Genomic DNA, 55,831 nt, shown 5'->3' with positions numbered 1-55,831 from the left:
CGAGAACGAAATCGAGATTTTCATCAACGGTGTGTCAGGGCGCAAGATTGTGCTCACTCCGCAAATGCGTTCCGGCAGCGGCATCCTCATCGAGCCCTTCAGCCTGTGGGGCAATGGCGAGCGCGAGGTGAAGATCCAAGCGTTCATCGCCCGCATCGCGCCGGGCCGTGTGGCCGTTCCCACAGTCAATCTGCGCTCCAAGGAGCATGCGCTGACCGTGCCGCGCTTCCGCAAGGAAGACCCGCCGCGCCACGCGCTGCTCGCTGCGAACGGCGACCTCCTGCGCGGCGTCATCGAGGCCGCCACTGCTCAGCATTTCGCCATTCGTTCCGGTTTGGAGACGATCCAGGTGCCGCGTGATCGCGTGAAGGCCGCCGTGTGGCTCATCAAGCCGGTGGACGATGTCAGCGCCGCCTTCGAGGCCCGTGAAAGAACCCCGCCCGTCATCACCCACTGGCTGCTATTGAACAACGGCGGTCGTCTCGGCTTGAAGGTGGAGCGCTTCGATGCGGACATTGTTGTCGGTCAAAACGCGTTGCTCGGTGCCTGCCGTGTGCCGTTGAAGCAGGTCCACATCATCCGCAGCACCACACCGCCGGACAGCGCCGCCATGCTGGCCCTGCGTGACTGGAAACTCAAATTCGCCCCCGAGCCCGTGCTTCCGGAGAGCGGCGGACAAAGCTCCCCGCTGCTCAAACAAGACGCCAAGCCCTTCAAACTGCCCCTGCTCGGCGGTGGCGACTTCGATCTCGCGCAGGAGAAGGGCAAGGTCATCGTCCTCGACTTCTGGGCCACCTGGTGCGGCCCCTGCGTCAAATCCCTGCCCGGATTGATCGACGAAATGGCCGTCTTCGACTCAAAGAAGGTCCGCTTCATCGGCGTCAATCAAGCCGAGGCCAAAGACGCCGTGAAAAGCTTCCTCGACACCCGTGGCTGGAAACTCGAAGTCGCCCTCGATGCCAACCAGCGCGTCGGCCAGTCCTTCGGCGTCGAAGGCATCCCCCACACCGTCATCATCGGCCCCGACGGCAAAGTCGCCTATGTGAAAACCGGCTTCGAACCCGACGGCGCGAAGAAGATCGCGGAGACGGTGAGGAAGCTGTTGGGAAAGTGACATTGCTTCCTCCGCTGCGGTAACGTACTATTCACACCGTGAATTTTTGCTCGTATGTGGGCGCAAACCGACGTTTTTGTTGCCGCACTCCAACATGGGATTATAAAACGACAGCCATGGATGCTCCAGCCCGTACTGATTTCCGCAATTCCATCAGATATAAAGCTGCTGACAAGCCTCACGATCTGTGAATGATCTTCAATGTTAGGCGGCAGCCATGCCCATGCTCCCACCAACCGCTGATCGGCTTGCATCGAGGTTCTTGTCTCGCGAGGACATTACGATGATTGACAGCGTCGTTCCGCCAGACGATGACGCCGAATCAGTTTGGTCGGCCATTCTTCATCTCATGCAGCATGATTTGTCGAACGAGCAGCGGTCTTGGTTAGCAGCCGGCCCGATTGAGAGTTTGTTGGCTTGGCACGGCGAGCGATTTATTGGGCGCGTTGAGGCAGAGGCACGGCGCAGTCCAGCATTTGCCTCCGTTCTCCGTGGCGTTTGGCGGCATGACATGCCACAGGAGATTTGGCGGGGTGTCGAGGCAGCACGAGGAGAAGATGGTGTATGATTCTCTTGCCGCCTAAAACATTTAGCGGCGCTGAGCTTGATCGTTCAGGCATCCATCACGCAGAAAAGTGAACAACGCACATGTTCATCCAGGCACGGAGCAGGCGCGACCCCCATGAAAAGATCGCGCCTGCTATTTATGGCCAAGAGATTCGAAATGCTCCCTGAGGTACGGTCCGGCGGTTGGCGGTGTGCCGGAACGTGACGCCAGGGAGAGTTCGAGACCGCTTAGAAGTTGATGTGGAAGCCTGCCTTGGCGTGGTGCGCCGTCTGGCTGCCGTAATTGCCCTCGTAACCAGCATAGACGCTGACTGACTTGGCGATGGCGTAACTGGCATTGACGCGAACGACCGCCTGGGTGTCCGCGCTCTCGGCAAAGGAGACCGGGTAGCTGGCGGTGGGCACGCTGATGATGGTCGCCTGCATGCGGTCCTTGCTGTTTTGCAGCGACTGCTGGATGGCGAGCGAGGCCTCCAGGCCGAAGGGACGACCTGCCAGCTCCGTGCTCCACAGCGCCGAAAGCCCGGCCTCCGCGACCAGCCGCGTGGCGGACCAGCCGCCGAGCCTGAGCGCGTCGATGGGGCCGCTTTCGCTGAAGCCGCCGATATCCGTCTTCGAATAGGCAAGCGAGGCACGCGGTGCGATGGACACCTCACCCCAATGCCAGCCTTTGTGCTGCACACCGATGACGCCGGTCCAGGTGGCCGCGTCCGTGCTGCCGGTGGCGGTGCCATTGACCGTGGCGCGGGTAAGGTCGAAGTCCTGGCTGGAGTAGCCGACCGAGCCGAAGAAGGTCCAGTCCTCAAAGAGGTTGGCACGCGCATAGAGCATGGCGCCGAATCCTTCGACCTCCGCCCTGCCGAGCGGGGCGCTGATGCTGCCATCGCTCAGGCTGCCGGCGATGCCGACGACGAACTGCTCGGTGGCGATGAGGTTGACTCCGGCATAGTAATCGTTGCGACTGACCTGGGCATTGTCAACCGTGCCGATGCTGCTGTTCATGTAACCGAAATAGACGGACATGTGCTCGGGTGTCTGGGCGGCGGAATCCTCGCCCGCCCGGCCGGCCTGCTCATAGTTCATCATGGAAACGAGATCCTGGATGCCGCGTGCGAGCACCTGGTCTCCCAGGAAGGCGTAGTCGGAGATGGAGCCATAATAATCTGGCACATAGCGGGCCAGATCAGCCGCAGAGCTCCCGGTGGCATCGGTGATTTGCAGGGCAAGCTGACCGGCGATGGTGCTGGAATCGATCTGATTCTGCCCCACGAAAGCCGAGTTGAAGATGGCCGTGGCCGCGCCGCGCTGATTCGTGTTGGAACCAAGGTCCGCAAAGCTGCTGTTCGAGTTGTTGAGTCCTGTGGTGGTGATGGCCCCCGTGTTCACATCAAAGACGTAGGCCGCATTGGTCACCGGAAGACCGGCTCCGGCGACGCCATCGGCATCAAACGTGGCGGCGGCGAAGGTGCTGATGACGCGAATGGGTCCGCCAGCGGCGTTGGAGATGATCTGGAAGGTGTTGCCCTGGGCCGGCAGGAAGCCGCCGAAGCCCTGGACATTCAAGGTGCCGCCCACCGTGGCGGTGCCTCCGACCTGGGTCTGGTCAAAACCGCCAGGGTTGGCACCAGCCGCGCCCAGCCCGCCGATTTCACTGTTGAGAGTGCCTGCATTGACGAAATTTCCGCCCACCGCAGTGATCCCAGGGGAGGCCCCGGGAGACAAGTCGCCGTTGTTGGTGAAATCCCCAGTGAAGGTGAGGAATCCTTTGACCGTGGAGCCAATGGGGTTGGTGAAGGTGCCGCCGCCGGTATTCACGGTGCCACCGACAGGACCGAGGCCGTTGAGCGTGTCATAGACGATGTTCCCGTTGACGATGTTCAGCGTGCCGGTGCTGTTCACGGTGATGGTATTGCTGTCCAGCGTGCCGCCACCGGCGACGATGAGGTTGTTCTCCACCGTGGTTGAGTCCGTGGTGGTGGTGCCGCCGCCGACAGCCAGACTGCCGCCACTGAGGTCGGTGTTCGGGGCGTTGAGAGTGCCGGTGAAGGCGCTGCCGTCCGCGACGACGAGCTTGTTGGCGTTGGTGTTCACCGTGCCGGAGCCCATTAGGGTTTGGAATGTCTCGTTCCCGCCATTGAGATTGAGGGTGCCGTTGACCGTGACGGACGCGCTGTCCAGGATCAGCTCGGGGGCCAGCAAATTGAGCGTGCTGCCCGTGTTAACGTTCACGGTTGAGGCCCCGCTGGTTCCCAAAAGATCGACCGCACCATTGGTTGTGATGGTACCAGTGCCCAAGTTGGCGTTGATGACCGAACCACCGTTGAGGTTGTAGTTTAGCGCGGTGAGCTTGCCTGGACCATTGAGGGTACCGGTGCTGGTGTAAGACTTCACGGTGTCGTCGGTGTTTCCCAAGTTGATGGTGCCGTTGTTGCTCACATCGGGTCCCAAATTCGGATCGGCAGCCAAGGAGAGGCCGCCAGCCTTGCTATCGAGCACGACGCCGGAGGCGACATTGATAGTTTTGCTGGCCAGACTGCCCGTGAGATCGGCGCTGCCTGCGTTGAAATTGGCGGTGCCGGTGGAGGTGTTCGCGCCGGAGAGCGTGAGTTTACCCGTGCCGGTTTTGGTCAGGACGGAGGCATCCGTGCCGCTTATGACGCCGGAGAAGGTGGTGTCCACATTGGTATTGGTAACGAGGGTGTTGGCCTGAAGTTCGATGGCTCCAGCGCCCGCGATGGTGCTGACGGATTCGGTGCCGCCGAGGCGGAAGATCGCGCCAGAGGCCACGATGATGTCGGAGGCGTTGTCGATGCGCTCGTTGCCGGAGGTCTCGATAGTGCCTACGCTCACGCTGGTGTCGCCGGTGTAGGTGTTGGCACCGGAGAGCGTGAGCTTGCCTGCGCCCGTTTTGGTCAGCGATCCATTCGTGCCACTGATGACGCCTGCCACCTCGGTGTCAGTGCTGTCGCCTGCGGTGAGGTTTTTCGCGCCCAGAACGATGTTCGAACCCGCCACACCCGCGATGGAGGCGATGGTTTCACTGCTGGCATTGATGGCCGAGATGTCGAAGGTGCCGGTAGCACTGGTGACGCTCACTGCGGTGAGGTCGGAGAGTGATCCACCCGCCGAAAGAGCGAACGTGCCGTCCTCGATGGTGGTGGCACCGGTGTAGGTGTTCGCCGCCGTGAAGGTGGTATTGCCGCTGCCGGTTTTGGTGAAGGAACCACCCGTGCCGCTGACGGTGCCAGCTACCGTGGTGTCATTGGCATCGCCTGCGGTGAGGTTTTTCGCGCCAAGAACGACCGAAGAACCCGCTGCGGTGGCAATCGAGGCGATCTTCTCGCTGGCACCGGTTTTGGCCGAGATGTCGAACCCGCCAGTGGCGGCGGTGATGCTCAGGGCGGTGCTGTCTGACAAGGAACCGAATGCCGAGAGGGCAATGGTGCCGTCATTGATGGTGGAGGCACCCGAGTAGGTGTTCGCGCCAGTGAGGGTGAGCTTACCCGTGCCGTTTTTGATGAGGCTGCCGCCGCTGCCGGAGATGACGCCCGAAACGGTGGTGTCGGTGTCGGCATTGGTGGTGAGGGCGTTGCCCTGGAGGTCAAATGAACCCGCGCCAGTGATGGTGCCGATCGCTTCCGTGCCGCCGAGGCGGAACGAGGCACCGGACTGCACCGTGACGTTGGTGGCGTCGGAGAGACGCTCATTGCCGGAAGTTGCCAACGTGCCGGCGTTCACCAGGGTGGCACCCGTATAGGTATTGGCACCGGAGAGTGTCAGCTTGGCCGCCCCTTCCTTGGTCAAACTGCCCGATCCGGAGATGATGCCGGAAAAGACTGAATCAGCGGAGACAACGGTGGTGAGAACATTGGTGTCCAGAATAACGACATTACCACCGCCGGAGAGGGCGCTTATGGTTTCATTGCCGCCGAGGGTCAAACTGGTTCCGCTGGCCAGGTTGAGTGTCGCGGTGTCGGCGATTCGGTTATTTCCAGAGGTTTCCAGAGAACCGGCCACCACATTGATCGGGCCGGTAAAGGTGTTGTTTCCTGCCAGCACCACGATGCCGGTATGCGTAGCGTCACCGATGTTCAGGCCACCGGAGCCGGACAGAACACCCGAGAACACGACTTTATCAACATTGGCATCGATCCCGGCTTCCACATCCGCATCATTCGCAGTGACGAGAATGGTGCGGTTCGTGCCGCCTAGGTTGATGTTGTTCGTAAAATTGACCTTATCATTAGCCGTTTTGGAGCCAAAAATCAGCGCGTCACCGTCTTTAACAAAGCCGACGGTGCTGCCCCAGTTCAGGGTTTGGCCGTTACTCAGGCGAACGTTGAGTTCACCCCCATTGGCAGCAAAGCCACCGCTACCTGTCCATTGCAGGCGGTTGCTTTGAATGCCGAGGAAGCGGGTGAAATCACCGTTGCCCATCAAGACCGCGTCCGAAGTCTGGGTGCCTTTGAACTCGATGTTGCTGTCAAAGTAGATGCCGTCGCCGTCCTGAGCCTGAAGGGTGCCGCCTTCGATGATGGTCTGGCCGGTGTACGTGTTGGTGCCGTTGAACTGCACCAAACCGCTTTTGATGGTGATGTCCGCGCCCTGGCCGGAACGAATGTTCGATGCCGTGCCCGAAGGAGCGCTGTCATCTGCAATGGAAGTGCCGGAAGCATCGCCGTTAAAGGTGATCACCTTCCCTGTGCCGGGATCAAGGATCACCGTGGAGCCGGTCATCATGAACAAATCGGAACCAGCCGCACCACCGGGTGCTCCGGCAATGGTTGTGATTTCGTCTCCAGCCTGACCCTTACCGCCACGCGCACCGTTGCCATCGAACACGGCATTGCCGGTGATCGTGAGAGTAGCCCCTTCACGCACAAAGATGGCACCGCCATAACCGCTGCCGCCATTGCCGCCAACCACGAGCACTCCGGGGGCAGCACCGCTGGCTCCCGCACCTGCGCCAAATCCGCCAGTGCCACCACCGCCAGCCGCACCGTCCAAACCGTCTGGGCGGGAACCGGCCTGCCCGGCTATAATCGCCGGCTTAGCGGGAGTCGTGATGTAAGTGACGTCTCGTGCATCGGTCCCCTTGTACTCCCAAGGTGCGGTGCGCGTAGTTGTTACAGGCAGACCGGTCATGGGATCGATGTCAGTAGTAGTGTAGGTGGCAGTTCCGGGCGTTTTACTGTCAAGACGTTGCTCGAGCTCCACCGTTGTGCCGTCAATTTTGGTGTAAAATCTGGTGTAATCGGCCGGGATGTGCTTGGTCTCGGTAACCGCCGGGACGGCGGGCGAGCCTGCGCTGGCTGCCCAGCCGGCTCCACCACCACCAAGACCCCCGTTGCCGCCTTGGCCGCCACCGGCACCAAAACCACCGATGCCGCCATTGCCACCATCTCCAGCATCACCTCCTGCGGCACCACCCTTGTAGGCAGAACCGCTCCAGTTGGCCCCGCCAATGCCGCCGTTGCCGCCGTTGCCGCCGGCTGCGCCGCCGAAACCAAAGCCGCTGTTGCCGCCATTGCCGCCTTTGCCAGCTCCTCCGCCTAAGCCAATCTGACCGTCAGCCAGCGACTGGTCGAAATAGGCCAGGGCTGCAACCGCATCGCCGAGACCGATGCCGGCGTTGATGACCCCAGGCGCTAGGCCAATCGCGACATTGATCGTGAACGGATTGCCAGCAGCCGAGGCAAGCTCGATGCCCGCAGCCACCACATCCAATGAGGCCATCGTGACAGCGAGGATGCCCGAGATGTTGCGGTCACCGCCAGCGCCGCCAGCGCCGCCGTTTCCACCAGTGCCGCCAAAGCCACTGAGGTTGTTGAGGCCGTTGTAGCCCTTGGTGCCGGTTGTGCCGCCGATGTCTGTATAAGTGGTCTGAGTCGGCGTGTAGCCGTTGGCCCCATTGGCGACAATGGTACCGGGGCCCGTGGAGAATATGCTCAGGTTGTTCAGCGTTCCGCCCTTCGAACCAACTCCGCCGTTACCGCCAGTAACGTTGTTGGAGAGAAAGCTCACGTTGTTGAGCGTGACTGTGGCCCCTTTGTCAATGAACAACACCCCGCCAAGACCTGCGCCACCCCCGCTGCCATCACCACCCACGGTGGAATAATTCTGATAGGTGAGATTGCTGAGGTTCAGGTTGCTGCCTGTTTGTACGAAGATACCAGTCGGATCCGCCGCATAGGCGGGTTTTAGGACGAGAGACAGCGACATGATCGCTGCGAGTGCCGCATGCGGCACTTTTCGGAGTATGGGATGTTGTGTTTTCATGGGTATGCACGGGTTCGTGCATCCGGCATCCACAACTTCCTGTTCCGCGTGTTACCTCATGGCTGAAAAATATTTTGAGGGACCGCGTTTTTCCGGCTCAAGCCTCTTTTTCAGCGGCTACAGCCACTTTTTGCGCTTCCTCGGCCTCATCGAGCAGCTTTACAAGCCCAGGCCGCAAGCCGTTGGCCTTGCGTCCGCTGATCTCGCTTTTGTCCATGACCTGGAGGACGTGTTTGACGATGCTGATGCATTCCGCAGGCCGCCCCGCCTTGAACAACCTCTCTGCGACAGCTTGCCAGCGCCTGAGCAGGTAATAGGCAGATTCGCTCCAGTCCTGTGCCTGGAGGATTTCAGGCAGTTGCCGCAGCAGCTTTTCAGCCTGTTCCTGCTTGGTTAGGTCCTGTAGGTTTAGAAAATCATAGACCAGCAGTGATGCGGCACCGGCTGGCAGACGGTCATCCACGCGCACGCGGTCCTGCCACAGTTCCGCCAGGGCATGTGCCTCCTCCAGGCGGTGCAGGTCCCGCAGCGCATCGACGACCTTGCCAGCCTCCCACTGGGTGTCCGGGGACATCGTGCCCATTTGCTGGTCATAAACGCTCAAGGAGGCACGGCGGAGCTCCAGCACGGCTTCGAGATCGCCTTTTTTTCTTAGCATCCCGACCAACGCGTCCAAAGTGGAATCCGCCTTCACATAACCCGGGCCGACAGTGTGCCAGTATATATCCAAGGCATGGCGGCTGTGGGTGATCGACTCCTCGATCAACTCGGCCTCGCGGCAATGCTTGGCCAGGCGTCCGTAGGCACGACCGGTGTCCACATGACGATCACCGAGCTTCTTTGACGCATACTCGCAGTTCTCACGTCCCAGCTTCAGAGCCTCCTCGTGCCTGCCCTGGTCAAAGATGGCCGTCATCCATTCAATGCGGCAGATGGTGAGATCGGAGTCGTTTTTCCGACGCTCGTAATGCGCCACACAAGACCGCAGCAGCTCCTCGGCCTCCTGCAGGGCGGAGCGTGTCCCCACCTCACCCTGCAACTCGACCGCCAACGCATACTTCGTGTTGTAAATCTGAGTGTCATCTGCGTCCAAATGGGTGGTCTGCCAGGCCAAAATGCGGCGCAGTTCGTCGCGCGCCGTGCGGGACTCAGCTCCCGTGGCTTCCGAAGCATGCATCGTCTTGAGCGCCACACGATAGCGCAGATTCCACAGCAGCGGATCATCCGCCTGCAGACCGGGCTCCAACTCCGCCAAAACCTGCCGGAAGACCTGGATGTCTGCCGGTTTTCTCAGCATGTCGGACAGCTCCATGAGCAGTTCCGCTTTCCTCTCAGGGTCTCCCTTGAACGCTTTTACCCTCTGCAACAGATCATTCCGCATCTGATCTGAATCCATCTGTTTGCCAACCAAACGCTCATCACTGTAGCGTGCAGCCGCCAGCGCGATGGCGGCGATCTCATCCGAGTCAGCCTTTTGTTGGAGAGCCACTTGTTCCGCCCGATGAGCCTTCACAGCCTGCCAAAGTGAGATGCAGGCACCCCCGATCAGCGCGGCAGAGGTGGCCAGAATACCCAAAGTAGCCGCCTTGTTCCGCATCGCCAGCTTCCACATGCTCTCGAATGATCCCACCGATCTGGATTGAATCGGTTTGCCCTGCAAAAAACGGTCCAGTTCGTCCGCCAGAAATCCGGCGTTGGCAAGCCGCCGGGCGGGTTGTTTTTCCAAGCAGCGCAGGATCAAAGTGGCTAGATCGGGCTGCACGCGCTGAAGCGAACTTGCTGACACACTGGCCGGCTTGCCACCATCCGATTTCCCTCCCGAACGGGCGGTCAATTTCCCGGACGAACTGATCTCCGGCTCCTCCTGAGTGATCCGGCGAATCACCTCCACGGCGCTGCCGCCCTGAAACGGCAGTTTGTCCGTCAGCATCTGGTAGAGCATCACCCCCAGCGCCCACACATCGCTGGCGGTGGTGACTTCTTTGGATCTCCCCGCCGCCTGCTCCGGGCTCATGAAGTGCGGCGTGCCCACGTAGGCGTTGCTGCGGGTCAGTTGAAATTCGGCGTCCAGCAACTTCGCCAGGCCAAAGTCCGACAGCATTGGCTTCCCCGCCATGTCCAGCAGGATGTTCGCTGGTTTAAGATCACGATGCAGCACGCCGTGGTCGTGCGCATGCTGCACGGCCCGGGCGATGCGGCTCAGGAAAGTCGCCGCTTCACGATCCGGCATCACCCCGCGCTTTTTGAGGCGGTCCGCCAGCGAGCCTCCCTCGGCAAGGCGCATGGTGTAGTAGGGCATGCCGTCATGCTCACCGCTTTCATAAATCGGGATGATGTCCGGGTGGTCGAGCTGCGCCACCGCCTGCGTTTCCGCCCGGAAACGGGCCGCCTCGTCCCGCGTGGCAAAGTGGGCATTGCGGATCACCTTCATCGCCACCACGCGTCGCAGATTGGAATCTTCCGCCTCATACACGACCCCCATGCCGCCACTGGCAATCTCACGCACCAGCCGGTAGCCGGCAAAATCGCACGGCAGGGTCAGATGCCTTGCGGGCGGGGTGGGCGTCGAACCAGGCTGACCAGTGACATGATCCGCCTCCAGACCTTCCTGCAACAAACACACCAGGCAAATGCCATCCTGCTCCAGCCTGCTGGAGCAGACGGGGCAGACATTTGGCGGGGCGTCGGCACTCATGCGGGTCGAGGAATACGCGTTTCCAGCATGCTTCATGCCGCCATGGACAGCAGACTCACAAGATAGCGTAATTCATCATCCACCTCCTCATCCTTTGAAACGATGTTTCGCACCTCCGTTCGCAGGAGCACACCAAACCGCCGCCGCAGGTCCGTGGCCGCCTTCCGCACCGCTCCATGCGACATGCCATAACGCTGCGCCATCTCCTCCCAGTCAGGGCTGGCGCCACTGCTGGCAAAGGTGCGCTCGCGCAGTTCCATCAAAAACACGCTGCGTTCACGCTGCGCGATCTCCCCCTCCAACCGCTTCATCGCATGATCCACCAGGGCGCGCGCCCAGCCATGGTCATAGGCCTTGTCGGGTGATTTTCCCTCGATCAAGGCCGGTTCATCGATTTTGGAGTCCATTTCATTCATCGGCAGCAACGCCGCCCCGCCACCACGCTTGGCCGCATGGTTCCGGTGATGCTCGTTGAGCAGCCAGTTGGTGAAACAGCGCAGCAGGAAGCTGCGGAAGCGCACCTCGCCGCGCTTCACGTTTTTGAGCATGTCCCGGGAGAGCAGGTGCTCGAAAAAACCCTGCACCTCGTCTGCCGCCGCGTCATGCGCCGCCCCCCTCTGCCGCGCAAACACATACAACGGCCGCCAATAGGCACGTCCTAGCCGTTCCAGCCCCGCCAACGACTCCTCATCCTGCTTCGCCGCCTGGATCATCGACCACATCGTCGCCGGAAACAGCCCGCTGTTAGCGGCTGGCTGTGAGGCTGAGAGCGCTATGGTTCCGTCATTCATGAGACGATTACGTTCCGATAAGGTGAAAGACTCTGAAACTACCCCAGGGGCAGGACTTGGAGAAAACAAGATTTGTAAATAGTACGCAAGCAGCTAATCCCCAGCCAACCTTTGAGTGATTTGATCGATCTCGACAAACGCCATCTCTGGCACCCTTTCACGCCGATGCAGCCATGGTGTGCGGCGGATCACGTGCCGCTGCTGCTGGTGGAAGGGAATGGCTGCACGCTGCGGGATCAGTTCGGCAACCAGTACCTCGACGGCAACGCCTCGATCTGGACGAACGTCCATGGCCACAACCATCCCGTGATCAACGCGGCGATCACGGAACAGCTCGGCAAGGTGGCGCACACTTCGTTTCTGGGCTTCACCCATGAACCAGCGATCCGGCTGGCGAAGGAGCTTGTGGATCTGGTGCCGGGAGAGAAGCTCACGCGGGCCTTTTTCACGGACAACGGCTCCACGGCCATCGAATCGGCCGTGCGCATGGCATTGCAGTATTGGAAACAAAATGGCAGGCCGCAGCGCGACACGCTGATCGCCTTTGACCGCGCCTATCACGGCGACACGCTCGGTGCGGCCAGTCTCGGCGGCATTCCGCTGTTCAAAGGCAGCGGCAACGACTTCGGCTACCGCGTCCTCACGGTCCCAAGTCTTGACGCCCTTGACCTCTTGACCGTTGACGAGCGTAACCGCATCGCCGCCGTGGTCATCGAGCCGCTCATCCAAGGTGCCGCCGGCATGCGCCTGTGGCCGCAAGGCATGCTGAAAGCGCTGGACGCGTGGTGTCAGGCTCAGGACATTTTTTTGATCCTGGATGAGGTCATGACCGGCTTTGGTCGCACGGGCAAAATGTTTGCCAGTGAACATGAAAGCGTCGTTCCTGATTTTCTCTGCCTCGCGAAGGGTCTGACGGGCGGTTATCTACCGTTGGCGGTCACATTGACCTCGGAACGCGTGTTCGAAGGCTTCCTCGGCGATCCAAGCGAAGGTCGCACGTTTTTCTACGGCCACAGCTACGCTGGCAGCCAACTCGGTTGCGCGGCGGCGCTGGCCAGTCTGCGCGTTTTCCGCGAAGAACGGGTGCTGGAGCAGCTCCCGGCCAAAATCGCACGTTTGGGTGAGCTGATGGCCGATCTGCCCGGTTTCCGTCAGTGCGGCATGATCGCGGCGATGACGGTGGAGTCGCAGGATTTGAGCACGGGAGCAAAAATCTGCATCGCCGCTCGCCAACACGGTCTGCTCACACGTCCCATCGGCAACACCGTCGTGCTGATGCCGCCGCTGTGCATCACGCTGGACGAAATCGAGCGCATGGTGGCGGCGTTGCGTGCCGCAGTGGCTGAAGTTACTGCGCCGCAGTGATGAGCCGGTGGAACACGTAGCCGAGCAGGGCGGTGGCGGGAATCGTCATCACCCAGGCCCAGACAATGCTCTCAATGAGCGTCCAGCGCATGGAGCCCCAGCGTTTTGCGGCGCCGACGCCCATGATGCTGGTGGTGATCGTGTGCGTGGTGCTCACCGGCATGCCCATGTAGCCGGTGGCCGCTAGGATCGTGGCTGCGGTGGTTTCGGCGGCGAAACCATGCACGGGCTTCATTTTGACCATCTTGTGGCCCAGCGTCTTGATGATGCGCCAGCCGCCCGCGTAGGTGCCTGCTGCCATCGTGATAGCACACGACATGACGATCCAGATGGGGATTGAGGCCGACTTGTCTGGGACTTGCAGGAAACTCAGCCAGGTTGGCAGGTTGTTAAGCTCACCGGCCTGGGTAGCGGCAAACAGCGTGAGCATGATCACGCCCATGGTCTTCTGCGCATCCGCCATGCCATGGCCGAAGCCCATGTAACCGGCACTGACGATCTGTAGCCTGCCAAACACCGTGTTCACCTTGTGCGGCCGCCAGTTGCGGATGAGCCAGAACAGGAAGCCCATGAACAAAAAGCCGACCACCAAGCCCAATAGCGGGGAGGTGATCATCGGCACCACGACTTTGTGGTAAATGCCCTCCATGCTTTCCTTGCCAGTCACTTTGTCGATTTTCACCCGCGACCAGATCAGCACCTTCCAGTTGCCTCCCGCCGCACCCAGACTCGCGCCGATCAAGCCGCCCACCAACGCGTGAGTGGAGCTGGAGGGCATGCCAAACCACCAGGTGATCAGATTCCAGATGATGCCAGCCAGCATGGCGCAAAACACCGTCAGAGTCGTCACCGCCACCACCTTGTCATCCACGATGCCGCTGTGGATCGTCTTGGCCACGGCCTGACCGAAAAACGCGCCGACCAGATTCATCCCCGCTGCCAGCAAGAGTGCCTGACGCGGTGTGAGTACCTTCGTGGAGACGACGGTGGCAATGGCATTGGCCGTGTCATGAAAGCCGTTGATGTACTCGAAGGCATACACCACGAGCAGAACGACAAGGAGCAGGAACAACGCGGTAGTCATGGAATCGCGGTCTGCTACGGGTCAGGAATTCTTCAACACGATGTGAGCGATGACGTTTCCGGCGTCCCGGCAGCGATCCACGACCTTTTCCATCAAATCGTAGAGGTCTTTCAGGATGATGACGACCACCGCATCCTTCTCGGTGGTGTAAAGCACGCGCAGACACTCCAGCATCAGCTTGTCAGCATCGCCCTCGACCTTCTGCAGCTTGGCGTTGAGCTCCTTGATGCGTTCCAGGTGCAGCTTCTTGCGCAGTTCACCGACCATGGTCACCACGATCGCGATGGCGTCCTCCTTCATCTTCATCTGCTTGGAGAAATCCACCGGCCCCAGGCGGGAGCGGCAGATCAGCACACGCTCGGCGATTTTTTCGACGGTCTTCGGGATCTTGTAGAGCACGTTGGCCAGCGCCTCGATGTCCTCACGTTCCAGTTCCGTGACAAAGGAGCGGCACAGCGCCTCGTCGATCTGCTGGGTGATTTTTTTGTCCTCACGACGGGAGGTGGAAAAGGCATCCAGGGTTTGCGCGGGGTCTGCGGGCTGGGAGAGCAGCTTGTTCAGCGCCTGGACGCTCTGCTGCGCCTGAGCGGCGCTGGCCTCGAGCAGGTCGTAGAAGACATCCGTCTTGCCGAAGATTTTTTGGAAGGAGATCATAAGAGTGGCTGGCGGGGCAGATAGAGCGAAGGGGCAGCGGGCTGTCAAGACAGGTCCCGGATGGTTTTGTGACGGATTCGTTTCAAAGCGGCCTGTAGGAGTATTTTGTGCTCACCAGACACCGTCAAGCGTCTGTGCCATGGGAAACGGGCCTTTGGAATGCGGGCCGAAGAAGAGGCGGAGGGCCACCATGCCCATCCAACTGTCCCGGCCGTTCATTTTGGCGTATTCGACGCCGGTCATGACTTTGAGACGATGGCGGGCGATGTGGTAATTCAGACCGAAGTAACCGGCATGGTAGCGGTCGCCGGCATTGAGCCCGACGTTGCGTTCGTAGCGGCGCTGGGCGCTCAGACCGGTTTCTCGCTCAGAAAAGGCAAACTGATAGCGCCCGACGAGTTGGAGCTTGTCGGTGAGGAAGATTCCAGGCTGAAAATTGATGCCGTGCGCCGCGCCGCGGGTACCGCCCAATCCAGAAGTAATCTCTGTGACGAAGGACATGGGGCCTTCCGCGAGGATGAGCGCGGTCGAAAAGCCGTTGTAGAAGCGATTGAGGTTCGTGGCGCGGGCATTGAAGTCACTGTAGAGGTAGCTCACGTTCAAGTGCGCGGCATCGAGACCGGCAGGATGCCCGAGGTCATAGGTGAGAGCGGCAAGGTAGCTCCAGCCTGAATTGAGCTTCGTGAATGAATTGCCCATGCTGGGGCCGGTCGCGTTGGAGAACAGGCCGGTGTAGTAGCTGAACCGGCCAAGCTTGCCGCTCAGCGTGACCGCAGGCGTGTAGTCCAGCGCGAACATGTTGGTGAGCATGGCACGTTCGAGATAGTTGAGGTAGCGGCTGGAGACGTTGCGGTCGTGGCTGAAGCGGTGCTTTTGCTGGCCGATGGTCAGATTGAGCGCATCGCTGAAGGACCACTGGGCCCAAAGCTCGGTGAAGCCGTTGTAGAAAGGCTCCAGATCGGTGCCGCTGACCATTTGGGCATGCAGGGTGAGTTTGTTGAAGAATTTGCCCTGAAATCCCATGCGCAGGCGGCGGTTTTCGAGGCTCTCTTCGTACTGGCCGTTGCTGCCATCAATCCAGTGCTGCTGGGCGTGATACCGGCCAAGGAGCCAGAACTCCTGCACGACGGGGTTGTTCTTACTTTGGTAGATGCGCCCGAGATTTTCGAGTTGCTCGCCGAGCGTGACTGGGGGTGCCGGGGCGAGCGCGTCGTTGACAGCCCGCGTGTCAAGGGTCGCAGCCAAGCATGGCGAATGGAAAGCAACAAGAACCAGCGCGACGGCGGCGCGAATAACGAAGGAGATAGACGTGGATGTCATGTGGGGAAGAAGTGGCAGGAAGGGCTATCCTACTGCGCACGGCCACCCTTGGTGACGAAATCGTCACAAAGCCAACCGGCCAATCCTCAATCAAAAAACAATGCCCGTCTCTGGTAGGGCCAGAGACGGGCATCAAAGAACGGGAAGGTTCTGGGGGGATGGAAAATTAGCTGCTGGCGACGGCGTCGGAACCGCGCTCGCCGGTGCGGATGCGGATGGCGTCCAGAATGGCGCTGACGAAGACCTTGCCGTCTCCGATTTTCCCGGTGTTCGCGGCTTTCACGATGGCGTCAACCACGGTGTCGGCACGGCTGTCGTCCACGACGACTTCAATCTTCACCTTCGGGAGGAAATCGACGGTGTATTCGCTGCCGCGGTAGATCTCGGTGTGACCCTTCTGGCGGCCAAATCCTTTGACCTCCACAACAGTCATCCCCTCGACTCCCACTTCGGAAAGGGCTTCTTTGACATCCTCCAGTTTGAACGGCTTAATGATCGCTTCGACTTTTTTCATGGTTAACGGCAATTAGTAGTGTGGTTCACGAATTGCAACGATCAGAACCGCGGGAAGATGAATTTTCCTGGCCCAACCTTTTGCAGAACTTCTTTTTAGCCGGAAGCGTGCCAACTCTGGATTCGATTTCTGCCACCAACCCCAGGGCCGCCGTAATCCGAGCGCCCCGTTGCATTCCCCGGCCCGCTGGTTTACCTCGGCACATGCTCCGCACCGCCGCCGCTGCCCTGGCCACTTTATCCCTCTGCTTTTCCCTCTCCAGCCTGGCTCAGGACGCCCCGGTGGAGCTGAAACTGCACTGGGAACCGGGGCAGACCTATGTCCAGGAATCGGACACTGACACCACGAACTTCCTCACCACGCTCGGCAAAACAAGTGACCAAAAACTGCGTCTGCACCAAACCACCCGGATCGCCGTGCAAAAAAACGCCCAGAACCAAACCGAGGCCCAGGTTCTGATCGAATCCCTGTTGGGTGAGATGACTTACGATGGCAAAAGCCATGCGTTTGACTCCAAAAACCCCGGTGCCTCCCACCCGCTGCTTCAGCAGACCTTCGGCGGAGCTGCCGGCCGTGGCTTCACGCTGGTCTATGACGAGCATGGCCGCTTTCTCGATGCCAAGGACACCGCCTCCATGGTCACTGGCGGCACCGTGCCCGATCTGGCCTCCATCGCCGACGCCCGGCAGCTCGCCGCCCTTTATCGGCGCTCGCTGGAAATGGGACTGCCGAAAATCCCAGTCCGCCCGGGCGACAAATGGATCTCCGACGAGATCGTCCCCTTCCCTCAGACCGGCACCGTCCAGGTGAAACTCAACGCTAAGTTCGATGGTGTCGTTGACCGTGAAGGTCGCCAACAGGCCCAGATCGCCTTTGAGGGCGTCATGAAATCCCAGCGGGACAAAGACAGCGCGGGACGCGAGCTCAGCACCCAGCGCCCCGTCACCCTAGGCGACGATTCCAAGGTCAACGGACACATCTTCTTCGACCTGGAGCGCAAAACCATCTCCCTGGCCGTTTTTTCCGCCACCATTCAGCTCAAAGTGGAGGGCAAAAACATGCCCGTCCGCCAGCAGGTCACCACCCGGCTCGTCTCCATGAAGCCGACCGGGGCTCCGTGATTCAGGCGCCCAGCAAAAGTCACGCCTCTCGATCCAGCCGCGCTGCGTCAGGTGCTCGAAAATCGCCTGCCGGGCACCACGAGCGCCCACCCCGGCCAGGATAAACTGCGTAGATTCGAGTGGTGATCGAACCGGTTTGGACGTTCGGCTGCGGTTGCCAACCGAAGCTACGGCTGAAATAGTCGTTCCACATCGGTTCCCGGTTTCTCCGGCGGGCCGAAGTTCATCAGCAGCGTGGAGCCATCGCCCTGCACGATGCGGAAGCCGAGGAGGCGTTTGCCGCCAGGTTCGATCTGCATGTCGAGCTGTTTGAGGTACTTCTTGATGAGCAGCGGACGCGGGATCATCGCGACGGTGGCGAAGGTCTTTTCCTGCTGCGTGACTTTCATCGTGAAGTTCTTTGTGAGCGATTCGGCGTCCATCTCCCGGCCGCTGAGAAATTTCATCCACATGCGCACGCGGCTATCGTCGGGCTTCAAAGTCTGCCAGGGCGATGCGGCACTTTCTTTGAGGCGCACGGCTTCTTTGTCGAAGATGAGGCTCATAGTGGCTGGGCTCCCCAGTTCCCACCGAAAGCGTCCGTCCGCCATGCGCCAGAACTGGCCGCTGGAGGCCACGGCCTCTTTGAGTGCGGGTGTGGTGCGCGTCTGCTTGAAGGTGACTCGCATGCTGCCAGCGTCCTTTTGCGCCGCCATCCAATCGCGAAACACCGGGGGAATCGCCGCTGCCTCCGGCGCTGCGAGAACCGTGAGCGGCGGTAAAACAAGGAGTGCCAGAATGAGGAACGGACGTGTCACATTTACAGGCAGACACCAGAATCACCCCACTCTCAAGCGTCCAGCGCCGCCAAGGAGATGATTTCCCCTTGCCCCCCCGTGCAAACCGTGTTCTCTCAACTTCCAAATCAACCCACCAATTCACATACAATGAGCGAGCGTCGCGTCGTCATCACCGGCATGGGAGTCGTCTCCCCGAACGGCAACACCAAGGAGGAGTTCTGGAAGAACCTCCTGGCCGGCAAGAGCGGAATCCGCCGCCTCCAGTCGATGGACACGGAGAAGTACGACTGCAAGATCGGCGGTGAGGTGGTGGACTTTGACCCCACCAAGTTCTTCAACAACCACAAGGACGCGCGGCGTGCCGACCGCTATTTCCAGTTTGCCATGGCCGCCTCGAAAATGGCCGCGAAGGACGCCGGTTTGAACCCGGACAGCCTCGATCCGCACCGCGTCGGCGTCATGGTCGGCAGCGGCATCGGCGGTCTGAGCACCATCGAGACTCAGTATGAGATTTTGCTGACGAAATCGCCCTCCCGCGTGTCGCCGTTCCTCATCCCAATGATGATCACGAACATCGGCAGCGGCATGATCGCGGCGGAATACGGCTTCATGGGGCCGAACATGGTCATCGTGACCGCCTGCGCGACTTCCAACAACAACATCGGCGAGGCCTGGCGCATCATTAAGTTCGGCGATGCCGACGCCATGATTTGCGGCGGTGCCGAAGCATCGATTCGTCCCTGCGGTCTCGCTGGATTTGCCAACATGAAGGCCCTCAGTCTGCGCAATGACGAGCCTGAGCGCGCCTCCCGCCCTTGGGACAAGGATCGCGACGGTTTCGTCATGGGCGAAGGTGCTGGCGTGGTCGTGATCGAAGAACTCGAACATGCCAAGAAGCGCGGCGCGACGATTTATGCCGAACTGGCCGGTTACGGCGCCACCGCTGATGCCTATCACCTCACCTCCCCGCATCCCGAAGGTTTGGGTGCAGCCAAGTGCATGGAAATGGCCCTGCGCCACGCCAAGCTGAACACCACGGACGTGCAATACATCAACGCGCATGCCACCTCGACCCCGGTCGGTGATTTATGCGAGCTGCGCGCCATCAAGCGTGTCTTTGGCGACTATGCAAAGATCGGCAATGGGCTGCTCGTCTCCGGCACCAAGTCGATGACCGGTCACCTGCTCGGTGCCGCTGGTGGCATTGAGCTCGTCGCCTGCATTCAAGCCATCCAGGATCAGATCGTGCCGCCCACCATCAATGTCGAAAATCTCGACCCCGAAGTGGACGTGGACGTCGTGCCGAACACCGCCCGTCCGGCGAAGGTCAACGCCGCCCTGAGCAATTCCTTCGGCTTCGGCGGCCACAACGCCGCGCTGTTGATCAAGAAGTTCGAGGGTTGATCTTTGGATCGTTGAAGGCTGTTAACGCGAGACCTGGAGTTCCAGGTTCTTCGCGTTTTCACCGATTTCGAGGATCCAATCACCTGCTCCGGGTTTTTGTTCCTTTGTTGTGACCGTTCCATCCGCAGCTTCGAGGCCGGGAACGTCGGCGGCGCTGTAGCTGACGGTGAGTTTGACCTTGCCGAGCACGGGGCCTGTCTTTTCGTCGAGCTTGAACTTGCCGCCCATCACGCGGGCGCAGGCCACCGGTGCAGAGGGATCTTCCGGGGTGAAGATCACACTACCCCAGCTCACGGGCTTGCCATTCACAGTGACTTTCCCGTCCACTGCCGTGCGTTTGGCAGGCTTGAGGAAACCTTGATTGCGCAGCCAGTCGCGCAGATGAGTACTCCAGCTTCCGAGCACGGGATCGCCAAGAAAGAGGCCTACGCCATGGGGTCCGGGACGATAGATGTGCAATTCGGCAGGCACCTTGTTTTTGCGGCAGGCGAGGTAAAAGGCCACGGCGTTTTCGGCAGGCACAACGGTGTCTTCGTCGGTCTGGAAGATGAAAATCGGCGGTGTGCTGGCGGTGACGCGAGTTTCAGTGCTGACGTGCTTCGCGAGTTCGTCGTTGTCATTCGGGCCGAGCAGATTTTTGCGTGAGCCTTTGTGGCCGAAGTCCTGGATCATGGAAATCACCGGATACGTCGGCGCGGCGACATCGGGGCGAGCGCTGACTTGATCGACAGCGTCGTTCGTCATGCCTGCGGGCTTTTCATCGAACATCGTGGCTGCCATGGAGGTGAGGTGTCCGCCTGCGGAGAAGCCGATGATGCCAATGCGATTTGGGTCGATGCCATACTGCTTCGCATTCGCCCGCACATGCCGGATGGCCCGCTGCACGTCGATGAGTTGCGTGGGAAAGTGATAGCCGCTCGTGCCGAGACGATAATGCAGCACGAAGGCGGACACACCGAGGCCGTTGAACCACTTCGCGACCTGGATGCCCTCGTGATCCGCCGCGAGGCCGCCGTAGCCGCCGCCAGGACACACCACAAAGGCCGCGCCGTTGGCTTTGTCCTTCGACGCAGGCCAAACATTGATGAAGGGCTGGTCTTTGTCCGTGTCGCCCTTCGCGCCGGGAGCGCCTTCCGGCCAGAGACGCACCTTGGCGGGTTCGGCGTGGGCGATGGCGATTAAAAAGAAAGCGGCAGCGAAAAGAGAAAGCTTGTTCATGAGGTTGGAAGTCTGTTAATCCTGTGATTCCAACTCGTTCTTTCACCCGCCATGATCTCACGTCGTCATTTTCTCTCCACCAGCCTTGGCGCGCTCAGCGTCTCCACTTTGCCGGCGATCGAGCCGATCAAGCGCCCCGGCAAAAGCCGCATGCAGCTTGGCGTCGCGGCTTATAGCTTCCGCGAGTACTTCCAGTGGATGCGTGACAAGGAGCAGAAGCCAAAGGGCGACCGTCCGCATTGGAGCATCCTCGATTTCATCGACTGGTGCGGCGACAACAACGTGCCCGGAGCCGAGGTGACGAGCTACTTCTTCCCGCCAGAGGTCGATGAGGCCTTCCTGCTCGAAGTGAAGCGCCGCGCCTACCTGCGCGGTGTGCAGCTCGCCGGGACGGCGGTCGGCAACAACTTCGCGCTGCCCAAAGGTGAAAAACTGAGCGAGCAGATCGCCTACACGAAAAAGTGGATCGACTACTCCGCGATCATGGGAGCACCTCACATCCGCGTCTTCGCAGGCGCGAAGGAAAAAAGTCTCAGCGAGGAAGAGGCCGTGGCCAATTGCCTCGAAGCCTATCAAGAGTGTCTCGACTATGCAGCCAAGAAAGGCGTCTTCCTCGGTCTCGAAAACCACGGTGGCATCGTCGCGCTGCCGGACAACCTCATCAAGATGGTGCGGGCCGCGAAAAGTCCCTGGGCGGGCATCAATCTCGACAGCGGCAACTTCCACACCGCCGATCCCTACGCCGACCTCGCGAAGATCGCGCCCTATGCGGTCAACGTGCAGCTCAAGATGGAGATCAAACGTGAAGGTGCCAAGGAATCCGAGCCCAGCGACGTGAAACGTGTGATTCAGATCATGCGCGACGCGAACTACCAGGGCTGGTTCACGCTCGAATTCGAGACAAAGGAAGATCCGTTTGTCCGAGTGCCCGAGATTTGTGAGATGCTGAGGCCGCTCCTCGCCTGAGTTTGCGGTCGATGGCGGTAGTTTGCCATGGTTTGCAGTTGTTGAATGAAGTTCTGGGAGCAAAGCTGCCCCCGAGGACATTCAAAACTGCAAACCATGAGAAAAGAGTTCCCCTTTGAAAAATTGGAAGTCTGGCAGGATGCGCGCCAGTTGGTCAGGGTGGTGTATCAATGCGCCGAGTCATTCCCATCAAGTGAACGTTACGGCATGACCAGCCAGCTCACGCGTGCCACGGTTTCAGTCGCCAACAACCTTGCCGAAGGCAGTGGTCGTTCGAGCCTGAAGGATCAGGCGCATTACTCTAGCCAGTCCTACGCCTCCCTCATGGAAACCGCTTGTGACCTTATTCTCGCCACGGACCTTGGTTTCACTTCTGCGGAGGTCACAGACCCGATCTTGAATCAAGCCTACGACCTCTCTGTGAGAATCCATAACCTTCGCGAATCCCAGCTCCGCCGCGCTGCTCAGGCTTGAAACTATCGCCAACCACGGCAAACCACTGCCAACAACTGCAAACTTCTACCCCCATGTCCGCATCTCACGCCCCCACCGTCGTCATCGAAAACTTTTATCCCTGCCTCGAGGGGGGGCGCCATCCCGTCAAACGGGTGATTGGCGAGCCGCTGGATATCTGGTGCGATATTTTCAAGGATGGCCATGACGTGATGAGCGCGGTGCTGCGCTGGCGGCTGGCGGGCACGCGGCGCTGGTTTGAAGCGCTGATGAAGCCGCTGTCAAACGACCGCTGGCAAGGTCAATGCTGCTTTGAAAAGGCCGGGCGTTGGGAATACGTCGTCGAAGCCTGGGGCGACACGTTCCGTTCGTGGAAGAAGACCTTTGCCGTGCGCGTGCAGGCAAAGGATCCTGACGCGCCCATCGAGGCTCAGGAAGGCGCCAAACTGCTGCGCGATGCCGCCAAACGCGCGCGTGCCGCCGGCGTGCCTGCGGCGGCGACACAGCTCGAAGACTGCGCCGATCTGCTCACCACCGTGGCTCCTTCTGACATCATGGACGTGCTGCAATCCGACGAGATGCAGAGCCTGATGGACCAGTATCCTGACCGCGCGCAGTCCACCACCTCCGACACCCTGCGCGTGATCGTGGAGCGTGAACGCGCCCGGTTTTCGGCGTGGTATGAATTCTTCCCGCGTGGCGCGGAAGGCCGCGCTGACAAGCATTCGACCTTCCGCGACTGCCTAAGCCGCCTCGATCATGCGGCGCACATGGGTTTCGATGTCATTTACTTCCCACCGATCCATCCGATTGGCATCACGGCCCGCAAAGGGAAGAACAACACACTCACGGCCAAGGCTGACGATGTGGGCAGCCCATGGGCCATCGGTGGTCCTGCGGGTGGACATCGCGCCATCGAACCGGCGCTCGGCACGGAGAAGGATTTCGTGTGGTTGATCAAGGAGACGAAAAAACGCGGTCTCGAGATCGCGCTCGACTTCGCCATCAACTGCTCGCCAGACCATCCCTACGTCAAAGATCACCCCGAGTGGTTCTACAAGCGCCCCGACGGCAGCATCCGCTACGCGGAGAATCCGCCGAAGAAGTACCAGGACATCTACCCGATCAATTTCCACTGCGATGACTGGCGCGCGTTGTGGAAGGAGCTGATCGATGTGGTGCAGCACTGGGTCGATCTCGGCGTGAAGATCTTCCGCGTTGATAATCCGCACACGAAACCCGTCGCGTTCTGGGAGGAATTGATCGCCACCATCCAGCGCAAAGATCCCGACGTTCTGTTCCTCGCGGAAGCCTTTACCAAGCCCAAGATGATGCAGGTGCTCGGCAAAATCGGTTTCACGCAGAGCTACACTTACTTCACCTGGCGCGAAGATCGCCACGCGCTCACCGAATACGCCACCGAACTCACGCGCAGTGAAATGCGCTGGTATTACCGTGCGAATTTCTGGCCCAACACGCCCGACATCCTGCCTGAACACCTGCAAAATGCGGGACCGCAGATGTTCCGCATCCGTGCGGCGCTCGCGGCCACGATGTCATCGACTTGGGGCATGTATTCAGGCTACGAGCTGTGTGAAAACGACCCGTATCCTGGCAAGGAAGAGTACAACCATAGCGAGAAGTACGAGCTCAAACAGCGCGACTACAACAAGCCGGGCAACATCACGGCCTTCATCCGCATGCTGAACCTGATCCGTCGCGACAACCCGGCGCTGCATCTCTACGACAACCTCAGCTTCCACGGCTCCGACCACGACCAAGTTCTCTGCTACAGCAAAGTCACGCCCGACTTCAGCAACCGCATCCTCTGCGTGATCAGTCACGACCCGCATCATCCCGCCGGTGGCATGGTGCATCTGGATCTGGCAGCGCTCGGCCTGGATGGCAGCCGTCCTTTCAAAGTCACCGATCTCCTGCACAACCAGAGCTACGAATGGAAAGGCGCGGACAACTACGTCGGCCTCAATCCGCACGGCACCTCAATGCATCTCTTCAAAGTGGAGCAGTGATGCGCCATGAAACCGCTTCTTTTGCTCCTCTCGCTGATCGTTTCGGCGCATGCGCAAACGTGGCGGCTAGAATCATCCTCCAAGGCCGCTCCAGTCGGTCATGGAGCGATTTATGTCGTCAAACAGGTCATCGGGCCCGCCAAGGCTGAGATCAGGCTCGTTGTTTTCGACGAGACTCAATGCCAGATGCGTGTGGTCGCCAATGCGGAGAGCAAATCAGCCCGAACACTTGATGCCATCGGTCTCGCGGAAAATGCGCTGACCGTTTGCAATGGAGGTTATTTCCACGCCGGGGGCGACTTTGGCCCAGCCGGTCTGGAAATCGCCAAGGGAGTTCGAAGTGACAAATTTACAGATGGTAAATGGATCGGCGGGTTGATGGTGAAACAGGGGAAGGCTTCGCTGGTGTGGAGCGAAGAATTTCGTGATTCGCCGGACATCACTGAGTTTGTCCAATGCAGCCCATGGCTGGTCAGCGATGGACGTGTCTGGCCTGTGTCATCACCAAAGGAGCCGGAACAACGCAACCACCGCACATTCATTCTGACGGACAATGAAGGACGTTGGGCCATTGGCATCTGCAAGCGCGTGGGCTTGCTCGAACTCGCGCACATCCTCGTAACGCCAGGAATCATCAGTGAGATGAAGGTCAAACGCGCGCTTAATCTTGACGGTGGCCCTTCAACTGGCCTGTGGTGTCGAAACGAAGCGGGTGCCGTGCAGTTTGAGAAGCCGGGCTGGGCAGTACGCAACGCCATTGTGGTGGTGCCGCGAGATTCCAAGTGAGATGCGGACGATTGGGTGCGTTCGGAAGGGATGCGCCCAACCGTTCTCTGCCTGCTCGCCTTCGGACTGATTCAAAACGCCCCCGCCCAGGAGCTGAAGTGGTTCAAGGGCAACACGCACACGCATTCACTGTGGAGCGATGGGAATGATTTCCCGGAGATGATCACGGATTGGTACAAGCAGAAGGGCTACGACTTCCTGGCGATCTCCGATCACAACGTGCTTCAGGCGAAAGAGGTCTGGATGGGCGTTCCGGCGGTCGAAAAGCGGCGCAAGGCGCTGGGAAAAACGACGATGGACAAGTATCGCGCCCGGTTTGGAGACGAATGGGTGACGACACGCGAAAAGGACGGCGTGACTGAGGTGCGGCTGAAGAAACTGGAGGAATACCGGCCCAAATTTGAGGAACCGGAGAAGTTTTTGATTGTGCAGGCGGAGGAGATCAGCGCGGGGCTGGGCAAAGCACCGGTCCACATGAACGCGGTGAACCTGCGGGAGGAGATCAAGCCGATCAAAGACCTGGGCAGCATTCAGGAGGTGCTGCGGGCCAATTTCAAGATGGTGAACGAGCAGTCTGCACGGCTGGGCGTGCCGATGTTCACGCACATCAACCATCCGAACTTCCGCTGGGCCTTCACGGCGGAGGACATGGCGGCGGTGCTGGAGGAAAACTTCTGGGAGATCTACAACGGCCATCCCGGCATCAACTGGCTTGGAGATGAGACACGCGTGGGGCACGAAAATCTGTGGGACATCGCGAACACGCTGCGCATCGCTCAGTTCAAGGCTGCGCCGCTGTATGGCGTGGGCACGGACGACTCGCATCATTATCACGGTGAGGAAAGCAGCCCAGGACGCGGTTGGGTGATGGTGCGGGCGGCGAAGCTGGATGCCGATGAGATCGTGAAGGCGATGAAGGCGGGCGATTTTTATGCGTCTTCCGGCGTCACGCTGGATGAGGTTAGCTTCACCGACGGCATGCTGCGCCTTCGGATTCACGCGGAACCGGGCGTGAAATACACCACCGAGATTCGCGGCACCTTGCAGGGCTACGACACGGCCACGAGAGAGGTTCAAACGCCAGCGGGCGACACGTATCCGACGCGAAAACTCTACTCAGATGACGTGGGCAAGTCGTTGGCGACGCTTGAAGGCGCGGAGATCACCTGGAAGCCGACGGGCAAGGAGTTGTACTTCCGTGCGTCGATTGTGTCATCGAAGCCACACCCAAATCCATCTTTCGAGGGGCAGACGGAAACCGCGTGGACGCAGCCTATGGGCTGGAAAAAGTAGTGTGAGCTTCAGCTCGTTCCGAAGCCTCCAACGAGCTAAAGCTCGGGACTACTCTACCGTATCCGCATGCCCTGCATCCGGGCCTGCATGCCTTCGAGCATGGGGGCCATTTCGAGTTTCATGGAGAGCGGAGCCTCCTTGAAGAAGGTGCCCATGTCCTGGGTGAAGGTCTTTTCAAAGCTGGCGGCGTCTTGATCGAGGAGAAGCTGCATTTCAGGGTTGTCGGCGGCCTTTTTCTTCATTTCGCGATGAATGCCGCCGATGATGCGACGGCGGTCTTCCGCAGGCAGCTTTTCAAGGCCTTTCATCACGGCCTTGAGGTTCTCTTCGACGGTGCGGCTGATGTACACGCCCTTTTCCTCGTCTGTGAGTGATTTGAAGAAGCGGTCTATGATCTCCAGGCCATCCTCGCGCAGAGTGCTGCGCTGGTTGAAGTCGAGCCGGATGACGGAGGTGATGACTTTGTCGAGATGCTGCAGGCGCTGCTTTGAATCAAGGTCTGCATCGGCGAACCAGGGCGCCTGCCCCATCAGCGCGAGCGTCTTCTCTGGCGAGAACACAGAATCCTCGGTGACCCACATGACCGCAGCCACCGCACCCCAGACGAGGGCGAGGAAGGCGGCGACTTGAAGCCAGAGACGTTGGACCGGCATGCGGTGCTACCTTTTGCCAAATCGGCGGCCAAGCAACGACAGGAATTCGCCGGATTCCTCGACCTTGAGCTTCTTAGTGACCGCGAAGTAAGCGATGGCGGCGATGCCGATGCTCAATGCAAGTGTGGCGCTACGCAGCATGAAATTCAGGTGTGCCCAGTCGGCCATGATCGTGAATTTGGCCGCCAGACAGATGCCGGACATCGCGGCGATGCCGATGATGAGCTTGATGAGCGCTTGCATGAGCGAACGCGTTTCAAGGCCGGAGGCGAACTTGCGCATGCAGAGGTAGAGCGTGAAGAAATTGAGCGCCAAACCGACTGCGGTGGCCCAGGCGAGCGCGGTGTGATCCCAATGGAAGACGAAGACGGTGATGGAGTTTACCGTTGCGGTGAACGCGATGATGCCCAGGCTGACGATCATTGGGATGAAACGGCGGTCGATGGTGTAGAACGCCGGTTGGAGCACCTTGATGGCGGCGTAGAAGATGAGGCCGAACGCGTAGGCTTGCAGAGGTGCGGCGGTGTTGGCGACGTCGTGCGCGGTGAATTTGCCATGCTCGAAAATGACGGAGATGATCTCCTGCGAGAGCAGCGAGAGGCCGACGGCGCAGGGTAGCGTGAGGAAGAGCACGAGGCGCAAGCCTTTGGCCAGAGCGCCGCGAAACGCGGGCGTCATGCCTTCGGTGGCGAGGCGGGAGAGCATCGGCAGCGTGACCGTGGCGACGGCAACGCCGAAGAGGCCGAGTGGAAGCTGCTGGAGGCGCTGGGCGTTCGCCAGCCAGGCCAGGGACGATTCTTTGCCAGCGGTGTAGGACGCGAAGATGGAATTGAGCAGCACGGCGACCTGGGTGCCGCTGGCGGCGAGCATGGAGGGCCACATGAGGTGCAGCACTTCCTTCACGGCAGGGTCTTTGCAGCCGAAGTCGAAGCGGAAGCGGAAGCCGACGCGGCGCAGTGAAGGGAGCTGAACAGCAAGCTGCAGCACACCGCCGATCAAGGTGCCGATGGCGAAGCCGGTGAGTCCTTTTTCGCTGACATTGCCGTGACGGAAGCCAGGGTCGATGATCCAGGCGAGCAGCACGCCGCCGACGATGCAGCCGAGATTGAAGAAGGCGGAGGCGACAGCGGGAATGAAGAAGACTTTCTTCGAGTTCAGCATGCCCATGACCAGCGCCGTGACAGACACGAGCGCGATGAAGGGGTACATGATCTGAGCGAGCCAGGTGCCGAGCACTTTGGCTTCCTCACTGAGACCGGGCGTGAGAATGCGGAACAGAATCGGAGCCAGGGCCACACCGGCGATGGCCACGAGGGCCATGAACCACATCGCAAGTGAGATCATCTTCCGCCCGAGCGCCCAAGCGGCCTCGTCGCCCTCGGTCTTCATCTTTTTCGAGAACGTGGTGACGAATGCGGTGGAGAGTGCGCCTTCGGCGAACAGGTCACGTAGCATATTCGGCGTTCTGAAGGCGGCGGTGAAGATGCCGGTGAAGGCCGAGCCGAAGAAGCCGTTCAGCATCTGATCACGCACGAGTCCGAGGACGCGGCTGCAAAGGATGGCGATGGAGACGATCCCGGTGGACCGGGCCTGCGAATTCGTGTTTTTCGTGTCCTCACTCATGCGGCTGGGGCAGTGCTTGAAAAGGAGTCATGGCTGTATCTGATTTAGGAAGCGTAGCGGACGCTGGCGCGCCGCAGTTTGTCCATCATGGCGATTCCCATGCCGTGTTCATGCAACGGTTCTGCAATGATTTCATCCACGCCGAGCTTGTCGAGCGCACGCAGGACATAAAAGAAACGCACAGCAGCCTCGGGGAGCTTGCCGTTGCCGGGGCTGAGCATCATGACTTCTTCCCACTCGGTGAGATTGAGGTAGCCGTCTTTTTCCTCGCCACGGTAACTCATGAGGGCGTAGCGCTTGCCTTCCTCAGGAATGAAATCGGACGGGCGTTCCAGCAGGCGCAGCGGGGTCTTGGGGGCGTAGTGCGAGGCGAGCTGGCCGGGGGCATCTGACGGGCCGTCAATGACGCTGCGGATGGCGACTTTCACCTTGCCGTAGAGTTTCAAGTCGTCCGGCGTGATGGGACCGGGGCGCACGATGGTGATGAGCGGCTTCGGCGAGCCGGGCTCGATCTTGATGATGGTCGATTCGAGGCCGTAGAGGCTGGCGCCGGCATCGACGATGAGATGAATGCGGCCGTCGAGCTCGGATAGCACGGCGCTGGCGCTGGTGGGGCTAATGGAGCCGAAGCGGTTCGCGCTGGGCGCGGCGAGTGGTTTGTCCAGCGCACCGATGATGCGCTTGAAGATGCCGTTGGAGCTGACGCGCACAGCCACGGTTGGCAGGCCGGCGGTGACGATGTCGGGCACAATCGGCTTTTTCGGCAGCAGGAGCGTGAGCGGGCCGGGCCAGAAGCGCTCGACGAGCTTCTTCACCGTCAGGGCGATGCCTTCGGGCACCTCGGCGACGAGATCGAGCTGATCCTTGTTCGGCAGATGGACGATGAGCGGATCGAAAGTGGGTCGCTCCTTGGCCTCGAAGATTTTCGTGACTGCGGCCGGATCGAGCGCGTTGGCGGCGAGGCCATAGACGGTTTCCGTCGGCAGGGCGACGACTTCGCCCTCGCGGAGGAGACGCACGGCCTCCTCGACGGCCTGATGCATCAGATTAGGCTCATCGGTGCGGAGAACGGCGGTGACGTAGGTCATGAAGGAGTGGTGTGGCTCTCAATCACCGCCCAGGCGTTGTGATTGTGGATGGATTCGTAGTTTTCGGCTTCGACGCGGAACCAGGTGATGCGCGAATGCGCCTTGGCCTTCACGGCGACGTTGCGCACGAGGTCTTCGACGAAGACCGGATTGTCGTAGGCAGCTTCAGTGACGAATTTTTCGTCGGGACGCTTCAAAATGCTGTACAGCTCGCTGCTGGCGCTGGATTCGACGAGTTCGAGGAGATCCTCGATCCAGACCGGTTCGGTGAAGCGGACGGAAAGAGTGACGGTGCCGCGCTGGTTGTGGGCACCGCGGGCACTGATGGCCTTGGAGCAGGGACAAAGCGTGGCGACGGGCACCTCGACGGTGAGCACGAAGTCAGTCTTGCCAGCGTCCGCGTTCACCTCAAAGACGACACCGTAGTCGAGCAGGCCTTCAGCGCCTGAAACGGGCGCTTTTTTGGCGCGGAAGTAAGGAAAGCGCATCTCGACGTGTGCTTTGTCGGCATGGAGTTTTTTCATCAGCTCCCGTGGCATGGCGACGATGTTGGAAACGGTCAGTTCGGTGCCATGAGAGTGCAGGATCTCAACAAAACGGCTCATGTGAGTTCCCTTGAACTGGTGCGGCAGATCAACCGCGAGGGAAACGGTGGCAACGGTGTGCTGCTCGGCGGCATCACGGTCGCGGATGCGCATGGGGAATCGAAGGCTGCGGACGCCGACCCGGTCGATGGGCAGACGGCGGTCGTCGAGCTCGCTTTGCGTGTCTTGGAGGGCGGACATGGCTGGAAATGAAACTTCCCACTGCCGCGTGCTGCAACAGTGGGAAGCGGATCAAAAGAAACCCTTCACGGGCGGCCTGCGGATCAAGGCAGAAGATTCACAGCGCGGGAGCGCTTGATCTCACGGATGACCTTGCGGTGCAGCCAGGCAGGAAGACCGGTGATGCGGCGAGGGATGAGCTTGCCGGATTCGGTGGTGAAACGGGAAAGGATCTCAGGATTGGTGTAAACGAGCTTTTCCACGGGAATGTCCACCCGACGGCGCGGCATCTTGCGATTGGCGCGGCGGAAGTTGGACATGCGTTCTTTGGTCTTCGGTTGCATGGCGGTCGGGGGTAAAAATTAGCGGGTTTCGCGGTGAAGGGTGCGCTTTTTCATGAAGTGGTTGAACTTCACCTTCTCAAGACGGCCCGGCGTGCGGACGCTTTTCTTGTTACGTGTGGTCACATAACGGGAGGGCGGCATTCCTGCGGCCTTCGCTTCAGTGCATTCAAGGGTGATGATTTCTCGCGGCATAAATTTGGGGCGCGGAGGCTAGGTCACTCCTTTGAGAAGTCAAGTGATTCGCCGGAGTTGTTATTATTGGCGGCAGGGGTGGCGTCGTCCTCGTCCTTGTCGTCGTCTGCGGCGTCGTCCGCGTTGTCGAGGCCGAAGAGGGAGTGGACGGGGCGGCTCCAGCGGCCGCTCATCTGGCTGCGCTCGATTTTTTCCTGATAAGCCACGGAGTAACGGGCGAAGGGCATGGCTTCGAGACGCTCCTCGGGGATTTGAACTCCCGTGCCTTCGCAGAGGCCGTAGGTGCCGGTTTCGATGCGCTTGAGCGCCTCGTTGATCTCGTAAAGAGCGTCCTGCTCCTTGCCGAGGAGGCTGAGGGCGAAGTCGCGGTCATAGGCGTCGCTGCCGGCATCGGCCTGATGCATGCCAAAGGCGGAGGAGTCGCCGCCTTCATTGCGGATGGTCTCGCTGGCGACACCTTCGATGGAGTTTAAGTAGGCGTCACGCAACTCGAAGAGGCGCTGCTTCTGCTTCTTGAGGAAGGGGGTCATTTTCACCGGACCTTTGGCGATCTCGATGGTGATGCCTTCTTCTTCGCCGTTGGCACGGCGGCGAGGTGTGCCCGTGGTGGAAATAGAGGTGCGTCCTTTCGCAGCGAGTGGCGGCGGGGTGGACTTGGAAGACTTTGGCGGAGCAGCGGCAGGCTTGGTGACCACAGCTTTCACAGGAGCCGGAGCCGGGGCTGGGGCAGGCGCTGGTGTGGCCGGCTTGGCCGCAGGCTTCACGGCTTTCGCAGGTGCGCTGGCTTTCGCAGGTGCGCTGGCTTTCGCAGGTGCGCTGGCTTTCGCAGGTGCGCTGGCTTTCTTGGCCGGAGCGGCAGCCTTTTTGGCTGGAGCGGGAGCTTTTTTGGCCGGGGCGGTCTTGACGGCAGGCTTTTTAGCGACTGCGGCAGGTTTCTTGGCGGGAGCTTTTTTGGGAGCGGCTTTCTTCACAGGTTTGGGGGAGGGTTTCTTGGGCGCGGGCTTTTTTGGCGCGGCTTTCTTCGGAAGGGGCTTGCTCTTCGACTTCACCACAGGCTTCGCCGCCTTTTTGGCAGGTGCTTTCTTGGCGGGTTTGGCGGCAGGCTTCTTAGCTGCGGGCTTTTTTGATTTCGCAGGCATGACTTTGACGTGTTTGGGTTGTCGATGAGCTTCTCGAATAATCGCACCTGGCCACAGGGCGGAAAAAGAGGCGCGGATTCTGGCTGTGGTTGTCTAACCGCGCAACCACTATTCCAAGGCCTGTTTTGGCCGGTTGCCACAGGCGGCCGCACCGCGTACTCTGGGCCTCATGAACACCGATCAATCCCCTGGTTCCGTGCTTTCAAGCCTGTGGCAGCAGATCCGTGCCGTGCTTGATCTGGTGCTGGACCTCTCCTTCAAGCGTTTCGTCACTCCGCGTCTGGTGCGCATGCTGTATGTGCTGAGCCTGCTGGCGGCGGTGTTTTACGCCATTTCGTGGATGTTCAGCGGATTCAAGACCGGCACGTTGTCCGGCATGTTCACGCTGATCACCGCCCCCGTGGCTTTTCTGCTCTACCTGATCTTTGCCCGCGTGACGGTGGAGCTGATCCTCGCGATCTTCCGTATCGCGGACAAGATCGCGCCGCTTTCGGAGGAGGCGGCGGAGAAGTCCGTGGGGAATCCGCCTTCCCATCAGGTGCCGTGACCGGGCGGAGCGGACTTTGTGAAATTTTTCACAAAATCGGGTTGCCGCTCCTGCTGAGGGCCGGATAATCGCCGCGCCGATGTCCACGCCCCTCCTTGCCACCTTCGATCTCATTGCGCTCGCCGCCTCGGTGGGGAAGATCGTTTTTCTCACCTTCCTCGTCATCCTGCCTCTGGTCTCGATCTCGGTTTACTTCGAGCGACGCATCTCGGCGGTGATCCAGGACCGCGTGGGGCCGAACCGCGTGGGCGTGCCGCTCACGCTGCTCGGGTTCAAGAAGGACTGGCAGCCCTTTGGCATCGGTGGTCTGGCGCAGGCGGCGGCGGACGGCCTGAAATTCATTTTGAAGGAGGATTTTGTCCCGGCGCATGTGCGCACGTTCTACTACTGGCTGGCACCCTGCCTCACGATGGTGCCCGCGTTGCTGACCTGCTGCGTGATCCCCTTTGGCAGCGAGCTGGATCTGTCCTTCCTCGGTCTGGCGGAGCCGATCAAGCTGGTGATCGCCGACCTGAGCGTCGGGCCGTTGTTCACCTTCGCCATCGCCTCGCTCGGTGTTTACGGCATCGTGCTGGCAGGCTGGGCCTCCAATTCCAAATACCCCTTCCTCGGTGGCGTGCGCGCCAGCGCGCAGATGATCTCGTATGAGATCTCGCTGGGCCTCTCGATCATTCCGGTGCTCATGATTTTTGGAGAGTTGAACCTCACCAAGATGTCCGCCTTCCAGGATGCCAACGGCTGGCTGCTGCTGCCGCTGTGGGGCGAGGGATTAAGCCTCGCGCGCTGGGTGCTGCTGGTTCCGATCTTCATCTCGTTCTGCATCTTCACCGTCTCGATGTTCGCGGAGACAAACCGCCTCCCCTTCGACCTCGCCGAGTGCGAAACAGAGCTGGTGGCCGGTTATCACACCGAGTACAGCTCGATGAAATTCGCACTGTTCTTCCTCGGTGAATACGCCGCGATGATCATCGGCTCAGGACTCGCGGTGACGTTGTTCCTCGGTGGTTGGAGCATCCCGTTTGCGCCGTATCTGGGCCTCGATTATCACGCGGGAGCCACGCCTTGGTGGCTCGGCCTGCTGCACATCGGCTGCTTCTTTGCGAAGGTCTTGGTCTTCATCGTCTTCTTCATCGTCATCCGCTGGACGCTGCCGCGTTTCCGCTTTGACCAGCTCATGGCGTTGGGCTGGAAGGTGTTCTTCGAGCTCGCACTCGCGAACGTCTTCCTCACCGCCCTGCTGATGTGGTGGTTCCCGCTGAAGTGAGCCAGTTTTCGGCTCTCAGCGCGATGAACGCACCGATGAAGCCGCCGGTCATGTCGGCGAGCCAGTCCCACACATCGCCGCCGCTGCGGCCCGGCGTAAAAGTTTGATGCCATTCATCGAAACCGCCAACGACGGAGCAGAACAGCACGGTTAGAATGACGGCGGCGCTGGTTTTGCGGACAAAACCCGCCAGACGCAGGCCGAGCAGGAAACAGGCGCCGCCAGCAGCGAAATAGACGGCGTGCTGGAGCTTGTCGATGCCCTCGAAGCTTTCTGATGTGGGCAGGCTGCTCTGCTCCGAGAGCCAGTAGAGCACAACGGCCCAGAAAATGACGAGCGCGAACCACAGCCATGAGAATGAAAGAAAACGCGGCAGATGCATGGAGCGGCGTGTATCGCCGTTTAACCAAACCGCAAGCGTCAATGCCGTGGCCGCCAAAGCGATGGACATTTCCATGCACTCGCGTTACACCTCGCCCCACCAACCCAATCCATCCATGAAACTGTCCCTCACATTTGCAGCCTTGTTTGCCGTCGTCGCGTTTGCGAACGCGGCCGAAAAAGAAATCTTCAACGGCAAGGATCTCACCGGCTGGGAGGGCAACAAAGACCTGTGGAGCGTGAAAGACGGCGCCATCACCGGCATCACTCCGCCTGACCCGGCCGATCCGAAGAAAGGCATCATCAAGCACAACACCTTCCTCGTGTGGAAAGGCGGCACGGTGGGCGATTTCGAGCTGACGTTCCAATACCGCATCGAAAAGGGAAACTCGGGTGTGCAGTACCGCAGCAAGGAGCTCACTCCTGGCGAGTTCGGGCCCATCATCAGCGGCTATCAGGCCGATTTCGAGGCCGGGGACAAGTATAGCGGCATTCTCTATGAGGAGCGCGGCCGTGGCATCCTGGCCCTGCGTGGCGAGAAAAACACCATCAAGACCGGCGCGGACGGCAAGAAGCCCGAGATCGCCAAAAACGGCCTTGTTGGCGACAACGCCGCCATTCAGGCTGCAATCAAGAAAGAGGACTGGAACGAGTACCGCATCGTCGCAAAGGGCAATCATGTGCAGCACTTCATCAACGGGCTGCAGACCATCGACGTGACCGATGAGGACACCGCGAACGCGCCGAAAGAGGGCCTGCTGGCCCTGCAAATCCATCAGGGGCCGCCGATGGTGGTGCAGTTCAAGAACTTCAAGCTCGTCGAGTCGAAGTAGCCGTGCTTTGTTGCCGCTGTCATGAACCGACACTTTTTCTCTGCGATCTGTCTCCTTACCTTTGGTCTGGCCTCCCATGCCGCGGCTGACACCGAGTACCTCGTCGTCAGCGGCGGGCCTGCTGTGCGAAAGTTTGAAGACCTGCGGGCACCAGGACAGCAGCATGACCGCTGGTGGGGAAACTTCATCCGCACCGCACGCGTGCGCATGCAGGAGATTCAAAAGACCGCGCCGGCGGGGACGCGCATCACCTGGCTGGTTTACCGGGACGGTTATGTGCGTCGTGGCGCGGAGGAGCACCAGCCGCTGACGCAAAACGTCGAGTCGGTGCCGAAGGCCTACCCCTTCATCAACTTGGTCTGGTTCCGCAGTGCGGACGAGCTCATCCAGTACATCAACAGCGGGCCGGGTCGCCGCAGCATGAAGATCTCCGGCTTTGAGTATTTCGGCCACTCGAACAAGTACAGTTTCATGTTCGACTACAGCTCCGACACCTACGCCACCTCAACCGCCTGGCTGCATGAGAAGGAGCTCGGAAAGATCCATGGCGGTGCCTTTGCCAGAAAAGCCTACTGCCAGAGCTGGGGCTGCCACACGGCGGAAAGCTTTAGCAAGGCTTGGAAGCGCAAAACCGGCTCATGGATGGTCGGCGCGATCGGGAAAACCGATTACTCCTACATGCACGAGCGCAACTGGCAGGTGGGCCTGTCTGATGGCGCCCGCTGGGTGAGGCGCTGATCAATTTCCGCTCCACACAAACGTCACCGGCTTGTCGATGTCCGGGTGGACGCTGTGATGCACCGGGCAGCCGAGCGCGGTGGCCTCCAGCAGTTTGCGGTCGGGATGATCGGCGGGCAGCGGAATCTCGATGGTGATCGGCAGCCGCACAATGCGGCGCGGGCTGTCCTCGCTCATGTGCTTCTCCACGCTGACCTTCATACCGGGCAGATCATAGCCTTTCTGCTGCGACTTGATGCCGATCACCGTGGCCATGCAGGTGGCCAGCGCGGTGGCGACGAGGTCGGTGGGGCTGAAAGACTCGCCTTTGCCGTGGTTGTCCACTGGCGCGTCGGTGATGAACTGGTTTTGTGAAGGACCGTGCTTGGCCTGGCAGCGCAGGCGGCCCTCGTAATCGACGCTGATAGAGACAGCCATGGCGGGAGGAGGTCTTGTGAAAGAGTTACTGGGCGGTGATGGTGCCGTTCATGATGGCGCCGTGGCCGGGGAAGGTGCAGATATAGTTGTACTCACCAGCGGTGGGCAGCGTGAACTCGATCGTTTCGGTCTGGCCTGGCTGCAGCAGCTTCGTGTTGGCCAGGATGTCGGCGGATTCGGGGATGTAGCCTTTGTCCACCAGCGTCATGGCGGCCATGGCGATGCCCATCATCTTGCCTTTGTCCACGCCGAGCTTGCCCAGCACAAAATTGTGCGGCTGCGGTAGGGTGGGATGGTTGTTGATGAAAGTCAGTTTCACTTTCTGGCCTGCCTTGGCGCTGATGGACTTCGTGTCGTAGGCCAGCGGATTGGCCGAGTCAGGCTTGATGGTGACTTCGAGCACCGGGAGGTTTGCGGCAGGAGCAGGAGTTGGAGTGGCGGCGCTGGCAGGAGCAGCAGCGCTAGCTGGGGCGGCGGCTGCGACTGGAGCAGGATCAGCCTTCGGCGCGGTAACAAGAGAACCGAGTCCTTTCACCACAAAGGCCAGCACCCAGAGCAGCACGACGCCGCCAATGCCGAGACCGATCACCATGTTGATAACAGACCAGATGGAGGATTTTTCAGAGGAGGAATGCGCGGACATGAGTTTGAGACGGGGGAGGGAGGTTGGGTCGCGCATGAGAGCACACCCGGTTCCGAAAGCAACCAGCGTTCTGGCCCCCGGCTTGCTGTTCATCCGCGCTCTTGTCATCCACTCCGCCAAACCCTATAAATTTGCTGATGAACCCGCTCCACGAGACCCGCCTGAAGATTCGCAGTGAACTCGAAGCGCCGCCCGCGCTGCGAAAATTTGGCAGCGGTTGGATCAGTGGCGTGCTCGGCATGATGTTCGGCATCGCCGCGCTGGGTAGCGTGATCATGATGCGCTTCCCCGGCGTCTTTACCATGAGGGAAAACGCCGGAGTGATCGACCATCCCGCGTTTCGCACGGGCATGTTTGTGCTCATGGTTCTGGCGTTCGTTTTTTCGCTGCTGAACCTCATTCTGCGCCCCAGCAAGGCGCTGGGCATGACGGGAATGATCGCCACCCTGCTGGCGGTGACCTTTGGCGGCACATCTGCCTCCGCCGTGGCTCCTGATCTGACGCCGGTCTATTTCGGCCTCGATTTCTTCGTGCTGCGCCTGCTTTTCACCGGCTTCCTATTTATCCCGCTCGAAACCCTGTTCCCGAATCGTGCCGACCAGGGCATCTTCCGTTACGAATGGCGGGAGGACCTGTTTTACTACCTCATCAGCAGCATGCTGGTGCAGGTGCTCACCTGGCTGAGCTTCATGCCTGCGCAGACGTTGTTCAAACTCACGTCATGGACCGAATTTCGCGCCTGGATAGCGGCGCTGCCCTTCCTCGTGCAGCTCGTCGCCATCATGTTCCTCACCGACTTGGTGCAATACTGGGTGCATCGGCTGTTTCATCGCATCCCAGCGTTGTGGCGCTTTCACGCCGTGCATCACTCCGCGCAGCACATGGACTGGATGGCCGGGGCGCGCATGCACTTCCTCGAAATCCTCATCCTGCGCGGTACCACGGTCTTCCCGATGATTCTGCTCGGCTTCAGCCAGACCGCCGTGAACGCCTACGTCCTAGTCGTTTATCTCTTTGCCACCTTCGCACACTCGAACCTCGGCTGGCGGCTCGGTTCCATGGAAAAGTTCTTCGTCACGCCGCGCTTTCACCACTGGCATCACGGCATCGAAAAAGAGGCCATCGACGTCAACTTCGCCATCCACTTCCCTCTCTTTGACAAGATCTTCGGCACGCACCACATGCCCGAAAACAACCGCTGGCCCTCCGGCTATGGCATTGGAGGTCATCCTGTGCCCAAAGGCTACTGGCAGCAGTTTCTCTATCCGTTTCGGCGGAAGAAGTGATCACTCGTACTTCAACTGAGCCGTCGCCGTGCATGCCGTGCTTGTCGTCACGCGCATCCAGCGCGCCTGCACCGCAGGTTCGAAGATGAGGCTGGTGGCCTCGCCGGGGGAGACTTCGCGGTGCTGGTAGGTGACCCACAGGCCGGTACCGGTGAGGTCGAGCTCGATGTGGAAGCTCACGGGTTCGTTTTGGTCGTGGCTGAGCGTCAGCGTGCGCTGGTCGTAGGCCCACATCAGGTAAGGATCGCTCTTTTGATCCGCCTTGACCTTTGTGTCCTTCCACGGACCGCCATCGCCGCGCGGTTTGCCGAGTTTCCAGAGATCGTCGATGGCTCCAGCCCACAGCGCGGCCTTGCCGTCGTCGCTGCGGAGGATGTGCTCGCTGGCTTTGGCATCCGGCTTGACGCCGCTCATCAAGAACAGGCCGCGATAACCGCCGAAATCGGTCACGCGCAGATCGTGTGAACAAATGGGGCGGATCTTCGCGAAACCATCCGCATTCTCAGCAGGCAACTCATAAAATGTGCCGCAGGCGCTCAGCATGTCGCGCTCCGTGGCCACTTCGCGGCAAATTCGCAGCTCACCGGCCTTGGTGGCGGCATCATAGGCATTGGAAGCGCGTGGCAGACGCCAGCGACGGCCGCGATCATCGACGACGAGCACGCTGGCCGCGTCGAGCGTGATGACGTTCTTCGGGATGGCGACGGCCTTTTCGACAAAGGCCTTCGCTTTGGAGTCTTCCACTCGTTTGAGTTTCAAATCGTCTCCCATCTCGTAGTAGCCGTCTTGGGTCGCAAAACTCAGCGTGCGCTTGTTTTCGCCACGAGGCCGGAAAAGGCCGGTTTGGGCGGTTTCATCGCCGATTCGGGCAATGCCGTCGAAAATGGCGTCAGGCTCGGTGGTGCGAGATTCGCCGTTCGAGAGCGTGATGAGCACGGAGAAGTCTTCGGAGTCTTTCTCGGCCTTCACGCGCAGCCATTCGTCGTCGCCAGTGATCGCGACGCGCTTCGATTCGCCGGTGGCGTGGTCGATGTGCCACACGCTGCGATGCTTCCATCCGGCAACGAGGAAGGGATCGCTCACATCGCCCGCTTTGACGCTGTCGTGCAACCACACCGCACCGCTCGCATGCGCGGGGCCGAGCTTGTCCGGCGTGTCGGGGCTGGTGAACCACAGATTGCTCTGCGACTGGCCGATGCTGTCGATGCCACCTTTGACTTTGCGTTTGTTGAGGAACTCCGACTTCGCGGAGTCATCGCAGCCGAAGACAAGGCGGTCGTTCCAGCGCGTAAAGTCGCCGATGACCTTCATGTAGGCGCTGCGCACGCGGATGCCGCTCGTGTTCGCGGCGGAAAACGTCTTCGGGAAGCTCCAAAACGCGCCGTGCATGGTCATGAGCAGTTTATCCTTGTCCTCGCCGATGTTGCCGATGTCGCGAATGCGCGGCCATTCCGTGTTCCAGCCGTGCGCGCCATCGTAGCTGTGGCTGACTTTGGGCAGGCGGAAGGACTGCCATTTGCCACCATCAAGCAGCATGAGGATGAGCGACTTCGCATCCCAGCCGATGCTCCACACGGGCGCCTTTGGATCGCCGCCGTGGATGCCGCCGGGGCCGGTGACCTCGGTGAATTGATTGCGGCGCACGAGCTGCCAGTCGCCGCTGCCGGTCCATTCGCCGAGCGCACCGCTGGGCGTGGTGGGATCGGTGAGCACGCGCTTGTCGCGGTCGCCGTTGTTGGCGTAGATGACGCGGCCTTGAGATGAATACAGGCCTTTGCCGTGGTAGCCGGGCAGTTGGGAGTCGAGCTTTGACAGCGGTGTCTCGACCTTGAAGTCCTTTTTGATGCCGTTGCCGTCGCGGATGAAGTTTTTCACGGCGAGCGACTTCACATCGACCTCGTAGAGGCCTTCTTCCATCGTGGCGTAGTAGATTTTGCCTGCGGGGTCGGTGAGGTGCCGCGCATTGCCGGTGAGTCGGCCCGGCATGATGTAGGGCGGGATGACGCGGACTTTGCGTTCGGCGTCGATGATATATGGCCCGATGAACAACTGCTGCGACTCAGGGTGAATCATGCGATTCGCCGGCGTGCCGCCGACGCTTTCGGGGCGCACGATCTGCTTCAGATCCGATGTGATCTCATAGAGCTTGTCGCTCGATCCGAACGGCAGATGCGGCCCGTACGTGATGACCCACAGACGGTCCGCCCACGGCACCACCGCGCCCGTGCCGCACTCGCCTTCATTGTTGAACATCGCCAGCGACGGATAGATGCCGCTGATGTTGCGTGGCTCCTGCGCACAGAGCAGGCCTACGGAACACGCGGAAAACACAGAAAGCAGAAGGTTGGGCTTCATGCACAGATGAAAGCGGCGCTTTGATGACAGGCAAGACCTCGATGTTATGCCGGATTGAAATCGCTTATATGTCCAGCCAAGCTGCGCGATGCCGAAAACGATCCCCGCCGATGTCTGGCTCAGCCTTCGCCATGAATGGCTGTGGGTCTATTGTGGCCAGGTGCCGCGTTGCGAAGTGTGGTCGGCGGAGATTCCGGTGCCGCCGGGCGTGTTCTTCGTCGAACGCGGCGAGGTGCGCATTCGTGCGGATGGTGCCGAGATCGTCGTGCCGCGCGGACAGGCCTTTTTCTCCGCGCCGGGGCTGCGGCAGCATTGGTTCGCGAAAAGCACGCGCCTTTTGTCCGTCGGTTTTCGCAGTCAGTGGCCGGATGGCTCGCCGCTGTTTCGCAGCGGCCTGAATTTCGCCGCCAAATCGCCGAAACTGCGGCTGGCAACTATCGCTCTTTTTCGCGCCGTGCATCGTGGCAGGAGAACGATGGCTTACCGTGAGTCGGTCACGGCCAAAGCGCTCTCTTTGGCCGGTTGGGCGACGCATGAGGCGGCGTTTGCGGTCTGGTTCATTGTTTTCATCAAAACGTTGTACCAACTCGGCGTGCAGCCCGAGTCTCGTGCGCCGGCAAGCCGTCGGCGGGTCGATCAACTCGTGGCGTGGCTGAACTCGCGACCGTTGGATCAATCGGTGCCGACGCTGCCGCCTGGATTTGCGCTCGGGATGCGGCGTGCGGATCAAATCCTTCAGCAGCACCTCGGTGTGAGTCTGCGCGTGTTTTTGGAACGGCGTCGCCTCAATGCGGCGCGTGAGCGCATCGTTTCCGAGCACGGTACGCTGAAGGAGATCGCCTTCACGCTGGGCTTCCGCCACGCGTCTCACTTTACGGCGTGGTTTCGCCGCCACACGGGCGTTTCACCATCGGCTTATCGTGCGGGCGGTCTGGAAGCCGCGTGACGTTGGAAATTGCTTACACCAGCATAAGCGCCGGGTTTTCCAGCAGCTTGCGCATTTCGGCGAGGAAGGTGGCTGCGACTGCGCCATCGACGACGCGGTGGTCGCCGCTGAGGCCGACCCACATGCGCTGGCCGACGACGATCTGGCCCTTGTCATCCACGACGGGAGCCTTGCGGATGCTGCCGATGGCGACAATCGCGGCCTGAGGTGGATTGATGATGGCGGCGAACTGGTCGATGCCATACGCGCCGAGATTGGAGACGGTGATGGTGCCCCCAGCGAAGTCATCGGGGCTGAGCTTCTTGTTCTTGGCCTTGCCGGCGAGGTCTTTGACGCTCTGGCTGATTTCGAGCAGCGTTTTCTTTTCCGCCTGCTTGATGACCGGGGTGACGAGGCCGTCATCGATGGCGATGGCGACACTGAGGCCGACGGATATGAATTTCACGATGGCATCACCATCCCACGCCGCATTGATCGCAGGCTGAGCCTGGGCGGCGCGGATGACGGACTTGAGGATGAAGTCGTTGACGGTGTACTTGTTGCCGCCGGTTTTTTCACTGGTGGCATTGAGATGTGTGCGGAACTCCATGAGCGGGCCGGCATCGACTTCCATCTGGAGGTAGAAATGCGGGATCTGCGTCTTCGAGGCGAGCAGGCGCTCGGCGATGATGTTGCGCATGCTGCTGGTGGGCACACGTTCGTCATCAGGGCCGATGACGGGACGAATCGCCGGAGTGGCGGCAACACGAGCGCTGGAACCGCCGACTGGTGCGTTCTCCACGTCTTCGCGGACGATGCGTCCGCCAGGACCGGTGCCGATGAGGGCGTTGAGATCGATACCGCGTTCAGTGGCGATCTTTTTGGCGAGCGGGGAGGCTTTGACGCGGAGGTTGGCGTTTCCAGCAGCAGCGCGGCTCTTGTGCTGCGGCGCGAGGGGAAGACGTGGGCCTACGCTTGCGGCCTTGGTGGCGGAAGTGGCGGGCTTTTTCTCTGCGGCAGGCGCTGGAGCCGCGGCGGCCTGGGCTTTGGCGATGAGTTCGTCGAGATTGGCCGGTGCGGCTTCGTCGTCTTCGAGAATGACCGCGAGCGGAGCACCGAGCGGGACTTTGCCGCCAGGGGTGGCGATGAACTTGTGCAGCACACCTTCAAACGGGCTGGCGTACTCCATGGTGGCCTTGTCGGTCTCGATGTCAGCGATGGCCTTGCCGACGGTGACTTTATCCCCTTCCTTGACGGTCCACTTGGCGAGGGTTCCCTCGGTCATGGTGTCGCTGAGCTTGGGCATTTCGATGAATTTAGGCATGGCGAAAAAAGTGAGAAGTCAGAAGTAAGAGGTGAGAAGGAAGAATCAGCAGATCCCAAGCGCCTTGGCCACCACGACCTCGGCGGTGGGGAGCTGGATGGCCTCCAGCGGCGGGCTGTAGATGGCGGGGGCGTCGAGGCTGCACACGCGTTGCACGGGAGCGTCGAGTTCGTCGAAGATGCGCTCCTGGATCATGTAGGCGATTTGAGCGCCGATGCCGCAGTAGGGCTTATTTTCCTCGACGTAGATGGCGCGGTGGGTCTTAGCGACGGATTCGAGGATGGTGTCCTCGTCGAGCGGGCGGATGGTGCGGAGATCGACGACCTCGGCGTTGATGCCGTGCTCCTCTTCGAGGATGCGGGCGGCTTCGAGGCAGGTGATGACGGCTTTGCCGTGGGCGATGAGGCTGATGTCGGTGCCCACGCGTTTCACGTCGGCGAGACCGAGCGGGATGAAGAGGTCGCCGCCGGGAATTTCGTCGTTGGCGGGCACGTCCCACTCCTCGCCGTAGAGTTTGGTGCTCTCCATGAACATGACGGGGTCATTGTCACGGATGGCGGCCTTCATGAGGCCTTTGGCGTCGTAGGCGTTGCTGGGGCAGACGCACTTCATGCCGGGGAAGTTCGCCATGATGTTCTCCGGCGTGTGGGAATGGGTGGCGCCGACGCTGGTGCCACCGTTGGCGGGGCCGCGGATGACAATGGGGCAGTTGATCTTGCCGCCGGACATGTAGCGGACCATCGCGCCGTTGTTCACGATCTGATCCCAGGCGACGGTGTAGAAGCTCCAGAACATGAGCTCCATCACCGGGCGCACGCCGAGCATGCTGGCACCGATGCCCATGCCGATGAAGCCGGCCTCGCTGATGGGGGTGTCCACGAGGCGCTTGTCGCCCCATTTGTCCCAGAGGCCCTGGGTCACTTTGTAAGCACCGTTGTATTGGGCGACTTCCTCCCCCATCACCACGACCATGGGGTCGCGGGCGATTTCTTCATCAAGGGCTTCACGGATGGCGTCGCGGTAGGTGATTCGGCGGGGCATGGCAGTTTTTGAGGGGTCAGTAAGTCGGGGAAGGAGGTGGCGGTGTCAAGCAGGCGGCTTGTGGAGGAACGACCGGACTGAAAATTGCCCCCGAGTCCCATGAAGCGGAAAAAATGCCGTGTCTCAGGGCTTTTTGTTAGTAATTCCTGATATTTTCAAGAAATGATATTGACGCCGCCGGTAAAGTTTAGTTGAAGAGAGTCTGCAAATTCAAAGCCTGTGCCACTTTCGCCCAGTTCATGCCCCTTTTCTGGCCGCAAACTTGCTCAAAAAAGACGAGCGAAGTGTGAAACTGCTTTTATACTGACGACCCCCTGCGTCTCGGCTCGGGGCAAGGAGTCTGCTCCTTGTATCGTATTACCCACATAGAACGCTCAATATGGAACTCGACGGAGGCATTAAGATTTACCTGCGTGAGATCGGCAAGACTGACTTGCTGACTCCCGACCAGGAGGTCGAGCTTGCCGAACGCATCAAGCGCGGCGACCCCGAAGCCCGTTCGCACATGATTCGTGCGAACCTGCGTCTCGTGGTGAAGATCGCCCAAGATTACGCCAACTACGGCCTGCCACTTCTCGACCTCATTTCCGAAGGCAACATCGGCCTGATGAAGGCCGTGGAACGTTTCGACCCGAACAAGGGTGGCAAGCTTTCAACCTATGCCGCTTGGTGGATCAAACAGTCCATCAAGCGCGCCCTCGCCAACCAGTCCAAGACCATCCGCCTCCCTGTCCACATGGTGGACAAGATCAGCAAGATGCGCCGTGTGGCCATGGCGATGTCCGAAGAACTCGGCCGTGAACCGACTGACGACGAACTGTCCGAAGAAATCGGCATTGATCGTGCCAAACTGAGCCAGCTCAAGGTCGCCTCCATGCGCCCGGCCTCGCTCGACGCCCCGATCAGCGACGACGACAGCACCGAGTTCGGCGAAATCGTCGGCGACGAAAACGCGCAGACGCCGTTCGACCTGCTCTCGCACAAGAACATGCACAGCCAGCTCGATGGCTTGCTGACCGTTCTCGACGAACGCGAACGCAAGATCATCGACGCTCGCTTCGGCCTTGCCGGCCAGAAGCCGCGCACGCTCGAAGAAGTCGGTCAGGAGTTCGGCGTCACCCGCGAGCGTATCCGTCAGCTGCAAAACATCGCCCTGCGCAAGCTGCGCCGTGCCCTGCAGAAAAAAGAAGACCCGATTCCCAAGGCCCTGCGCAACGCCGGTGGCAAGAAGAAGCGCAAAAAAGCCGCTGCCGCCGAAGCCGAGGACGAATAGGACCTCATCAATCACGAAGCCGGAGTCGCAAGACTCCGGCTTTTTTGTGGATGGTTGACTGAGAATTGGACGCATGAAGAGGTGATGTGATAAATGCTCTATGCGCTTTTTTGCAGCAATCACCGCTCTTCTCTGCATGGAGTCATGTGCAGCACGTCATGAAGCCCCGTGGCAGGAAATCACCACTGCCAATACAAGCAGCGCACCCAGCTTGGTGGGCCGTTGGAAGTCGGACACGGCTCCCACCGGCTACTGGATCATCGACCGGCATGCGGATGGGCGCTATGCGAGCAAATTCTATTTGTGTCATGATTTCAGCAAGCCGCATGAGGTCGCCTTGGAGTGGGGGCGTTGGGAGCTGAATGGGAAACGTTATCGACATGTAATCGATGGGACCAACTCGGAGGTGCTGCGGCGATTCGTCGGCAAATGGAAAGAATGGCCCGTCATCAGCATGACTCACGATCGCTTCGAATTCTCCGTCAATGATGGTGACCGCCATGAGCTACGCGTTTCGATCACTGACGATCTTCCAAACTTGAAACTGCCTACTCCGAAGGACAGCCCCTATGGTTGGATGCACAACAAGCATGGTATCAACGAACCCAGCCTGAAGGACGCCCCAGACTGGCTCTATTCAAAGCCACTTTGAATCATCACTTCGGTCTCTGCACCGGCAGAAACTGCACCGCATCAGCAATGACCACCTTGTCCGGCTCGGTGCCTTCATTCGACACCCGCACCCAGCCAGCGCGGCCCGCTTCAAACCGAAACGTTCCGAGCGTGCGAAACAGTCGGCCATGCTCGGGTTCCTGCTGCTGATTCATCACGATCTTGGTGTCGCCATCGGCATGATGAATGGCAACCGGAGCCTTCGTGGAGCGTCTCACGTTGTAGCAATGCGCCAACCGCACCTCATACCAGCCCGCTTTCGGCAGATCCGGCGTGAACGTCACGGATTTGCTGCCCTTGCCTGCCTTCATGTCATGCAAGTAAGCCAGGCCGACGTAAGGCGGCGTGTGTATTGAGTATTGCCACTCGCCCACGAGTTCCGCCGCCGTCTCATCCACCACAATGCCCGGCAACGCTGCCGGATCGCTCACGATGAACTTCACCATCTCCGGCCGGTCGACTTCACCGGGCGGGTGAATGTTTCTGACGGCCTTAGGATGTGGTTTGATTGCCTCGGCGGCTATGGCGACACCAAGAGCGATCAAAATCGTCGAAGATAAAAAGTATCGAATCATGTTCAGTGCTGATCGGTTACTTCCCCGCCTTCTCATTCAGCAAGTAGCCCAGCAAGTCGATGAACGTAGCCTCATCGAGTGTCTGGCCAAACGTGGGTGGCATGAGGGAGATAGGAGTAACTTCGGTCTTGGTGATGTCCTTTTTGGCGATGCGATGTTCTTTGCCAGTGGCGTCGGCGAGGAGGTGGATTTGGCCGAGTTCGGCTTTGAGGAAGCCTGCGAAGGTGCTGTTGTCCTTTAGGGTGAGGGTGTGGAGGTGGAAGTGGGCATCGACGTTGCGGTTGGGGTCGAGGATGTCTTCGCAAAGGCGTGCGGGGCCGCGCGCGCCGATGCCGTCGAGCTGCGGGCCGATGAGGCCGCCTTCGCCGTTGATTTGATGGCAGGCGGCGCAGTTCATCTTGAAGACGTTGGCTCCGGTTTCGAGATCGGGCCTAGCTTTGGCAAAGGCGGCCGTGCGGGTGGCGATGAGGGTGTCGAGCTGCTTTCGTTGCTCGGGTGAAACGGGCAGGGGCGGCGGCGCGGGTCGCGGTGGGAGGTAGGCGGCGAGTTTTTCGCGCAACGCGGCTGGGGCGCTGTGCTGGAGCATGACGGCGAGGGTTTTGAGGCTCTCGCGTGTGGTGTCGGCGCTTTGGTAATCGTTCACGTTGATGACGGCAGGCTCAATGTGGGTGATGCCGAGCCAGGCGTAGGCTTTGCCGTCATCGCCGTCGATGACTTCGAGTGTGATAATTTTTCCAATGTGATCCTTGAGATCAAACTCGACTTGTTTGGCGATGTCGGAGCGCGGTGGGAAGGCGCTGGTGATGATTTGGCCTGTCTTGGCTTCGCGGAGGTGAATGACGTTCTTGGCGTGCGGCTCGGCTTTCGGTGGACCGCGATGGCCGTTGATCCAGAGAGCAAGTTTGGCCGGTACGGTGAAGGGGATCGACCTCAGCGTGCCAGTGCGGCTTTCTTCATCGCCGCCGCCTTTGGCTATACTTTGCAGGACGGGTGCCTCGGTGCCATCGGTGAGCCTGCGAGGCTGAAGGGTCCATTTAGCATCGCCGAGAGTTGTCCAGGTGGGTGTTGGCTTGGTGGCGGTGGAATTGAGAAGCTGCGTGGCGAGCTCTTGTGCCCATGCGACGAGTTCGGGCGGCGGAGGCGTGCCGCGTTCACTGAATCCGTCCGAAAGGGCGGTGAGGAGCGGGAGCGGAGTGGTGGAATTTTGGAGTGATGACTTTCTGGCAAGCGCGATGGCTTGGGGTGAAAACGACGGATCACCGTAGCGTGCGATTTGAGTGAGGATCGCAGCGGTGATGGGTGCACCACGCTGCAAACGAGCGAGCAGGAATTCAGCGGCATCTGGCGTGGGCACTGCGATGGCGATTTCGTCAATCAGACTTGCCGGTGTGCCCTTGAGCTTGGCGAAAGCACCGGGGAGCTTGAGATGATCGCGAATCGCAATGCGGTAGGCAAGCCCGAGGCTGGTGTCATCGGCAGATGTTCGCAGCGCGTTGCGAATGAGCAAAGGCAAAGCTTCGAGCTCGGGCGCATCAAGCATCTTCGCAAGGATGCTGCGTTGCACGAACGACGAAGGGCTTTGCAGCGCAGAACGCCAGTCATTGAGATCGGGCAGCACCGATGGCTGGCGTTTGGAAGTGCCGGAGGTTTTGACGATCCGCCAAATACGCCCGCGTTCCTTGTCACGCCCCGGATGCTCCAGCGGGACTTCGTAGTGGCCGATGATCTTGTTGTAGAAGTCGGCGATGTAGAGGGCGTTGTCGGGGCCGAGTTGGAGATCGACGGGACGGAACCAGGGATCGTCGCTGGTGAGGAAGTCGGGTTGTTCGTTGGCCTTCGGCGTGGAGCCGGTGAAAGTGACCTTGTCGTGATTGACGGTGGAGGTGACGACGTTGCCGACGAAGGTGTGATCGTCCCACTCCGGCCCCCAGACGCCGCCGTCGATGTAAACGATGCCGCAGATGCCGGTGGAGCCGTGCGTGTGCTGGCACATGACCGGCGCGAAGCCGAGTCCATCGTGCGGTTTGCCAAAGCTGGGATAGTGAGCGCCGCGAATGAGTTGGTAGATCGGCGAGCTGTGACAGTCGGCGCTGTAGAGATTGCCGTAGCGGTCCCAGCAGAGGCCAAACGGGTTCACCTGGCCGTGTGTCCACGGTTCGACGCGTGAACCGTCGGGTTTGAAGCGGAAGACGTTGCCGCTGTGGAGTTCGAGCGTGCTGCCGTCCTTCGCCTTGAAGTGGCTGGTGTTGTTGAAGCCGTGGGTGGCATACACCCAGCCGTCGAGACCAAGGCGGAAGCTGCTGCACATGCCGTGGGTGTCTTTTTCGTAGCCGAGGGGGCCGAAGAGGACTTCGCGATGGTCAGCGATGTCATCGCCATCGGTGTCGGCGAAGTACCAGATGTTCGGGATGCTCCAGGCGATGCAGCCGGCTTTGTGCTCGGGTTTATGCCAAGGGAGGAATCCGGTGGGGATGTTGAGTTCGTTGGCGAAGTCGGTGCCTTTGTCGGCACGGCCGTCGCCATCGGTATCTTCGAGGATTTTGATCGCGTCTCGGCTGCCTTTGACGTTCGTGCCCTTCGGATCGGACCAGCGTGATTTTTCGGCGGCGTAGGGATACTCGACGGTGGAGGAGACCCACAAGCGGCCACGGGCATCGAAGGCCATGTTGATCGGTTTGTTGATCTGTGGCTCGGCGGCGAAGAGCTGGACTTCGAAACCGGGCGGCACATGAAACCCGGCGCGTTCTTGTTCCGGCCTCAGCGCATCGGTTTCGCGCACAAGACGAAGTTTTTCCTCGGCGGCATGAAGCGTGAAGGTGAGAGCCGAAGCAGCGGCAAGGCAGCGGAGGAAATGCATGGAGGCATTACAACGCAGGCGACGGTGCTCCTTCAAGCATTTGCTGAGTGCCTGACTCGGATCAATTCACCGCACAGCTGCCTGTATCGCATGAAACATGGGACACTTCCGCACGCAGCGCATCATCACTGCGCAAGCGCAGCAGATGCGAAAGGCTGATGCGGTTGCTGGAGATCCAATGCACCACGCGGCGGGCGATCTGCTGCATGCCGGGGCTGGCGAGCCGCAGTGACCACTCGCGATACTCGCGCAAGGCCCACAGGCATGTCACCCAGGCTCCCGCGCCCTGCCAGAGCGATCCGTCATCGCCCATGACAACGATTTCCTGATCGGCGCGAAGGTTCGGAAGATCAGGGCAACGTTTCTGCGCTTGTTCGGAGTCGTAGGGCATGAAATCGAGATGAACGTAAACAGCCTGGTCGAGCATCCAGCGCCGGAAGCGCGAGCAGAGGCCGCAACGGGCATCGTAGAAGATGGTGAGGGTGTTCATCACGATGGATCAGGTGGAGGTTTATCCATGCGAGCGCGGACGTAGGCGGCGACGATGCCGGTGGCACAGGTGCCGAGTGCGTAGGGCAGGGCGGCTTTGTCCAGAGTGCGCCAAAGACCCTCCAAAAGGCCATGATGAACGACTTCAAACCAAGCGACCCATGCAAAGACTAGTGCGACGATGGCAAAACTCGTCAGGAAACCGCACCAGGCCGCAGTGCCCAGTCTGCGCAGTCTGGAGGCGTCACTGACGAGAAGATCGGTCGGCAGGAAAATCACCAGCCAGATGATCGAAACAACTATTCCTGTGAAAGTACCTATCATTAAAAAATCGGCGCCCCTGAGAGATGAACCTGGTTTCAAAAGAATCGGAATCGCTCCCACCCACCAGGCGATGTTGCACGCGACCCAGCCGCACAACATCGCGAGGAACGAGAGCTTCACTTTGCGAAGGAAGTTTTTCATGGCTTGTCATGATGGTGCTGCGCATGGGGTGAGTCCCATCTTGCGCGGACATATGCGGCGACGGTGCCGGTGGCGCAGGTTCCGAGCACGTAGGGCGGGGCGGCTAGGCTCCAGGTGGCACGGATGCCATCGACGAGGCCCCAGCGACTGACATCATTCCACGCGAAGGCCACGAAGGCCGCCAGCACGATGGCAAAGGCGGCGAGGAAGCCACAGCCAGCCGCCGTGCGTGGCCGACGCAATCGCGAGGCATCGTTCACGCAAAGATCGACCGGCAAGAAAATCGCCAGCCAGGCCATGCCGATCACGATTGCAGTGCAGATGGCGACGGCGAGGGCGAATAGAAGGGATTGTTTGAGATTCGCATGCTGGACCGACGCGAGGTCCATTCTTGGAATCGCTCCCACCCACCACGCGATGTTGCACGCTAACCAGCCGCACAACATCGCGAGGAACGAGAGCTTCACTTTGCGAAGGAAGGTTTTCACAGCGTGTCGAGGATGTCGTGGGCTTTGCTGACGCGATGCATCGGCGGAATCGGTGGTGGCAGGTTCACAAGCGTGGCGCGGCGGCGCATCTTGGTGAAGACGTAGAGGTTGAAGAAGTGCATGCCGCCGAGCACCAGCAGCACGACGCCCATTTTGCCGCTAAGCGCCTCGAAGACGCCTTGAGCGCCGACGATTTCGTCCACCGTTTTGAGATACAGCGACACGAAGCCGATGTTCATGAGGTAGAAGCCGACGACGAGCAGGTGATTGACACTGTCGGCGAGGTCGGTGTTCCCATGGAAGCAATCGACGAGGAAGATGCGGCCGTTTTTGTGAAGTGTTTTGGCCACCCAGATGGTTAGGGCGACGGCAAGCACGAGGTAGAGGGTGTAAGTGATGACGGTTTCGTTCATAGTGTTGCGTGGTTTGCGTTTGTGTTCTGAAGTTTCAGTAACTACTGAAACTTAAAGGCATGAAAAGATCAGCCAAGGAGGCGCATGGCCCACTGGAGAGCGGAGGCGTGCTTCATGGTGATCACGGTGTCGGCGACTTTGACGCCAAAGCTGAGGAATTCGTCGAGGTCCTTCATCTGCTGGTGGAAGTCGCGTCCAGGACCAGCGGCTTCGTCCTTCGTCCTGGCGGCGCAATCACGTAGCAGGTGGATGGCGGGCTCGATCTCGCGGCGTTTGCGCTCCTTCGAGATGGTGATGAAAATCTTCCACACGTCCTTCTCGGCCTCGAAGTACTCCTTGCGGTCGCCTTTCTTGGTGATGATGCGGACGAGGTTCCAGCCGACGAGATCCTTGAGGTTCGTGTGGGCGTTGCCGCGGCTGATTTGCAGCTTTTCCATGACCTCGTCGGTACACATCGGCTCCGGGGCGGTCATGAGCAGGGCGTGGATCTGGGCCATCGTGCGATTGATGCCCCACTGCGTGCCGAGCGAGCCCCACTGGGCCACGAATTCCTCGCGTGCCTTTTCCCAGGGTGGTAGTTCCTTGTTCACACTTTCACTAGAAACTGAAAACACCGAAAGGCAAGCCGGGATTCCAGTTTTCTCGTGATCACGGGCTTAAACGCACCTTCACCCACACACCGCCCTCTTTGCGATAGCGAATGCGGTCATGCAGGCGGCTCACGCGGCCCTGCCAGAACTCGATTTCGTCCGGTAGCAGCGTGTAACCACCCCAGTGCGGCGGGCAGGGAACCTGGCCTTCGGGATATTTCGCTTTCAGTTCGGCGTCGCGCTGCTCCAGCCACTCGCGACCCGGAATCACGACGCTTTGATCCGACACCCAGGCACCGATTTGATGCCCGTAGGGTCGGCTGGCGAAGTACTTTTGGGCATCGGCATGATCGAGCTTCGAAATCGTGCCCTTCATGCAGACCTGATGATGGCGGTCCGTCCACAGAAAGCAGGCGGCGGCTCGTGCATCCACAGCGATCTCTTTGCCCTTCCGGCTCTCGTAGTTCGTGTAAAAATGAAAGCCGCGCTCGTCGATGCCCTTCAGAAGCACCGTGCGCACCGTCGGGGTGCCATCAAGGCCGTTCGTGGCCAGGCTCATCGCATTCGGCTCCGGCAGGTTGTGCGCGAGAGCGTCATTGATCCAAGTCGTGAACAACTGCGCCGGATCGGCCGGGGCGCTGTGCTCGTCGAGCTCGCCCTGGTCGTAACTCACGCGCAGGTCGGGCAGGTTCGGTTTGTCAGTGGGATTCATTCGGGTTACAAGAAACGTGCGCCGCGCGGCCTCCGCTACGCCAGCATTGGCCTTTTACGCCTTCTTTTGTCCCATGTCATCCCCGGTCACCGGAGTCATCCACGATCTCGAACGCATCCTGCTCACGCCGGATCAAATCCACACCCGTGTGCGCGAGATGGCGTCCCGCTTGAATGCGGTGTTGGCAGGCAAGGTCGTCACCGTCGTGGCGCTGATGGATGGCGGCCTGTTTTTTGTGGCGGACCTTCTGCGCGCGCTCGAACTGCCCGTCCGCCTGCACACGCTCAGCGCCAGCAGCTACCAGGGCGGCACCGCCACCACCGGCGAGGTGAAGGTGAACTGGCCCGCAGGCGTCGATCTGCGCGATCAAGACGTGCTCCTGCTCGATGACATCCTCGACACCGGCCTCACGCTCAGCGTGATCTCCGAACGCATCCTCGCCCAGCAGCCCTCCAGCCTGCGCACCTGCGTCCTGCTCAGCAAACGCCGCCAGCGCGTGCGTGATGTGCCGCTCGATGACGCCGGTTTCGAGATCGACGACGAGTTCGTCGTTGGTTACGGCATGGATTACATGGGCCGCTTCCGCAATCTGCCATGCATCGGCATCCTGAACCCGAACAAGCCGTCATGAAGCTGCGAGTGCTGTTCTTCTCCGTGCTGCGCGACATCACCGGTGCCGATGAAATCGCACTCGAACTGCCCGCGGGCAGCACGATGGCCGATCTTCTCGCTCAAATCGAATCCCACTGGCCCAAGCTGCGCGAATGGCAAAGCAGCCTGCTCCTGGCCCTTGATCAAACCTATGTGAAGCGCGATGCGCTGCTGCACGACGGCGGCGAAGTCGCCATCATGCCGCCGGTGCAGGGCGGCTGACAATCACTTCCTCCCGCCCTTGATGTATTCCTCGCGGCTCAAAGTGCCGCTGCCGTCTTTGTCGAAGACCGGGAAGCGTTTGGGGGCCTCGTCGGGGTCCGGTTGATTGAGGAGAAATTCTTCCTTGGTGAGCTGGCCGTCCTTGTTCGTGTCTCGTTTGTCAAAGGCGGCTCCACGATCTTGTTTCGAGCTCTTTTTGGTTTCGGCTTTCTTCGGATCGGGCTTGTTCGAGACTTGGCGTCTGGCCTCGGGATGCGTGGCGAGCAACTTGCGCAGTTCCTCGACGACTTCCGGCTGATCGGCGGCGAGGTTCTTCGTCTCTGTGGGATCGGACTCGTAATCGTAGAGTTCGAGGACCGCCGTTCCAGGCGCATCGCCGGGCTTTTTCCATTCGACGAGACGATGCCGCTGTGTGCGTATCGCACGACCGATCAATCCTTCGCCGCGTGGATAGACGTGAATGGCGTGATCGCGCGTGCTGGTGGCCGGATTCTTCAAAACGGAGGCGAAGCTGCGACCGTCGAGCTTCGCGGGAGCAGGGAGGGAAGCGAGTTCGGCAAGTGTGGGATAAATGTCCACCGTCTCCACAAGCGCCTGCGTGTGCTGACCGCCTGCGATGCCCGGTGCCGCGACGAGCAGCGGGATGCGCGCGGCCTGCTCGTAGTTCGTGTGCTTGCACCACATGCCGTGGTCGCCGAGATGCCAGCCGTGGTCGCCCCAGAGCACGATGATGGTGTTTTCAGCGAAGCCGTTCGAGTCGAGGGCATCGAGCACCTTGCCGAGTTGCGCGTCCATGTAGCTGGTGGCCGCGTGGTAGCCGTGGATGAGGTGAATCGCCTGCTCCTTCGTCACCGGGCCTTTGTCCGGCATGTCTTTGTACTGACGCAGCTCGCCCCAGGAACTCGGCGCGAACTCCGGTGCTCCTTCAGGCGCTTTTTGAAGTTCCGGCAGCTTGAAGCTCGCGGGATCGTAGAGATCCCAGTATTTCTTTGGAGCGACGAACGGCAGATGCGGCTTCAAAAAGCCTACCGCGAGAAAAAAAGGCTCGTCCGGCTTCGCTTTGGCTGCTTCGAGGCGCTTGATCGCTTCATCGGCGATCATGCCGTCACCGTAGCGATTGTCCGGCACATCGGCGTTTTCCGTCGGAGCGCCACGCGGCAGTTTCCAGGCCTCCTTCTTGTTTTCAAACAGCGCCTGCTCGCGGGTCGATTCAGGCGGGTTGTTCTCCTTCAGCACGTAGCTGATCGTCTTCGGGCTGTAATGCGGCACGCTCCACGAGGCTTCGTCGTTCACATTGCCGTGGCCGACGTGGAAGATTTTGCCGAGCCCCTCAGCACGATAGCCGTTCGCCTTGAAATACTGCGGCAGCGTCACTGCATCTGGCGCCGCTTTGCGGAAGTTTGTGCTCAACTCGTAAATGCCGAGTGTCTGCGGTCGCAAACCGGTCGTGAGCGCACTCCGTGAAGGCGAGCACACGGCCTGATTGCAAAACGCTTTCTCAAACAACACGCCCCGCGCCGCGAGGCGGTCGATGTTTGGCGATTGGACGATTTTGTCACCGTAGCAGCCGAGCAGCGGCTTCAAATCATCGACGCAGATGAGCAGAACGTTGGGTTTCGATGCCGCGAGGAGCGCGGGGCAGAGAGCGAAGAAGAAAAAGGCGGCGCGGATCATGGGGAGGGTCAAGGAGTCAAGAAGGTGGTGAGTTGTCTTAACGCACGTCTCTTGACTATCTTGACCTCAACTTGACAGCGCTCCCCTCACTGAGAGATCAGCCCTCAAGGTCCTCAAACGACTGGATGGCCCAACCGCCGGAGCCGAGCACGAGGGTGTACGAGCGGAAAGCGCCGGCATCCTTGGGGCCGACGAGAATGGTGGCCTGACGCCCGTTGTTGAATTTCTCGATGACGACGACGGTCTCGGGTTTGCCGTTGGTGGTGACGCGGACCTCGATGCGGGTGGGTGTCGAGGTGGGTGAACCCACACGGATTTTACCGCCCGTCACGCGATGAGCCTCGTCGAGGAAGTGAATGTAGGCGACTTCAACGGGAGGGCGTCCTGGGTTGACCGCAGCGTCAACGGGATCAGCCAAGGTAGCGGGTTTGTCGGGTGTGACGGAGACGGCGTCTGGCGGTGTGGTTGCAGCGGGAGGAGACGGCTTGAGCCTGTCCCACAACATGGCAGTGGCGACGCCAATGACGGCGGCGATGATGACCGGCACCACCACCAGCAGCGCGGAGGAAGAACGTGGAGCAGAAGGGGCTGGTTCTGGCGCAAGCACAGGCGCTGGCGCGGGTGAGACTGAAGGTAAAGGTGAAGGTGAAGGTGAAGCGGCGGCAACACGATGACCGCATTGGTCGCAGAAGGCCGTGCCGGGCGCGAGGGCGGCACCGCAGTTCGAGCAGAAGGCTGGTTTGGTATTGGACATGATCAG

The 55,831-nt window shown here is 60.2% G+C and carries 52 protein-coding genes (1 of these 52 cut by a window edge); 20 read left to right on the top strand and 32 right to left on the bottom strand.

Annotation, left to right across the window (positions count from 1 at the left end; genetic code table 11):
- Together ACILSI_RS14085 and ACILSI_RS14080 are read left to right on the top strand one after the other, a co-directional pair.
- Positions 1-1,114 carry the 3' end of a TlpA family protein disulfide reductase gene (locus ACILSI_RS14085; protein ID WP_395722526.1) on the top strand. It extends 2,102 nt beyond the left edge of the window, so the window shows 1,114 of its 3,216 coding nt (coding positions 2,103-3,216); its start codon lies off the left edge, out of view; its stop codon occupies positions 1,112-1,114.
- Positions 1,115-1,331: 217 nt separating this feature from the next.
- Positions 1,332-1,682: a DUF6869 domain-containing protein gene (locus ACILSI_RS14080; RefSeq protein ID WP_395722525.1), complete on the top strand. Its 351-nt coding sequence runs from the start codon at positions 1,332-1,334 to the stop codon at positions 1,680-1,682.
- Positions 1,683-1,909: 227 nt separating this feature from the next.
- Here the strand turns inward: ACILSI_RS14080 and ACILSI_RS14075 are convergent, their stop codons facing one another.
- The 3 genes from ACILSI_RS14075 to ACILSI_RS14065 form a co-directional block, all read right to left on the bottom strand.
- Complete coding sequence (locus ACILSI_RS14075) at positions 1,910-7,960, bottom strand: autotransporter-associated beta strand repeat-containing protein (protein ID WP_395722524.1); 6,051 nt, start codon at positions 7,958-7,960, stop codon at positions 1,910-1,912.
- A gap of 97 nt (positions 7,961-8,057) precedes the next feature.
- The gene (locus tag ACILSI_RS14070; RefSeq protein WP_395722523.1) at positions 8,058-10,655 is read right to left on the bottom strand and encodes a protein kinase domain-containing protein; all 2,598 of its coding nucleotides are present in this window, start codon (positions 10,653-10,655) and stop codon (positions 8,058-8,060) included.
- A gap of 32 nt (positions 10,656-10,687) precedes the next feature.
- Positions 10,688-11,446, bottom strand: a complete 759-nt coding sequence (locus ACILSI_RS14065; RefSeq protein ID WP_395722522.1) for an RNA polymerase sigma factor — start codon at positions 11,444-11,446, stop codon at positions 10,688-10,690.
- Between the two features lie 120 nt (positions 11,447-11,566).
- On the opposite strand from ACILSI_RS14065, the gene bioA reads away from it, so the two are divergent.
- Entirely contained in the window at positions 11,567-12,811 is a 1,245-nt protein-coding gene (gene bioA, locus ACILSI_RS14060; protein WP_395722521.1) for an adenosylmethionine--8-amino-7-oxononanoate transaminase, read from the top strand.
- Here the strand turns inward: bioA and ACILSI_RS14055 are convergent.
- The 4 genes from ACILSI_RS14055 to ACILSI_RS14040 all read right to left on the bottom strand — a co-directional run bounded on the left by ACILSI_RS14055 (position 12,795) and on the right by ACILSI_RS14040 (position 16,383).
- Entirely contained in the window at positions 12,795-13,895 is a 1,101-nt protein-coding gene (locus ACILSI_RS14055; RefSeq protein ID WP_395722520.1) for an anion permease, read from the bottom strand. The two genes, bioA and ACILSI_RS14055, sit on opposite strands and share 17 nt — an antisense overlap.
- A gap of 21 nt (positions 13,896-13,916) precedes the next feature.
- The gene (locus tag ACILSI_RS14050; RefSeq protein ID WP_395722519.1) at positions 13,917-14,549 is read right to left on the bottom strand and encodes a DUF47 domain-containing protein; all 633 of its coding nucleotides are present in this window, start codon (positions 14,547-14,549) and stop codon (positions 13,917-13,919) included.
- Positions 14,550-14,660: 111 nt separating this feature from the next.
- Positions 14,661-15,794 (bottom strand): porin, encoded by a 1,134-nt coding sequence (locus ACILSI_RS14045; protein ID WP_395722518.1) that lies wholly within the window; start codon positions 15,792-15,794, stop codon positions 14,661-14,663.
- A gap of 241 nt (positions 15,795-16,035) precedes the next feature.
- Positions 16,036-16,383, bottom strand: coding sequence for a P-II family nitrogen regulator (locus tag ACILSI_RS14040; protein WP_395722517.1), 348 nt, complete (start codon positions 16,381-16,383; stop codon positions 16,036-16,038).
- A 203-nt stretch (positions 16,384-16,586) separates the two neighbouring features.
- Between ACILSI_RS14040 and ACILSI_RS14035 the strand changes: the two genes are divergently transcribed.
- Positions 16,587-17,504, top strand: a complete 918-nt coding sequence (locus tag ACILSI_RS14035; RefSeq protein ID WP_395722516.1) for a hypothetical protein — start codon at positions 16,587-16,589, stop codon at positions 17,502-17,504.
- Between the two features lie 167 nt (positions 17,505-17,671).
- Here the strand turns inward: ACILSI_RS14035 and ACILSI_RS14030 are convergent, their stop codons facing one another.
- Positions 17,672-18,301 (bottom strand): outer membrane lipoprotein carrier protein LolA, encoded by a 630-nt coding sequence (locus ACILSI_RS14030; protein WP_395722515.1) that lies wholly within the window; start codon positions 18,299-18,301, stop codon positions 17,672-17,674.
- A 129-nt stretch (positions 18,302-18,430) separates the two neighbouring features.
- Here ACILSI_RS14030 and fabF point away from each other — a divergent pair, with 129 nt between their 5' ends.
- Positions 18,431-19,687: a beta-ketoacyl-ACP synthase II gene (fabF, locus tag ACILSI_RS14025; RefSeq protein ID WP_395722514.1), complete on the top strand. Its 1,257-nt coding sequence runs from the start codon at positions 18,431-18,433 to the stop codon at positions 19,685-19,687.
- Positions 19,688-19,708: 21 nt separating this feature from the next.
- Here fabF and ACILSI_RS14020 read toward each other — a convergent pair whose 3' ends face one another.
- Positions 19,709-20,905, bottom strand: coding sequence for an alpha/beta hydrolase (locus ACILSI_RS14020; RefSeq protein ID WP_395722513.1), 1,197 nt, complete (start codon positions 20,903-20,905; stop codon positions 19,709-19,711).
- Between the two features lie 51 nt (positions 20,906-20,956).
- Here ACILSI_RS14020 and ACILSI_RS14015 point away from each other — a divergent pair, with 51 nt between their 5' ends.
- The 5 genes from ACILSI_RS14015 to ACILSI_RS13995 all read left to right on the top strand — a co-directional run bounded on the left by ACILSI_RS14015 (position 20,957) and on the right by ACILSI_RS13995 (position 26,433).
- On the top strand, positions 20,957-21,871 hold the full coding sequence (locus ACILSI_RS14015; RefSeq protein WP_395722512.1) for a sugar phosphate isomerase/epimerase family protein: 915 nt from the start codon (positions 20,957-20,959) through the stop codon (positions 21,869-21,871).
- A 96-nt stretch (positions 21,872-21,967) separates the two neighbouring features.
- The gene (locus ACILSI_RS14010; protein WP_395722511.1) at positions 21,968-22,345 is read left to right on the top strand and encodes a four helix bundle protein; all 378 of its coding nucleotides are present in this window, start codon (positions 21,968-21,970) and stop codon (positions 22,343-22,345) included.
- Between the two features lie 53 nt (positions 22,346-22,398).
- Positions 22,399-24,354, top strand: a complete 1,956-nt coding sequence (locus tag ACILSI_RS14005; RefSeq protein WP_395722510.1) for a maltotransferase domain-containing protein — start codon at positions 22,399-22,401, stop codon at positions 24,352-24,354.
- A gap of 186 nt (positions 24,355-24,540) precedes the next feature.
- The gene (locus ACILSI_RS14000; RefSeq protein ID WP_395722509.1) at positions 24,541-25,140 is read left to right on the top strand and encodes a phosphodiester glycosidase family protein; all 600 of its coding nucleotides are present in this window, start codon (positions 24,541-24,543) and stop codon (positions 25,138-25,140) included.
- Between the two features lie 30 nt (positions 25,141-25,170).
- A complete protein-coding gene (locus tag ACILSI_RS13995) occupies positions 25,171-26,433 on the top strand; it encodes a hypothetical protein (protein ID WP_395722508.1) in 1,263 nt (420 codons plus the stop codon).
- Positions 26,434-26,486: 53 nt separating this feature from the next.
- Here the strand turns inward: ACILSI_RS13995 and ACILSI_RS13990 are convergent, their stop codons facing one another.
- The 7 genes from ACILSI_RS13990 to ACILSI_RS13960 all read right to left on the bottom strand — a co-directional run bounded on the left by ACILSI_RS13990 (position 26,487) and on the right by ACILSI_RS13960 (position 32,236).
- Entirely contained in the window at positions 26,487-27,086 is a 600-nt protein-coding gene (locus tag ACILSI_RS13990) for a hypothetical protein (protein WP_395722507.1), read from the bottom strand.
- Positions 27,087-27,092: 6 nt separating this feature from the next.
- A complete protein-coding gene (gene murJ / locus ACILSI_RS13985) occupies positions 27,093-28,709 on the bottom strand; it encodes a murein biosynthesis integral membrane protein MurJ (RefSeq protein WP_395722506.1) in 1,617 nt (538 codons plus the stop codon).
- Between the two features lie 44 nt (positions 28,710-28,753).
- Positions 28,754-29,797 (bottom strand): L-threonylcarbamoyladenylate synthase, encoded by a 1,044-nt coding sequence (locus tag ACILSI_RS13980; protein WP_395722505.1) that lies wholly within the window; start codon positions 29,795-29,797, stop codon positions 28,754-28,756.
- The gene (folE2, locus tag ACILSI_RS13975) at positions 29,794-30,582 is read right to left on the bottom strand and encodes a GTP cyclohydrolase FolE2 (RefSeq protein WP_395722504.1); all 789 of its coding nucleotides are present in this window, start codon (positions 30,580-30,582) and stop codon (positions 29,794-29,796) included. Before folE2 ends, ACILSI_RS13980 begins: the two co-directional genes overlap by 4 nt.
- Before the next feature lie 83 nt (positions 30,583-30,665).
- Positions 30,666-30,905, bottom strand: coding sequence for a 30S ribosomal protein S18 (gene rpsR, locus ACILSI_RS13970; RefSeq protein ID WP_395722503.1), 240 nt, complete (start codon positions 30,903-30,905; stop codon positions 30,666-30,668).
- An 18-nt stretch (positions 30,906-30,923) separates the two neighbouring features.
- Entirely contained in the window at positions 30,924-31,097 is a 174-nt protein-coding gene (gene rpmG / locus ACILSI_RS13965) for a 50S ribosomal protein L33 (RefSeq protein WP_294397372.1), read from the bottom strand.
- A 23-nt stretch (positions 31,098-31,120) separates the two neighbouring features.
- Positions 31,121-32,236, bottom strand: coding sequence for a TraR/DksA family transcriptional regulator (locus ACILSI_RS13960; protein ID WP_395722502.1), 1,116 nt, complete (start codon positions 32,234-32,236; stop codon positions 31,121-31,123).
- Between the two features lie 169 nt (positions 32,237-32,405).
- Here ACILSI_RS13960 and ACILSI_RS13955 point away from each other — a divergent pair, with 169 nt between their 5' ends.
- Together ACILSI_RS13955 and ACILSI_RS13950 are read left to right on the top strand one after the other, a co-directional pair.
- The gene (locus ACILSI_RS13955; RefSeq protein WP_395722501.1) at positions 32,406-32,783 is read left to right on the top strand and encodes a DUF4282 domain-containing protein; all 378 of its coding nucleotides are present in this window, start codon (positions 32,406-32,408) and stop codon (positions 32,781-32,783) included.
- A gap of 79 nt (positions 32,784-32,862) precedes the next feature.
- Positions 32,863-34,047 (top strand): NADH-quinone oxidoreductase subunit H, encoded by a 1,185-nt coding sequence (locus tag ACILSI_RS13950; protein ID WP_395722500.1) that lies wholly within the window; start codon positions 32,863-32,865, stop codon positions 34,045-34,047.
- Here the strand turns inward: ACILSI_RS13950 and ACILSI_RS13945 are convergent.
- Positions 34,010-34,504 carry a VanZ family protein gene (locus tag ACILSI_RS13945; RefSeq protein ID WP_395722499.1) on the bottom strand — a complete coding sequence of 165 codons (495 nt, stop codon included), beginning with the start codon at positions 34,502-34,504 and terminating at the stop codon, positions 34,010-34,012. The two genes, ACILSI_RS13950 and ACILSI_RS13945, sit on opposite strands and share 38 nt — an antisense overlap.
- A gap of 40 nt (positions 34,505-34,544) precedes the next feature.
- Between ACILSI_RS13945 and ACILSI_RS13940 the strand changes: the two genes are divergently transcribed.
- Both ACILSI_RS13940 and ACILSI_RS13935 read left to right on the top strand, forming a co-directional pair.
- Positions 34,545-35,261, top strand: coding sequence for a DUF1080 domain-containing protein (locus ACILSI_RS13940; RefSeq protein WP_395722498.1), 717 nt, complete (start codon positions 34,545-34,547; stop codon positions 35,259-35,261).
- A 21-nt stretch (positions 35,262-35,282) separates the two neighbouring features.
- Positions 35,283-35,999: a hypothetical protein gene (locus ACILSI_RS13935; RefSeq protein WP_395722497.1), complete on the top strand. Its 717-nt coding sequence runs from the start codon at positions 35,283-35,285 to the stop codon at positions 35,997-35,999.
- Here ACILSI_RS13935 and ACILSI_RS13930 read toward each other — a convergent pair whose 3' ends face one another.
- On the bottom strand, positions 36,000-36,416 hold the full coding sequence (locus ACILSI_RS13930) for an OsmC family protein (RefSeq protein ID WP_395722496.1): 417 nt from the start codon (positions 36,414-36,416) through the stop codon (positions 36,000-36,002). It abuts the gene before it with no gap.
- A gap of 25 nt (positions 36,417-36,441) precedes the next feature.
- Positions 36,442-37,095, bottom strand: a complete 654-nt coding sequence (locus ACILSI_RS13925; protein WP_395722495.1) for a plastocyanin/azurin family copper-binding protein — start codon at positions 37,093-37,095, stop codon at positions 36,442-36,444.
- 101 nt (positions 37,096-37,196) lie between these two features.
- On the opposite strand from ACILSI_RS13925, the gene ACILSI_RS13920 reads away from it, so the two are divergent.
- On the top strand, positions 37,197-38,345 hold the full coding sequence (locus ACILSI_RS13920) for a sterol desaturase family protein (protein ID WP_395722494.1): 1,149 nt from the start codon (positions 37,197-37,199) through the stop codon (positions 38,343-38,345).
- Here ACILSI_RS13920 and ACILSI_RS13915 read toward each other — a convergent pair whose 3' ends face one another.
- Complete coding sequence (locus tag ACILSI_RS13915) at positions 38,346-40,700, bottom strand: hypothetical protein (RefSeq protein WP_395722493.1); 2,355 nt, start codon at positions 40,698-40,700, stop codon at positions 38,346-38,348. It abuts the gene before it with no gap.
- Between the two features lie 88 nt (positions 40,701-40,788).
- Here ACILSI_RS13915 and ACILSI_RS13910 point away from each other — a divergent pair, with 88 nt between their 5' ends.
- The gene (locus ACILSI_RS13910; protein ID WP_395722492.1) at positions 40,789-41,646 is read left to right on the top strand and encodes a helix-turn-helix domain-containing protein; all 858 of its coding nucleotides are present in this window, start codon (positions 40,789-40,791) and stop codon (positions 41,644-41,646) included.
- Between the two features lie 13 nt (positions 41,647-41,659).
- Here the strand turns inward: ACILSI_RS13910 and ACILSI_RS13905 are convergent, their stop codons facing one another.
- Together ACILSI_RS13905 and ACILSI_RS13900 are read right to left on the bottom strand one after the other, a co-directional pair.
- Positions 41,660-42,949 carry a dihydrolipoamide acetyltransferase family protein gene (locus tag ACILSI_RS13905; protein WP_395722491.1) on the bottom strand — a complete coding sequence of 430 codons (1,290 nt, stop codon included), beginning with the start codon at positions 42,947-42,949 and terminating at the stop codon, positions 41,660-41,662.
- 45 nt (positions 42,950-42,994) lie between these two features.
- Positions 42,995-43,990, bottom strand: coding sequence for an alpha-ketoacid dehydrogenase subunit beta (locus ACILSI_RS13900; protein ID WP_395722490.1), 996 nt, complete (start codon positions 43,988-43,990; stop codon positions 42,995-42,997).
- A gap of 379 nt (positions 43,991-44,369) precedes the next feature.
- Here ACILSI_RS13900 and ACILSI_RS13895 point away from each other — a divergent pair, with 379 nt between their 5' ends.
- Both ACILSI_RS13895 and ACILSI_RS13890 read left to right on the top strand, forming a co-directional pair.
- The gene (locus ACILSI_RS13895) at positions 44,370-45,263 is read left to right on the top strand and encodes an RNA polymerase sigma factor RpoD/SigA (RefSeq protein ID WP_395722489.1); all 894 of its coding nucleotides are present in this window, start codon (positions 44,370-44,372) and stop codon (positions 45,261-45,263) included.
- A gap of 100 nt (positions 45,264-45,363) precedes the next feature.
- Entirely contained in the window at positions 45,364-45,915 is a 552-nt protein-coding gene (locus tag ACILSI_RS13890; RefSeq protein WP_395722488.1) for a hypothetical protein, read from the top strand.
- A gap of 4 nt (positions 45,916-45,919) precedes the next feature.
- Here the strand turns inward: ACILSI_RS13890 and ACILSI_RS13885 are convergent, their stop codons facing one another.
- The 8 genes from ACILSI_RS13885 to pdxH form a co-directional block, all read right to left on the bottom strand.
- Positions 45,920-46,510 carry a xanthan lyase gene (locus ACILSI_RS13885; RefSeq protein WP_395722487.1) on the bottom strand — a complete coding sequence of 197 codons (591 nt, stop codon included), beginning with the start codon at positions 46,508-46,510 and terminating at the stop codon, positions 45,920-45,922.
- Between the two features lie 16 nt (positions 46,511-46,526).
- Positions 46,527-49,367, bottom strand: coding sequence for a PVC-type heme-binding CxxCH protein (locus ACILSI_RS13880; RefSeq protein WP_395722486.1), 2,841 nt, complete (start codon positions 49,365-49,367; stop codon positions 46,527-46,529).
- Between the two features lie 61 nt (positions 49,368-49,428).
- Entirely contained in the window at positions 49,429-49,857 is a 429-nt protein-coding gene (locus ACILSI_RS13875) for a thiol-disulfide oxidoreductase DCC family protein (protein ID WP_395722485.1), read from the bottom strand.
- Positions 49,857-50,321 (bottom strand): hypothetical protein, encoded by a 465-nt coding sequence (locus tag ACILSI_RS13870; protein WP_395722484.1) that lies wholly within the window; start codon positions 50,319-50,321, stop codon positions 49,857-49,859. The genes ACILSI_RS13875 and ACILSI_RS13870 overlap by 1 nt, the downstream gene beginning before the upstream one ends.
- Positions 50,318-50,809 carry a hypothetical protein gene (locus tag ACILSI_RS13865; protein ID WP_395722483.1) on the bottom strand — a complete coding sequence of 164 codons (492 nt, stop codon included), beginning with the start codon at positions 50,807-50,809 and terminating at the stop codon, positions 50,318-50,320. Before ACILSI_RS13865 ends, ACILSI_RS13870 begins: the two co-directional genes overlap by 4 nt.
- Positions 50,806-51,222 carry a hypothetical protein gene (locus ACILSI_RS13860; RefSeq protein ID WP_395722482.1) on the bottom strand — a complete coding sequence of 139 codons (417 nt, stop codon included), beginning with the start codon at positions 51,220-51,222 and terminating at the stop codon, positions 50,806-50,808. Before ACILSI_RS13860 ends, ACILSI_RS13865 begins: the two co-directional genes overlap by 4 nt.
- 68 nt (positions 51,223-51,290) lie before the next feature.
- Positions 51,291-51,812, bottom strand: a complete 522-nt coding sequence (locus ACILSI_RS13855; RefSeq protein WP_395722481.1) for a GbsR/MarR family transcriptional regulator — start codon at positions 51,810-51,812, stop codon at positions 51,291-51,293.
- A gap of 58 nt (positions 51,813-51,870) precedes the next feature.
- Positions 51,871-52,524, bottom strand: coding sequence for a pyridoxamine 5'-phosphate oxidase (pdxH, locus tag ACILSI_RS13850; RefSeq protein ID WP_395722480.1), 654 nt, complete (start codon positions 52,522-52,524; stop codon positions 51,871-51,873).
- A 73-nt stretch (positions 52,525-52,597) separates the two neighbouring features.
- On the opposite strand from pdxH, the gene hpt reads away from it, so the two are divergent.
- Both hpt and ACILSI_RS13840 read left to right on the top strand, forming a co-directional pair.
- Positions 52,598-53,155 carry a hypoxanthine phosphoribosyltransferase gene (gene hpt, locus ACILSI_RS13845; RefSeq protein WP_395722479.1) on the top strand — a complete coding sequence of 186 codons (558 nt, stop codon included), beginning with the start codon at positions 52,598-52,600 and terminating at the stop codon, positions 53,153-53,155.
- Positions 53,152-53,397 (top strand): MoaD/ThiS family protein, encoded by a 246-nt coding sequence (locus ACILSI_RS13840; protein WP_395722478.1) that lies wholly within the window; start codon positions 53,152-53,154, stop codon positions 53,395-53,397. Before hpt ends, ACILSI_RS13840 begins: the two co-directional genes overlap by 4 nt.
- A 3-nt stretch (positions 53,398-53,400) precedes the next feature.
- Here the strand turns inward: ACILSI_RS13840 and ACILSI_RS13835 are convergent, their stop codons facing one another.
- Both ACILSI_RS13835 and ACILSI_RS13830 read right to left on the bottom strand, forming a co-directional pair.
- Positions 53,401-55,071: a sulfatase-like hydrolase/transferase gene (locus ACILSI_RS13835; RefSeq protein ID WP_395722477.1), complete on the bottom strand. Its 1,671-nt coding sequence runs from the start codon at positions 55,069-55,071 to the stop codon at positions 53,401-53,403.
- Positions 55,072-55,168: 97 nt separating this feature from the next.
- Positions 55,169-55,831, bottom strand: a 663-nt coding sequence (locus ACILSI_RS13830) for a zinc ribbon domain-containing protein (RefSeq protein ID WP_395722476.1), incomplete at its 5' end; no start/stop codon positions are given.

Source organism: Prosthecobacter sp., assembly GCF_044232965.1.
Taxonomy (GTDB): Bacteria; Verrucomicrobiota; Verrucomicrobiia; order Verrucomicrobiales; family Verrucomicrobiaceae; genus Prosthecobacter.
This window is presented reverse-complemented; position numbering and strand designations above follow the sequence as displayed.

What these genes read in the sequence shown, in the direction of transcription:
- ACILSI_RS14080 (WP_395722525.1), top strand. Translation starts at nt 1,332, where the DNA reads ATGCCCATGCTCCCACCAACCGCTGATCGGCTTGCATCGAGGTTCTTG.
- ACILSI_RS14075 (WP_395722524.1), bottom strand. Translation starts at nt 7,960, where the DNA reads ATGAAAACACAACATCCCATACTCCGAAAAGTGCCGCATGCGGCACTC.
- ACILSI_RS14070 (WP_395722523.1), bottom strand. Translation starts at nt 10,655, where the DNA reads ATGAGTGCCGACGCCCCGCCAAATGTCTGCCCCGTCTGCTCCAGCAGG.
- ACILSI_RS14065 (WP_395722522.1), bottom strand. Translation starts at nt 11,446, where the DNA reads ATGAATGACGGAACCATAGCGCTCTCAGCCTCACAGCCAGCCGCTAAC.
- ACILSI_RS14055 (WP_395722520.1), bottom strand. Translation starts at nt 13,895, where the DNA reads ATGACTACCGCGTTGTTCCTGCTCCTTGTCGTTCTGCTCGTGGTGTAT.
- ACILSI_RS14050 (WP_395722519.1), bottom strand. Translation starts at nt 14,549, where the DNA reads ATGATCTCCTTCCAAAAAATCTTCGGCAAGACGGATGTCTTCTACGAC.
- ACILSI_RS14040 (WP_395722517.1), bottom strand. Translation starts at nt 16,383, where the DNA reads ATGAAAAAAGTCGAAGCGATCATTAAGCCGTTCAAACTGGAGGATGTC.
- ACILSI_RS14035 (WP_395722516.1), top strand. Translation starts at nt 16,587, where the DNA reads ATGCTCCGCACCGCCGCCGCTGCCCTGGCCACTTTATCCCTCTGCTTT.
- fabF (WP_395722514.1), top strand. Translation starts at nt 18,431, where the DNA reads ATGAGCGAGCGTCGCGTCGTCATCACCGGCATGGGAGTCGTCTCCCCG.
- ACILSI_RS14020 (WP_395722513.1), bottom strand. Translation starts at nt 20,905, where the DNA reads ATGAACAAGCTTTCTCTTTTCGCTGCCGCTTTCTTTTTAATCGCCATC.
- ACILSI_RS14015 (WP_395722512.1), top strand. Translation starts at nt 20,957, where the DNA reads ATGATCTCACGTCGTCATTTTCTCTCCACCAGCCTTGGCGCGCTCAGC.
- ACILSI_RS14010 (WP_395722511.1), top strand. Translation starts at nt 21,968, where the DNA reads ATGAGAAAAGAGTTCCCCTTTGAAAAATTGGAAGTCTGGCAGGATGCG.
- ACILSI_RS14005 (WP_395722510.1), top strand. Translation starts at nt 22,399, where the DNA reads ATGTCCGCATCTCACGCCCCCACCGTCGTCATCGAAAACTTTTATCCC.
- ACILSI_RS14000 (WP_395722509.1), top strand. Translation starts at nt 24,541, where the DNA reads ATGCGTGTGGTCGCCAATGCGGAGAGCAAATCAGCCCGAACACTTGAT.
- ACILSI_RS13995 (WP_395722508.1), top strand. Translation starts at nt 25,171, where the DNA reads ATGCGCCCAACCGTTCTCTGCCTGCTCGCCTTCGGACTGATTCAAAAC.
- ACILSI_RS13990 (WP_395722507.1), bottom strand. Translation starts at nt 27,086, where the DNA reads ATGCCGGTCCAACGTCTCTGGCTTCAAGTCGCCGCCTTCCTCGCCCTC.
- murJ (WP_395722506.1), bottom strand. Translation starts at nt 28,709, where the DNA reads ATGAGTGAGGACACGAAAAACACGAATTCGCAGGCCCGGTCCACCGGG.
- ACILSI_RS13980 (WP_395722505.1), bottom strand. Translation starts at nt 29,797, where the DNA reads ATGACCTACGTCACCGCCGTTCTCCGCACCGATGAGCCTAATCTGATG.
- folE2 (WP_395722504.1), bottom strand. Translation starts at nt 30,582, where the DNA reads ATGTCCGCCCTCCAAGACACGCAAAGCGAGCTCGACGACCGCCGTCTG.
- rpsR (WP_395722503.1), bottom strand. Translation starts at nt 30,905, where the DNA reads ATGCAACCGAAGACCAAAGAACGCATGTCCAACTTCCGCCGCGCCAAT.
- rpmG (WP_294397372.1), bottom strand. Translation starts at nt 31,097, where the DNA reads ATGCCGCGAGAAATCATCACCCTTGAATGCACTGAAGCGAAGGCCGCA.
- ACILSI_RS13960 (WP_395722502.1), bottom strand. Translation starts at nt 32,236, where the DNA reads ATGCCTGCGAAATCAAAAAAGCCCGCAGCTAAGAAGCCTGCCGCCAAA.
- ACILSI_RS13955 (WP_395722501.1), top strand. Translation starts at nt 32,406, where the DNA reads ATGAACACCGATCAATCCCCTGGTTCCGTGCTTTCAAGCCTGTGGCAG.
- ACILSI_RS13950 (WP_395722500.1), top strand. Translation starts at nt 32,863, where the DNA reads ATGTCCACGCCCCTCCTTGCCACCTTCGATCTCATTGCGCTCGCCGCC.
- ACILSI_RS13945 (WP_395722499.1), bottom strand. Translation starts at nt 34,504, where the DNA reads ATGGAAATGTCCATCGCTTTGGCGGCCACGGCATTGACGCTTGCGGTT.
- ACILSI_RS13940 (WP_395722498.1), top strand. Translation starts at nt 34,545, where the DNA reads ATGAAACTGTCCCTCACATTTGCAGCCTTGTTTGCCGTCGTCGCGTTT.
- ACILSI_RS13935 (WP_395722497.1), top strand. Translation starts at nt 35,283, where the DNA reads ATGAACCGACACTTTTTCTCTGCGATCTGTCTCCTTACCTTTGGTCTG.
- ACILSI_RS13930 (WP_395722496.1), bottom strand. Translation starts at nt 36,416, where the DNA reads ATGGCTGTCTCTATCAGCGTCGATTACGAGGGCCGCCTGCGCTGCCAG.
- ACILSI_RS13925 (WP_395722495.1), bottom strand. Translation starts at nt 37,095, where the DNA reads ATGCGCGACCCAACCTCCCTCCCCCGTCTCAAACTCATGTCCGCGCAT.
- ACILSI_RS13920 (WP_395722494.1), top strand. Translation starts at nt 37,197, where the DNA reads ATGAACCCGCTCCACGAGACCCGCCTGAAGATTCGCAGTGAACTCGAA.
- ACILSI_RS13915 (WP_395722493.1), bottom strand. Translation starts at nt 40,700, where the DNA reads ATGAAGCCCAACCTTCTGCTTTCTGTGTTTTCCGCGTGTTCCGTAGGC.
- ACILSI_RS13910 (WP_395722492.1), top strand. Translation starts at nt 40,789, where the DNA reads ATGCCGAAAACGATCCCCGCCGATGTCTGGCTCAGCCTTCGCCATGAA.
- ACILSI_RS13905 (WP_395722491.1), bottom strand. Translation starts at nt 42,949, where the DNA reads ATGCCTAAATTCATCGAAATGCCCAAGCTCAGCGACACCATGACCGAG.
- ACILSI_RS13900 (WP_395722490.1), bottom strand. Translation starts at nt 43,990, where the DNA reads ATGCCCCGCCGAATCACCTACCGCGACGCCATCCGTGAAGCCCTTGAT.
- ACILSI_RS13895 (WP_395722489.1), top strand. Translation starts at nt 44,370, where the DNA reads ATGGAACTCGACGGAGGCATTAAGATTTACCTGCGTGAGATCGGCAAG.
- ACILSI_RS13890 (WP_395722488.1), top strand. Translation starts at nt 45,364, where the DNA reads ATGCGCTTTTTTGCAGCAATCACCGCTCTTCTCTGCATGGAGTCATGT.
- ACILSI_RS13885 (WP_395722487.1), bottom strand. Translation starts at nt 46,510, where the DNA reads ATGATTCGATACTTTTTATCTTCGACGATTTTGATCGCTCTTGGTGTC.
- ACILSI_RS13880 (WP_395722486.1), bottom strand. Translation starts at nt 49,367, where the DNA reads ATGCATTTCCTCCGCTGCCTTGCCGCTGCTTCGGCTCTCACCTTCACG.
- ACILSI_RS13875 (WP_395722485.1), bottom strand. Translation starts at nt 49,857, where the DNA reads ATGAACACCCTCACCATCTTCTACGATGCCCGTTGCGGCCTCTGCTCG.
- ACILSI_RS13870 (WP_395722484.1), bottom strand. Translation starts at nt 50,321, where the DNA reads ATGAAAAACTTCCTTCGCAAAGTGAAGCTCTCGTTCCTCGCGATGTTG.
- ACILSI_RS13860 (WP_395722482.1), bottom strand. Translation starts at nt 51,222, where the DNA reads ATGAACGAAACCGTCATCACTTACACCCTCTACCTCGTGCTTGCCGTC.
- pdxH (WP_395722480.1), bottom strand. Translation starts at nt 52,524, where the DNA reads ATGAATCCCACTGACAAACCGAACCTGCCCGACCTGCGCGTGAGTTAC.
- hpt (WP_395722479.1), top strand. Translation starts at nt 52,598, where the DNA reads ATGTCATCCCCGGTCACCGGAGTCATCCACGATCTCGAACGCATCCTG.
- ACILSI_RS13840 (WP_395722478.1), top strand. Translation starts at nt 53,152, where the DNA reads ATGAAGCTGCGAGTGCTGTTCTTCTCCGTGCTGCGCGACATCACCGGT.
- ACILSI_RS13835 (WP_395722477.1), bottom strand. Translation starts at nt 55,071, where the DNA reads ATGATCCGCGCCGCCTTTTTCTTCTTCGCTCTCTGCCCCGCGCTCCTC.